At 51.8% G+C, this 57671-nt stretch carries 49 protein-coding genes and 1 pseudogene (1 of these 50 running past the window's edge); 36 read left to right on the forward strand and 14 right to left on the reverse strand.

Features of this window, described 5'->3' with window-relative positions:
* The first annotated feature begins 600 nt into the window (after nucleotides 1–600).
* The 6 genes from Q4526_RS02825 (at nucleotide 601) to Q4526_RS02850 (ending at nucleotide 6264) form a co-directional block, all read left to right on the forward strand.
* Nucleotides 601–1410, forward strand: coding sequence for a hypothetical protein (locus Q4526_RS02825; RefSeq protein ID WP_215975383.1), 810 nt, complete (start codon nucleotides 601–603; stop codon nucleotides 1408–1410).
* 223 nt (nucleotides 1411–1633) lie between these two features.
* Nucleotides 1634–2035 (forward strand): GFA family protein, encoded by a 402-nt coding sequence (locus tag Q4526_RS02830; protein ID WP_215975384.1) that lies wholly within the window; start codon nucleotides 1634–1636, stop codon nucleotides 2033–2035.
* Between the two features lie 696 nt (nucleotides 2036–2731).
* Nucleotides 2732–2938: a cold-shock protein gene (locus Q4526_RS02835; RefSeq protein WP_215975385.1), complete on the forward strand. Its 207-nt coding sequence runs from the start codon at nucleotides 2732–2734 to the stop codon at nucleotides 2936–2938.
* A 214-nt stretch (nucleotides 2939–3152) separates the two neighbouring features.
* Complete coding sequence (locus Q4526_RS02840; RefSeq protein ID WP_215975386.1) at nucleotides 3153–4361, forward strand: multidrug effflux MFS transporter; 1209 nt, start codon at nucleotides 3153–3155, stop codon at nucleotides 4359–4361.
* A gap of 230 nt (nucleotides 4362–4591) precedes the next feature.
* Entirely contained in the window at nucleotides 4592–5572 is a 981-nt protein-coding gene (locus Q4526_RS02845) for a malate dehydrogenase (protein WP_215975387.1), read from the forward strand.
* Nucleotides 5573–5709: 137 nt separating this feature from the next.
* Nucleotides 5710–6264 carry a DUF2845 domain-containing protein gene (locus Q4526_RS02850; protein ID WP_215975388.1) on the forward strand — a complete coding sequence of 185 codons (555 nt, stop codon included), beginning with the start codon at nucleotides 5710–5712 and terminating at the stop codon, nucleotides 6262–6264.
* A gap of 81 nt (nucleotides 6265–6345) precedes the next feature.
* Here the strand turns inward: Q4526_RS02850 and Q4526_RS02855 are convergent, their stop codons facing one another.
* Nucleotides 6346–7446: a CvpA family protein gene (locus Q4526_RS02855; protein ID WP_215975389.1), complete on the reverse strand. Its 1101-nt coding sequence runs from the start codon at nucleotides 7444–7446 to the stop codon at nucleotides 6346–6348.
* A gap of 141 nt (nucleotides 7447–7587) precedes the next feature.
* Here Q4526_RS02855 and Q4526_RS16465 point away from each other — a divergent pair.
* The 3 genes and pseudogenes from Q4526_RS16465 to Q4526_RS02865 form a co-directional block, all read left to right on the forward strand.
* Nucleotides 7588–7713, forward strand: a pseudogene (locus Q4526_RS16465) (putative RNA methyltransferase); the annotation flags it as partial.
* A gap of 45 nt (nucleotides 7714–7758) precedes the next feature.
* Nucleotides 7759–8436 (forward strand): methyltransferase domain-containing protein, encoded by a 678-nt coding sequence (locus tag Q4526_RS02860; protein ID WP_215975390.1) that lies wholly within the window; start codon nucleotides 7759–7761, stop codon nucleotides 8434–8436.
* Nucleotides 8437–8561: 125 nt separating this feature from the next.
* Nucleotides 8562–9446: a chemotaxis protein gene (locus tag Q4526_RS02865; protein ID WP_215975391.1), complete on the forward strand. Its 885-nt coding sequence runs from the start codon at nucleotides 8562–8564 to the stop codon at nucleotides 9444–9446.
* Between the two features lie 131 nt (nucleotides 9447–9577).
* On the opposite strand, the gene Q4526_RS02870 is transcribed toward Q4526_RS02865, so the two are convergent.
* Nucleotides 9578–10075: a hypothetical protein gene (locus tag Q4526_RS02870; protein ID WP_215975392.1), complete on the reverse strand. Its 498-nt coding sequence runs from the start codon at nucleotides 10073–10075 to the stop codon at nucleotides 9578–9580.
* A gap of 492 nt (nucleotides 10076–10567) precedes the next feature.
* On the opposite strand from Q4526_RS02870, the gene Q4526_RS02875 reads away from it, so the two are divergent.
* Entirely contained in the window at nucleotides 10568–11608 is a 1041-nt protein-coding gene (locus Q4526_RS02875; RefSeq protein ID WP_215975393.1) for a glycosyl hydrolase family 18 protein, read from the forward strand.
* Here the strand turns inward: Q4526_RS02875 and map are convergent.
* Together map and Q4526_RS02885 are read right to left on the reverse strand one after the other, a co-directional pair.
* A complete protein-coding gene (gene map / locus Q4526_RS02880) occupies nucleotides 11605–12393 on the reverse strand; it encodes a type I methionyl aminopeptidase (protein ID WP_215975394.1) in 789 nt (262 codons plus the stop codon). The two genes, Q4526_RS02875 and map, sit on opposite strands and share 4 nt — an antisense overlap.
* Nucleotides 12386–12580, reverse strand: coding sequence for a ParD-like family protein (locus Q4526_RS02885; RefSeq protein ID WP_215975395.1), 195 nt, complete (start codon nucleotides 12578–12580; stop codon nucleotides 12386–12388). The genes map and Q4526_RS02885 overlap by 8 nt, the downstream gene beginning before the upstream one ends.
* Nucleotides 12581–12774: 194 nt before the next feature.
* Between Q4526_RS02885 and Q4526_RS02890 the strand changes: the two genes are divergently transcribed.
* The 9 genes from Q4526_RS02890 to azu all read left to right on the forward strand — a co-directional run bounded on the left by Q4526_RS02890 (nucleotide 12775) and on the right by azu (nucleotide 24718).
* Nucleotides 12775–14226: a Wadjet anti-phage system protein JetA family protein gene (locus tag Q4526_RS02890; protein ID WP_215975396.1), complete on the forward strand. Its 1452-nt coding sequence runs from the start codon at nucleotides 12775–12777 to the stop codon at nucleotides 14224–14226.
* A 2-nt stretch (nucleotides 14227–14228) separates the two neighbouring features.
* A complete protein-coding gene (locus Q4526_RS02895) occupies nucleotides 14229–14924 on the forward strand; it encodes a DUF4194 domain-containing protein (RefSeq protein ID WP_215975397.1) in 696 nt (231 codons plus the stop codon).
* The gene (locus Q4526_RS02900; RefSeq protein ID WP_215975398.1) at nucleotides 14924–18571 is read left to right on the forward strand and encodes an ATP-binding protein; all 3648 of its coding nucleotides are present in this window, start codon (nucleotides 14924–14926) and stop codon (nucleotides 18569–18571) included. Before Q4526_RS02895 ends, Q4526_RS02900 begins: the two co-directional genes overlap by 1 nt.
* Nucleotides 18572–19702 (forward strand): Wadjet anti-phage system protein JetD domain-containing protein, encoded by a 1131-nt coding sequence (locus Q4526_RS02905; protein WP_215975399.1) that lies wholly within the window; start codon nucleotides 18572–18574, stop codon nucleotides 19700–19702.
* 121 nt (nucleotides 19703–19823) lie between these two features.
* Complete coding sequence (locus Q4526_RS02910) at nucleotides 19824–20633, forward strand: hypothetical protein (RefSeq protein ID WP_215975400.1); 810 nt, start codon at nucleotides 19824–19826, stop codon at nucleotides 20631–20633.
* Nucleotides 20634–21668 (forward strand): ABC transporter substrate-binding protein, encoded by a 1035-nt coding sequence (locus tag Q4526_RS02915; protein ID WP_215975401.1) that lies wholly within the window; start codon nucleotides 20634–20636, stop codon nucleotides 21666–21668. It begins immediately after the preceding gene.
* Complete coding sequence (locus tag Q4526_RS02920; RefSeq protein ID WP_215975402.1) at nucleotides 21665–23191, forward strand: iron ABC transporter permease; 1527 nt, start codon at nucleotides 21665–21667, stop codon at nucleotides 23189–23191. The genes Q4526_RS02915 and Q4526_RS02920 overlap by 4 nt, the downstream gene beginning before the upstream one ends.
* The gene (locus tag Q4526_RS02925; protein ID WP_215975403.1) at nucleotides 23185–24204 is read left to right on the forward strand and encodes an ABC transporter ATP-binding protein; all 1020 of its coding nucleotides are present in this window, start codon (nucleotides 23185–23187) and stop codon (nucleotides 24202–24204) included. The genes Q4526_RS02920 and Q4526_RS02925 overlap by 7 nt, the downstream gene beginning before the upstream one ends.
* Nucleotides 24205–24250: 46 nt before the next feature.
* Nucleotides 24251–24718, forward strand: a complete 468-nt coding sequence (gene azu / locus Q4526_RS02930) for an azurin (protein WP_368411084.1) — start codon at nucleotides 24251–24253, stop codon at nucleotides 24716–24718.
* 71 nt (nucleotides 24719–24789) lie between these two features.
* Here the strand turns inward: azu and Q4526_RS02935 are convergent, their stop codons facing one another.
* A complete protein-coding gene (locus Q4526_RS02935; RefSeq protein WP_215975404.1) occupies nucleotides 24790–26046 on the reverse strand; it encodes a DUF2254 domain-containing protein in 1257 nt (418 codons plus the stop codon).
* A gap of 450 nt (nucleotides 26047–26496) precedes the next feature.
* Here Q4526_RS02935 and Q4526_RS02940 point away from each other — a divergent pair, with 450 nt between their 5' ends.
* From Q4526_RS02940 to Q4526_RS02960, 5 genes are all read left to right on the forward strand, one after another.
* Nucleotides 26497–28755 (forward strand): fibronectin type III domain-containing protein, encoded by a 2259-nt coding sequence (locus Q4526_RS02940; protein WP_215975405.1) that lies wholly within the window; start codon nucleotides 26497–26499, stop codon nucleotides 28753–28755.
* Nucleotides 28756–29038: 283 nt separating this feature from the next.
* Nucleotides 29039–29425 (forward strand): hypothetical protein, encoded by a 387-nt coding sequence (locus Q4526_RS02945; protein ID WP_215975406.1) that lies wholly within the window; start codon nucleotides 29039–29041, stop codon nucleotides 29423–29425.
* A 555-nt stretch (nucleotides 29426–29980) separates the two neighbouring features.
* Complete coding sequence (locus Q4526_RS02950) at nucleotides 29981–30592, forward strand: hypothetical protein (RefSeq protein WP_215975407.1); 612 nt, start codon at nucleotides 29981–29983, stop codon at nucleotides 30590–30592.
* 266 nt (nucleotides 30593–30858) lie between these two features.
* Nucleotides 30859–31212, forward strand: a complete 354-nt coding sequence (locus Q4526_RS02955) for a winged helix-turn-helix domain-containing protein (RefSeq protein ID WP_215975408.1) — start codon at nucleotides 30859–30861, stop codon at nucleotides 31210–31212.
* 233 nt (nucleotides 31213–31445) lie between these two features.
* Complete coding sequence (locus Q4526_RS02960) at nucleotides 31446–32090, forward strand: hypothetical protein (RefSeq protein WP_215975409.1); 645 nt, start codon at nucleotides 31446–31448, stop codon at nucleotides 32088–32090.
* 392 nt (nucleotides 32091–32482) lie between these two features.
* Here Q4526_RS02960 and gcvP read toward each other — a convergent pair whose 3' ends face one another.
* A complete protein-coding gene (gene gcvP / locus Q4526_RS02965) occupies nucleotides 32483–35389 on the reverse strand; it encodes an aminomethyl-transferring glycine dehydrogenase (RefSeq protein WP_215975410.1) in 2907 nt (968 codons plus the stop codon).
* Nucleotides 35390–35804: 415 nt separating this feature from the next.
* Here gcvP and Q4526_RS02970 point away from each other — a divergent pair, with 415 nt between their 5' ends.
* A complete protein-coding gene (locus Q4526_RS02970; RefSeq protein WP_215975411.1) occupies nucleotides 35805–38393 on the forward strand; it encodes a protein kinase in 2589 nt (862 codons plus the stop codon).
* 97 nt (nucleotides 38394–38490) lie between these two features.
* On the forward strand, nucleotides 38491–39258 hold the full coding sequence (locus tag Q4526_RS02975; protein WP_215975412.1) for a hypothetical protein: 768 nt from the start codon (nucleotides 38491–38493) through the stop codon (nucleotides 39256–39258).
* A gap of 57 nt (nucleotides 39259–39315) precedes the next feature.
* On the opposite strand, the gene Q4526_RS02980 is transcribed toward Q4526_RS02975, so the two are convergent.
* Nucleotides 39316–39924 carry a TetR/AcrR family transcriptional regulator gene (locus Q4526_RS02980; protein WP_215975413.1) on the reverse strand — a complete coding sequence of 203 codons (609 nt, stop codon included), beginning with the start codon at nucleotides 39922–39924 and terminating at the stop codon, nucleotides 39316–39318.
* 109 nt (nucleotides 39925–40033) lie between these two features.
* On the opposite strand from Q4526_RS02980, the gene Q4526_RS02985 reads away from it, so the two are divergent.
* Nucleotides 40034–40582 (forward strand): carboxymuconolactone decarboxylase family protein, encoded by a 549-nt coding sequence (locus Q4526_RS02985; RefSeq protein WP_215975414.1) that lies wholly within the window; start codon nucleotides 40034–40036, stop codon nucleotides 40580–40582.
* A 58-nt stretch (nucleotides 40583–40640) separates the two neighbouring features.
* Here Q4526_RS02985 and bfr read toward each other — a convergent pair whose 3' ends face one another.
* Together bfr and Q4526_RS02995 are read right to left on the reverse strand one after the other, a co-directional pair.
* The gene (gene bfr, locus Q4526_RS02990) at nucleotides 40641–41120 is read right to left on the reverse strand and encodes a bacterioferritin (RefSeq protein ID WP_215975415.1); all 480 of its coding nucleotides are present in this window, start codon (nucleotides 41118–41120) and stop codon (nucleotides 40641–40643) included.
* 155 nt (nucleotides 41121–41275) lie between these two features.
* Complete coding sequence (locus tag Q4526_RS02995) at nucleotides 41276–41485, reverse strand: bacterioferritin-associated ferredoxin (protein ID WP_215975416.1); 210 nt, start codon at nucleotides 41483–41485, stop codon at nucleotides 41276–41278.
* Between the two features lie 342 nt (nucleotides 41486–41827).
* On the opposite strand from Q4526_RS02995, the gene Q4526_RS03000 reads away from it, so the two are divergent.
* Together Q4526_RS03000 and ung are read left to right on the forward strand one after the other, a co-directional pair.
* A complete protein-coding gene (locus Q4526_RS03000; RefSeq protein ID WP_215975417.1) occupies nucleotides 41828–42430 on the forward strand; it encodes a peroxiredoxin in 603 nt (200 codons plus the stop codon).
* A 126-nt stretch (nucleotides 42431–42556) separates the two neighbouring features.
* Entirely contained in the window at nucleotides 42557–43234 is a 678-nt protein-coding gene (gene ung / locus Q4526_RS03005; RefSeq protein WP_215975418.1) for a uracil-DNA glycosylase, read from the forward strand.
* 68 nt (nucleotides 43235–43302) lie between these two features.
* Here the strand turns inward: ung and Q4526_RS03010 are convergent, their stop codons facing one another.
* The 4 genes from Q4526_RS03010 to Q4526_RS03025 all read right to left on the reverse strand — a co-directional run bounded on the left by Q4526_RS03010 (nucleotide 43303) and on the right by Q4526_RS03025 (nucleotide 47376).
* Complete coding sequence (locus tag Q4526_RS03010; RefSeq protein ID WP_215975419.1) at nucleotides 43303–44139, reverse strand: HDOD domain-containing protein; 837 nt, start codon at nucleotides 44137–44139, stop codon at nucleotides 43303–43305.
* Between the two features lie 33 nt (nucleotides 44140–44172).
* The gene (locus Q4526_RS03015) at nucleotides 44173–45180 is read right to left on the reverse strand and encodes a folate-binding protein YgfZ (RefSeq protein WP_215975420.1); all 1008 of its coding nucleotides are present in this window, start codon (nucleotides 45178–45180) and stop codon (nucleotides 44173–44175) included.
* A gap of 75 nt (nucleotides 45181–45255) precedes the next feature.
* A complete protein-coding gene (argF, locus tag Q4526_RS03020; protein WP_215975421.1) occupies nucleotides 45256–46191 on the reverse strand; it encodes an ornithine carbamoyltransferase in 936 nt (311 codons plus the stop codon).
* Nucleotides 46192–46200: 9 nt separating this feature from the next.
* Nucleotides 46201–47376, reverse strand: coding sequence for an aspartate aminotransferase family protein (locus Q4526_RS03025; protein ID WP_215975422.1), 1176 nt, complete (start codon nucleotides 47374–47376; stop codon nucleotides 46201–46203).
* Between the two features lie 262 nt (nucleotides 47377–47638).
* On the opposite strand from Q4526_RS03025, the gene Q4526_RS03030 reads away from it, so the two are divergent.
* The 4 genes from Q4526_RS03030 (at nucleotide 47639) to grxD (ending at nucleotide 54459) form a co-directional block, all read left to right on the forward strand.
* Complete coding sequence (locus tag Q4526_RS03030; protein ID WP_215975423.1) at nucleotides 47639–49192, forward strand: hydantoinase B/oxoprolinase family protein; 1554 nt, start codon at nucleotides 47639–47641, stop codon at nucleotides 49190–49192.
* An 8-nt stretch (nucleotides 49193–49200) separates the two neighbouring features.
* A complete protein-coding gene (gene hrpB / locus Q4526_RS03035; protein WP_303609522.1) occupies nucleotides 49201–51651 on the forward strand; it encodes an ATP-dependent helicase HrpB in 2451 nt (816 codons plus the stop codon).
* Nucleotides 51652–51679: 28 nt separating this feature from the next.
* Nucleotides 51680–53758 (forward strand): TonB-dependent receptor, encoded by a 2079-nt coding sequence (locus Q4526_RS03040; RefSeq protein WP_215975425.1) that lies wholly within the window; start codon nucleotides 51680–51682, stop codon nucleotides 53756–53758.
* 371 nt (nucleotides 53759–54129) lie between these two features.
* Entirely contained in the window at nucleotides 54130–54459 is a 330-nt protein-coding gene (gene grxD, locus Q4526_RS03045) for a Grx4 family monothiol glutaredoxin (RefSeq protein ID WP_215975426.1), read from the forward strand.
* An 83-nt stretch (nucleotides 54460–54542) separates the two neighbouring features.
* On the opposite strand, the gene Q4526_RS03050 is transcribed toward grxD, so the two are convergent.
* Nucleotides 54543–54881 carry a hypothetical protein gene (locus tag Q4526_RS03050; protein WP_215975427.1) on the reverse strand — a complete coding sequence of 113 codons (339 nt, stop codon included), beginning with the start codon at nucleotides 54879–54881 and terminating at the stop codon, nucleotides 54543–54545.
* Between the two features lie 180 nt (nucleotides 54882–55061).
* Between Q4526_RS03050 and lpxL the strand changes: the two genes are divergently transcribed.
* From lpxL to Q4526_RS03065, 3 genes are all read left to right on the forward strand, one after another.
* Nucleotides 55062–56015, forward strand: a complete 954-nt coding sequence (gene lpxL / locus Q4526_RS03055; RefSeq protein ID WP_215975428.1) for an LpxL/LpxP family Kdo(2)-lipid IV(A) lauroyl/palmitoleoyl acyltransferase — start codon at nucleotides 55062–55064, stop codon at nucleotides 56013–56015.
* A 111-nt stretch (nucleotides 56016–56126) separates the two neighbouring features.
* Nucleotides 56127–57080 carry a magnesium/cobalt transporter CorA gene (gene corA / locus Q4526_RS03060; protein WP_215975429.1) on the forward strand — a complete coding sequence of 318 codons (954 nt, stop codon included), beginning with the start codon at nucleotides 56127–56129 and terminating at the stop codon, nucleotides 57078–57080.
* A 146-nt stretch (nucleotides 57081–57226) separates the two neighbouring features.
* Nucleotides 57227–57671 carry the 5' portion of a phosphoribosylaminoimidazolesuccinocarboxamide synthase gene (locus Q4526_RS03065; protein ID WP_215975430.1) on the forward strand. 659 nt of this gene lie beyond the right edge of the window, so 445 of the gene's 1104 nt are visible here — the first part of the coding sequence; it begins with the start codon at nucleotides 57227–57229; the stop codon falls past the right edge of the window.

Consider the following 57671-nt stretch of genomic DNA (forward strand, 5'->3'; position numbering starts at 1 on the left):
TCGGGTTCCCGAATTCAAGCCAATTTTGAGGGTCGGAAAAAATCGCTTCCCAGCGCTTTTCCTTAATTGCACCTCCATGTGCAATTAACCCACAAAATTAACTCGAATCCGGCTGGATGAGATGGGGAAGGGGACTTCGTAGCGAGCTTTTGTTGTTGCGTCAGGCGTCAGACGTCCGACCTCAGCCATGCCTGTTGCCAAACTGGCCATTCCATGGCACTATTTTCCTCAAGTGTTTTACAGGTTTTGTGGGGTTATGATTGATCTCCACAAATCAGTAGGCTAGCCAGTTGGAAGGTGAGGTAAATAAGTGCATCGGGAGTGGTGTGCGGGCACTTGTCCCTTCTGTTTATCTGCGTTTATCTGGCAACTATAAAGAACCGCCAAGCCTGTATCTCAATTCAATTATAGAACGATTTAAATTGACAGTGAGAACTGTAATGAAAGCCGGCTCACTTTTAAACTCGAAATAATGCGCCAATTTGATAAAAATTATAGTCTGAATAGAGAGTTGTAAATGATTTCTAAAATTATTCTAAAAAAGATAGATTACCAGGCGCATTGTTCAACTCGCACAATAATAAGCTGTTAGGCACTACTATGGGTGATATCAAAGAGATTTTCGATGTTTGGGTTGCTCGGATTCGTGCCCCTATTTTCGGGTACTTCTCGCTATCTTTTTTGGCTGCCAATTGGAAAGAAATTTACTATCTGCTTTTTTCTGAGGTAGATGCGCTTTCGCGTATAGAATATTTTGAGACTAATACTTGTCTTGTTTCTTTGTTTTGGATGCCTTTAGGCTTTGCAGTTGCAGCAGCACTTGGATATCCATGGGTGCAGTGGGGGTTAATGCGAGCCACATCGTATCCTAATGGCGGAAGAAACGCATGCAACGCCAAAGTAGAAAGCGATTTACTTGCAGTAAAAATAAATTTAGAAAATAAAAGAAATGAGCTCGCACGTCAAAAAGAATTAGAAGTTGTCGAGAAAGCTAAGATAGATGAAAGTATCGAAGGAATAGAAGACGGAAAAGCTAGAGAAAAGGCAAGGGATGAAGTTAAATCGATTCGCAGTAAGGAGACCATCTTGCGTGAACCTATCACAAGAGAATCACTAAAAAGATATCTTGGTATACGATTCCCAAACCTTCCTGGTGATGATCGAATCACAACCCTTTTTTTAAATGATCTCAATCCAAAAAAATATAAGCATATAGAAGATATAGATTTAGTTTTGGAAAAATCAAAAGGATTTATAGAGTACTATGAAAATATAAGTCCAACAGTATTTAAGTCTGGAATAGACTTCGTTACTAAATCATTTGGCTTCTATGATTCAGAATTTAGAAAAAAACATGCCTTTTCTGAAAATACTAAGCAAGCTATTGATGATTACATTAATCGTGTCTAACAAGTGACTGTGATTAAAATCAAGCCTTCAGCAACGTTATCTTTGGCTAATATATGCCTCCATCCACGGCTGATTATCACGAACCATGGCGTTTAATATTGTCATCATTTCCCTCGTGTGGGAAAAAGGGTTAGGTCTTGAATTGTGAATTCTGACTTTTTCTCACGGGGTGATAGCACGCATGATTTGCATACTTCATTCGCTGGCCATGGAATAGATTCTGATGTCTGATTATTTCGGTTCTTGTTTGTGCGGCACTGTGAGCTTTGAGCTAAAAGGTGACTTTGATAGCTTTTACCTGTGTCATTGTCAGCATTGCCAAAAAGATACGGGTTCGGCTTATGCGGCAAACCTATTCTCGCAGTCAGCTAAATTGGTCTGGCGGTCGGGGGCGGATGCTGTGACTTCTTTTACGCTTCCAGGTACTCGTCATAGCAAAAGCTTTTGTAAGCTCTGTGGTTCAGCGCTGCCGAATACTCAGAGCGCAGGGTTACTCGTTGTACCAGCAGGGTGCCTGGATTCTAAACTTTCTATGGCGCCAACCGCGCACATTTTTTCATCAAGCAAAGCTGGTTGGGATGGGGAGTTAGGGGAGGTGCCGGAGTTCGAGGGGCTGCCAGGTTGAGCTGCCATCACATAACCCGCGGTTGTTGGCAGGCGCTGTAATTCCCGCCGCTTTAATGGACCCGCTAAATTCGGTATTGGGATGCCCTCGACGGATACAGTGGAGAGATAGTGATTGGCTTAACCCGAAAAGCACAGGCAGCAGTTGCTGAAGAGGTTGGTTAGGTTTGGCGCTCTGGGCGAGGAGCGACTTATCTCCGGTGCTGGCTTATGAAGAAGGTTATATAACAGACTCTGTATATGCTTTTAAGCTCGCTGCGCTTTGCAGTTTGTAGGGGGTAAGTCGTTGATAGCGCTTGGCTCCGGACGGTTCCGGGTTGCTTTTTTGGCGCAATTATCGACAAGGTTTGTGATTTGGGCGGCATTTTTATCGGAGGTGCTATTTTTTGTCTATTTTTTTCCGGTAGTGGATAGCAAGCTCAATGGATTCTATGGTAGAAATAGGTTGTGAAGGGTTATTGGTAAAGGTTAATAACATCAGGGAAAGGGTCTTTGGGGTGTTTTACTAAATAAAGCTTGACTTGGGTGTGGATTCTCTATAACTTGGTCGTAGCTAGAAAGTAAGCCTCTTTGTACAGTCTTCATTACGTTGCATTCTTGTAGTACATCGTCCTGTTGGTATTAAAGTTCCGCCTGTTTTCACGCTACACATGCCCTGACAAGGCATCTTTAATATATTTTTTACAGGATATCTATTATGTCTACTACTACTGGTACCGTTAAGTGGTTCAACGAATCTAAAGGCTTTGGTTTCATCGAGCAAGAGTCTGGTCCAGACGTTTTCGCACACTTCAGTGCAATTTCTGGTTCTGGCTTTAAAACTTTGGCCGAAGGCCAAAAAGTTGAGTTCACCGTAACTCAAGGCCAAAAAGGCCCACAGGCTGAGAACATCGTTGCTATCTAAATAGCACTTTGTTTCACCTTAAAAAGGCAAGCCAATGGCTTGCCTTTTTTGTGTCTGGTCGTTAATTTTCTCCGTTCTCCGTTCTCCGTTCTCCGTTCTCCGTTCTCCGTTTCAACTGGCAAAATTGCAAGGTAGTGCAAAGACCTGCGGCACCCGTTATTTCGGAGGTTATAATAGCCGCTGAGTTACTTCTTCCATTCTTGCTTGGCCCGTTATGCCCTATCGCAGTTCCTCTATCCCGCTGACGCTCGTGGTCGCCTTGGCTGCGGCGATGATGCTGGGTCCGTTCTCACTGGACACTTACTTACCCGCTTTCCCTGCGATTGCGCAGGATTTGGGTGTGTCGTCCCAGGCGGTGGCGGTCAGTGTGTCGGTGTATATTTTTTTTCTGGCTATAGGGCAACTGATCGGTGGCCCGCTATCGGACCAATTGGGCCGCAAACCGGTACTGTTCGCCGGTTTGGGCTTGTTTGCTCTGGCCAGTGCGCTATTGGTGTACTTGCACACGCTGCCGCATTTTTTGGCGGGGCGTGCTTTGCAAGCGGTGGGGGCGGGCTGGGTGCTGGTGTCGGTGCCCGCTATGGTGCGCGACCGGGTTAGTGGCCAGGAAGCCGCCAAGCTGTTTTCACTGCTAGGGCTGATTCTGGTGGCGGCACCTGCCATTGCACCGAGCGTGGGCAGTTTGCTGCTTAAAGTAGGTCCCTGGATGGGTATCTTTGTTTTTATGGCGGCTTATGCGCTTTTGTTGATACCGGTTTTGCTGATGGTGCTGGCGGGTGATACGGTTGGTGCGCCGGCAGCTAAAGCTGCCACTACACAGCCTCGTCCGGGGTTGCTTCGTGCATATGGGGCGGTGTTCGCTACCCGGCCTGCATTGGTGTACTTGCTTTGGCAGGTGGGAGCTTTTTCGGTAATGATGGTGTTTATTACCCACAGTTCTTTTATTTATCAAAACCACTTTGGCCGTTCGGCCGACACTTTTGCCCTGATGTTTGGCGCCAATATTGTGGCCATGTTCAGCTGTAATTTGTTTAATCGTTTTTTGCTGACTCGCGGCTTTAGTTCAATTGCGATTTTGCGCGGTGCAACGGCGCTACAGGGGGTAGGGCTGTTGTGCTTGGTGATTTGCGCGCTTATGCATGGGTCGATATGGGTGTTTTTGCCCGCCATGATGCTGACCATTGGTGCTCACGGGGCGCTGTCGCCCAATCTACAGGCTTGTTATATGGAGCATTTCCCTCACAACGGCGGGGCGGCAGCGGCTTTGCTGGGGGCTTTTCAGTTCGGTGGGGCCGGGGTGATGAGCGCTCTGTCCGGGTTGTTGCCCCATACCTTGCCTGTGGTAATGCTGGCTATGTTGGCTTGCGGTGCAATGGCTCAAGGGTGTCTGTGGTTTTCTCTGCATCGCCGCCGGGGTGCTTAATAGGGGGAGTTTTACGGCAATGGATGAAATTTTCTCTCAATAGCCTATAATACCCGCCCGTCACCGTGCTGTGGATTTATCCCACAAGCTCAGCCGATGCCGATACCCGCGCCGACCGTGTGTGGGAAAGTGGGGCAAAGGCGGGTTTGTCAGTTCGCATAACGGTTCTACTTAATTGACAGGCGGATAGCGGCCATCCCGCGGCCACCTGCAAACTACGGAGATCTATCGTGAAAGCACCTGTACGTGTTGCCGTTACCGGCGCAGCTGGTCAAATCAGCTACTCCCTGTTGTTCCGCATCGCCGCTGGCGAAATGCTGGGCAAAGATCAGCCAGTGATTCTGCAAATGCTGGAAATCACCCCGGCTCTGGAAGCCCTCAAGGGTGTTGCCATGGAGCTGGACGATTGTGCCTTCCCTCTGTTGGCCGGCATGGTTTGCAGCGACGATCCAAACGTAGCCTTTAAAGACGCTGACTACGCCCTGTTAGTGGGTGCTCGCCCACGTGGCCCGGGCATGGAGCGCAAAGATTTGCTCGAAGCCAACGCTGCTATTTTCTCTGTTCAGGGTAAGGCCTTGAACGATCACGCCTCGCGCGATGTTAAAGTGCTGGTTGTCGGCAACCCCGCCAATACCAACGCCCTGATTGCCCAGCGCAATGCGCCGGATCTGGACCCACGTAACTTCACCGCCATGATGCGTCTGGATCACAACCGCGCCATCAGCCAGCTGGCTGAAAAAACCGGTAAGAGCCTCAACGACGTGAAGAACGTGATCATTTGGGGTAACCACTCAGCGACTCAGTACCCAGACGTTCACAGCACATCTGTGGCTGGCACCAATGCTATGGAGCTGATTGAGCAAAGCTGGTACGAAAACGACTTTATCCCCACCGTACAACAACGTGGCGCGGCCATCATCAAGGCTCGCGGTGCTTCTTCGGCAGCATCGGCAGCTAACGCTGCGATCTTCCACATGCGCGATTGGGCGCTGGGTTCACCAGAAGGTGACTATGTCACTATGGGTGTTTACTCAGACGGCTCTTACGGCATTGACGAGGGGCTGATCTACGGCTTCCCGTGCGTGTGTAAAGATGGCGACTGGTCAATCGTTCAAGGCATTGAGCTGAATGATTTCTCGAAAGAGAAAATGTCAGCCACCGAGAACGAACTGAAAGAAGAGCGCGACGGAGTTAAGCACTTGCTGCCCTAATCGGTTGCGACTTGCTTGCCCATAAAAAAGCCCTCCCTAACCGGAGGGCTTTTTTGCTTTTAGCGTTTGAGTCACTACAATATATTTTCCGGAAGGTTAAGCATTTTTTAGGTTCCTACATAGCAAAGGAGATGATTATGAAGCGGTTTATTAAGCTTACGATCCTTGCCAGCCTAGCGGCATTACTGGCGGGTTGTTTTTCCAGTGTGCCAGGTGAGTTGAAGTCTAGTGTGGGTGAGACTTATTACACTCAGCGCAATTTATGGATTTATCGGAGTGAACACGAAACTGTAAATTACGCAGTGGAGCGGTTGTTACCCATTAACTCCGAAATTAAGGTGCGGGACATAGGAGGCAAGGTCGTTGAATTTACGCTGCTGGATGATGGTGCCGATCTTGTTCTAATCAACGTCGAGAAATACACACAAACTGGTATGTCGGAGATATTTGATCGCTACTTTGCCAAAAGCAAAGTGAGCTTGTCTAGCTTTAGTGCTGCTGAGCGCGAGGCCATTGAGGCCGGAGATGTGCGAGAGGGGATGAGCAAGGCGGCGGTTTTATTAGCTCGTGGTTATCCGCCAGCTCACGAAACCCATTCGGTCGAAAATGATGAGTGGAAGTACTGGAGAAATCGCTTTAATACCCGTGTGGTACATTTTGATAATGGCCGAGTCGATCGTATTGTCGATTAAACTTGGTTGGGCAGCCCACGTTGGGCTGCCTTGTTTATTGCTTGTCTATTTACACTCCTGAAGTAGCGTGTCACTAGGCCATTAATCGACAGGTTTGTCGGTATATTGCACTTTGCCGTTTTCATCCACATGGCGGTAGATGGTGCCTTCAGAGTCCGAGTTGTAGTCAGCACTTTCACCCGCTTTAACGTCTTGAATCTTGTAATTATCCGACCCCGCCAACACCCCGGCAGAGCCTGCTGTCTCTACGAAAATAATTTCTGCTAGCTGGTTTAATTGGGGGCTGGTCAGCAAGCCCAGTTTATTATCCGCTTGTAGCTTGCGCTGAAATTCTGGATCGTTAATGATTTTTTGTACACGTGTATCGTTTTTCACAGCGTCAATACGCTGCCAGCCTTGGGCAATTTTCTGTGCCGTTTGGCGGGCCGAGTCTTCATCGTTAACATCCAGTCCTGAAGCTGCCATAAGTTCGCGCATATCTTGATCATTCATCAATCGGCGAAATTCAGGTACTTTCATCAGCTCATCAATATCACCCTGTTTAAGTAAGCGTTGAGAGCGGCGATCTTTTAACAGTGATTGTAAATCCGGACTTTGGGTGACTCGGGTAACACGGTCGACGCTGTCGACGGGGTTGGCAACAAAGCTTTCGGTCAGCTTTATGTTTCTTTCATTGGCGCCGCTGGCGGACATAATGGCCCCGACAGACTTACTAACAGCACTTTTGGCAATTCGGTCCACAGGGTCAGCTTGCTTGGCGGTGGTGGCATAATCTGGTGCGTTAGCTTCTTTGGCGGAGGTGTAAATGCCCAGCAAATACACAAGCAATAATCCGATAAAACCACCGATAATCCCGCCAATGACCAGTCCGCCCATGCGCGATACTTGGCTGGGTTTGCGATCACCGCCCGGTGTCATTTTGGCCAGCACCCAAAATACAATTCGAATGGCGACCATGGCCACAATGAAAACCGCCATGCCGCCGACAATGTAGGCTAATATGCCATCCAGGGGTGTGTTTTGCTTGACTTGGTGGGCGGCCTGCTTGGAAAAGTAAAAGGCCGCGCCATAAGCGCCTAGAAAAGAAATCGTCCGCACAAGGGAGCCATAAGTTCCGGTAAAATAGCCTCGGATGGCGAAAAATGCGGTCATGGCTAGCAGAATGATTGCGGAAGTGCCCATATTGTCGTCCTGTAACGTTATTGTTGGTGCCTTTTTTGTGCCAACCCCTTAGAGTTAGATGTCAATCATATAACAGGCGATTCAGGGGTGCCATGCCCGGTTTGAATCGATATTTTTTAAATAAGAGTTATTGAGGTCTGAGTGACAGAATTTTGGTTTCAGTATCGATGTCCCGTATGCCAGTCCCCTTTGCAATTAGAGGGTAATAGTTACGTGTGCGCGGAGGGCCATAATTTTGATAAGGCGCGAAAAGGGTATGTGCATTTATTGCTTTCGCACCGCATGGCTTCAAAACAGCCCGGCGATAATAAAATGATGATCGAAGCTCGCCAGCAATTTTTGAATGCGGGTTTTTACGCTCCTTTAGTTGACGCTTTAGCAGAGGTCTGTGGTCAGTACGGTATTAGTAGCTTGCTCGATGCCGGTTGTGGTGAAGGCTATTACAGCACTGCATTGTCAGAGCGCGGCTTACAGGTGGCCGGTTTGGATATTTCTAAAGAGGGTATTATGGCGTGTAGTCGGCGCCGCAAATCCATGCCCTGGTGCATTGCCAGTGTCGCTGATATGCCGTATATGAACGCCAGTTTTGATGCTGTACTCTCGATTTTTTGCCGAGTAGAACCCACAGAGTTTGCCCGGGTCACTAAGCCCGGAGGCTATATGATCTATGTGGGCCCTACCGAGTCGCACCTAAGTGAATTGCGCAACCGTTTATACGATGAGGTGCGAAGCTATGAGAGCGATAAGCCTGAACAGTATTTTTCCGGTTTTGAGCAGCTGCAACAGCGAACAGTCACTATTCCCTTACAGCTGGAGTCGGCCGAGCAAATAGAAAATCTACTGAAAATGACACCGCACTACTGGAGTACTAATCGACAACAGCAAGAGCGTCTGTTCAGTGCCGGGCCATTAATAGACCAGGCTGATATTCAAATAAGGGTGTACCAAGTGCCATCCGATAAAACTGAGTCGGTCGGTGCCGTGGGCTAAAGACAATGCTATATTGACCGATAGATACTATTTGCCGGTAGATAGTATTTACCAATAGCGGCTATTAATCGATAGTGACAGCTGTCATCGAATGTAATAGGTAATCCTCTCTAATGGAGAATTCCATGAAAGCCAAAACGATTTCTCAAGGTATATTGCTGTTTTGGCTGACTCCCAAGCAGCGTTTTGCTCTGGGCACTCTGAAAATTAAAGAAATCGTACCTTTCGTTGAGCTCACGCAACTGCCCGAGCAGCACCCAGCGGTTTTGGGGACAGCCCATATACGCGGGGTCACCATGCCCGTTGTCGACATGGCCCTGGCCATAGGCAGTAGACCTCTAGCTGCAGACGAATATCGCGATAGCTACATCATTATTACCGATTGTCAGCGCAAAACCATTGGTTTTTTAGTGCGCTCGCTGGATCGTATTGTCGATTGCAACTGGAGTGACATTGAGCCACCTCCTAAAAGCTTAGGGCGCAGTGCTTGCGTCACCGGTGTTACCAAGGTGGATGATCAACTGGTGCAACTGGTGGATGTTGAGCATATCTTCGCCAAGTTGTTTGGGTTAGAAACCAGCGAGTCGACGCAAGTACTGCCCCAAGAGCAAGCAGACGTGCTACAAGCGTTAAATATATTGGTAGTGGATGACTCCTCCGTTGCCCGCAAACAGCTATCGGACGCACTTAAGAGTATCGGCGTCAGCTTCCAAATTACCGCTAATGGTCAAGAGGCCTTGGATATCATGCGGACCGAGGCGCAAGCTGGGCACCCGATTGATCTATTGGTGAGTGATATTGAAATGCCGGGTCTGGATGGTTATGAGTTGGCTTTTGCGATTCGGGATGACGCTGCACTGGCCCAAGCCTACATTATTTTGCATACCTCAATTTCTAGCGAAATCAGTGTCAGCCAAGCGCATCAGGTTGGCGCCAATGAAGCCCTAACAAAATTTGATGTGGATGAATTAATTCAGGCGATGTTACGCGGTGCGGGTAGGGCGGTGTGACAATCCACTGACAGCTTACGGTTAATAACTTGCAATAAAAAATGCCCGGCTCACAGAGCCGGGCATTTTTATGAGGGCATTTTTTTGGCTGTTCTTACTTATATCTAATTTATTGCTTTGCGATCGAATACTTATAGGCTTGTGTACTTCAGGGTCACCAGGTGACCTTCTTTCAAATCTTCAACGCCGGCGCCAGAGTGCAGACCTGAGATGGCTACATCGCTCGGTAATTCAACCACACGTGGTGCGGTACCGTTAAGTGGGCGAATAAGAGCCAAGCCTTGACTGCGATTAATTTCTAAAATTTCACCTTTCACGAGGTGGTGAGCGCTTTTCTCTTCGGCTTTCTCTTCGGTGCGAAGGCGCAATACAACATTTTGGCCTGCCTCAAGTGCTGACATAGAGCGCTGCTTGCGACCGTCAATGTCGATCTTAGGGCGGCCAGGAAAGTTATAGGTGTTGATTTCACCTGTTTGAGCTTCAATGATCGTGAAGCTCTTGGTCTCGTAATCGACAGACTCTACCGTGCCGTCTACGTAGCGTACGGCGGCTGACGCAGATACCGATGCGGCGAGTGAAATGCCCGCTATAAGAGTTGTAAGTGTGTTGCGTTTAGAAAAAGTAAACATGAACAAGTCCTCATAAATGCCAATAAAGTAAAACGTATTCGAAAAGTACCCCGTCTCTTGAGTACGAGAGCTATTCTACGGAATTATGTTACTCCTGTGTTACTCGAGCGCTACTTTAAGTTACGGTTTTTATATTAATTTATTATGAAATGCGCCTTATATTTATTTATATTCTATAAGGGAATTAGAAGGTGGTAATCTGGTGCTTTAAGGAAATATAAAACCTTTTTTGGTGCGGCTGGGTGTAACCATGAGTAACGTTTGTGGTGCGGAATAATTAAGGCTGCCCACAGATGGGGCGCCCGCAGGGCAGCTGCTGGTTGGCTCCTGCAGGGGCATGGGTGAAAAAGAATGGTAATATCTACCCGTTAATAATATTAATTGTGATATAAAGTATCTAAATGAGTTGGAAGCTTCTGGTCCGGTAATTAACATTGTTGGCGAGGGTGTGTCGAGGGTTACCTTGCGGCATACCCGGTGAGGAAATAATAAATGTACAAAAATCATGTGGCACTATGGTTCTTGAGTTTACTTTTTGTATCCGGGTGCGGAAGTCCGGGTGAAAACACCGCAGGCCAGAGCACCGTCAGTGTTAACCACCTGAGTTCGTCATCGCTGCACACAGATGTTACAGCCTGTCCCGCCGGAAAATATAGAGTGGGCTATGTTCCCTCCTGGCAGGGTGAGTTAACCCGAATTCAATTGCAGTATTTAACCCACATCAATTACTCGTTTGCTCAGCCCGAGGCCGATGGCCGATTAAAGCCCATGGGGGAGGCAAGTGAAAACCGCTTAAGTGCTTTAGTCACCATGGCCCACGGGGTGGGTGTAAAGGTTGGTATTGCTCTGGGCGGTTGGAATGGAGGGGATGACAGCGCCTTTGCGGCTTTGGCGGCCAAGCCGGAAACCCGCACACGTTTTGTCGAAGCCGTGGTGGCGATGGTTCAGGAGTTTCAGCTTGACGGTGTCGATATGGATTGGGAGCACCCGGACAACCCTGCCGAAAAAATCGGCTATCTTGCGCTTATGCAAGAGCTGCGGGTCGCTCTGGATGCGCTGCCGGACACGCACTACTTAACGGCTGCGGTGGTCGGTTCCGGTGATTGGGCGGGGCAGTATATTGACCCAGAGGTTTTTGAATGGGTGGATTTTCTCAATATCATGGCTTACGACAATTACGATCAGGAGCACCACTCCAGTTTGGCGTATGCCCATGAGGCGGTGGAATATTGGCAGGCTCGTGGGCTAAGCCGCGAAAAGACGGTGCTTGGTGTGCCTTTTTACGCGCGCCCCTCTTATGCACAATACAAAGACTTGGTGGCGGCTGACCCTAATAATGCTTGCCGCAGTCGGGTGGGTAATGATTACTACAACGGTTTGCCCACTATTCGCGCCAAAGCCGCATTAACCGAAACCCACACCTGTGGGATTATGGTGTGGGAGTTAACTCAAGATACGGACGACGAAACCTCGCTGCTTAAGGCTCTGTGGGAAACCGTGACCGGGCAGGCGGCGAGTTACCCCTGCCCCTAACCGAGTGCGCTATTTCTTTGTGCCTCTTCCGGGCGCAGTGTTAACACCTCTACGCCGGTGGGCGTCACCAGTACGGTGTGCTCCCACTGAGCCGATAACTGTTTATCTTGAGTGATCACTGTCCACTGATCTCTCAGCGTGCGGGTGGCGCTGCGGCCCTGGTTGATCATCGGCTCAATGGTAAAAGTCATTCCTGGCTTTAAGGTTAGGCCCGTGCCGGCACGGCCGCTGTGTAATACCTGGGGCGCTTCGTGCATTTGTTGGCCAATGCCGTGGCCGCAATAATCCAACACCACACTGTAGCCCTGTTGGCGAGCGTAGGTGTCGATGGCGTGGCCGATGTCGCCTAATGTGTTGCCGGGTTTAACCGCCTTAATGCCTTGCCACATGGCGGTATAGGTCGCGTCGACCAACTTTTGCGCGCCAGATGAAACCTGACCTATACAGTAGGTTTTACTGGAATCGGCAATATAGCCATCTTTTTCGAGGGTAATATCGATATTGACGATATCGCCTTCCTGCATGGGTGTCTCTGTGGGAAAGCCGTGGCATACCACATGGTTCGGAGAGGCGTTTAAGCTATAGGGGTAGTCGTACTGCCCGAGGCTTGCCGGTCTAGCGGCCAGCTCGTGACGAATATAGTGCTCCACCCACTGATTAATAGCCATGGTGGTAACGCCAGGCAACATTCTGTGGTCAAGTTCGGTGAACACTTGCGCCAGTAATTGACCGGCACGGCGCATTTTGGCGATGGCATCGGGCCCCTTTAAAATAACTCTATTCATGATTTTGTTGTTCCTGCGCTTGCAGTGCTCGCTGTATGATTTCGCTAAAGGTTTGCGTGGGGTTTCTTTCTGCCTGGCGACCAATTTTCATCCAAAACTCGGCCTGAGCATTGATAGAGCGCTCCATCACCTGACTGGCGGAGCGAAGATGGTCGTGCATTTGGTCGGAAATTTTAACAATACCCATAAAGATGATCGGCCCTAAATTTCAATATATGATATGTATATGTTTCGTATATTAAGCGCTCGCAACTTATAAAGCAATAATTTGATTGCAACAGGGCAAGTGCGCCGTCACAATAGCCCAAAGCCTGCCGCACCCAAATATCGAGCGGTTGATAAAGATCTACTGCCGATCAATAAATAAGCAAATATTCGCACATGTTTTTTACCCCCGAACGCCAGGACTTTTTTAAGCCGCTAACCGGTAAATACCGCGAGTCTATCGCCCAGTGTTTGTGCTTACTGTACGAGCGCCTGTACAGTTCCAACGCCGATTACGGTCACGCATTATCGCGCGATCAGCTGTTGGAAATTTTGACCGAAGCACTGGCGCGTGCCCCCCAAGAAGTAGTGCACGAATCGGACGAGATTGGCGACAGTCCGCAGCGTTTTAAATCCTTGCGGGAAAAAGCTCAGTGGGTGATGAAGCAACTGCTCGACAGTGGCTGGCTGGAAAAACAAGTCGATACCGCCACCTTGCAGTCAACCTACCCTTTTAGCCGGTTGGGGCGTTTATTCACTCAGCCATTAGTGGAGTCGGACACCACCCGTATTCGTACCCGCCACCGCAACACCCGCAATACTCTCAATGCGCTGGATGCTTTTCATAACCGCGGTGAAGTACACGATTTACTCGATGCTTTTGAATATTCCGAGCGCATTGTTACCGACTTTACCGATGTCATCTCCGAGCTAGAAGAACGCAAGCGCGAGCTGGTGCGCGAGGTGGAGTCGCAGCAATTGGTGCAGCAGGCCACCGATCAGTTTTTTGAGTTTATGGAAAAACGCTTTCAGCCCGATGTGGCGGTGCGCTTGTCGGCTGACAGCGTCGAAAAACACCGCGATCAAATCGGCAAAGCGATTGCTAAAATTCGCCGCAAACCTAAAGAGTACAAAGCGGAAGTTGAGCGTCAATTGCGTCGCCAAATTCCCGAGTTGGCGCTGCCGGGGCAATCGGTATTGTGGACCATTCTCGATACTATTGAAAAACGTATGGGCAATGCGGCAGAAATTATGCTGCCCGCTCTGCGCCGGGCGCTGCACAGCTTTACCAAGCGGGCGGATATAATTATTCGCCAGTTGAGCTACCTAAACAGTCAAAACAATAATGACTTAGTTGATATCTGTCAGCAGTTGGCCGAGTTAAGTGAGTCGGCTATGAATGAGCGGTTAGGGCGAGCGGCCAATGCCATGGCCGGTATGCGCGTGCAATTAATCGATCCGGCGGCTATGCGCTTACAAGAGCGCCGCAAAGCAGCTCTGGTTAACACCCAGGTCGCCGAACAACCACCGCTCGACAGCGAAGCCGAGCGCGAACTGTTAATTCAACAAATGCTGGATCAAGCCTTTGCTATGGACAATTCGGGACTGCGCCATTATGTGGAAAAGTCCCTGCGCGATGGCCGGCAAATATCCACCCGGCACCTGCCCATTGACAGTGCTCGCGACCTGTTAGCCATGGCGCACATTATCGAGGTGGCATCGCACAATAATCTATCCAGTGAACAAGCATTCCATGTGGAGCCAACCGGTAAAACGTTACATACAGATTTTTTTACCGAAGCCGACGAATTTTTAATTTCGCTTAGTGAACAAAGCGCACACGAGTAACTATGTTAGACGACTACTTAAACGAAGTACTGGCCCCTTTACAATTATCGCGGCAGGAATTTTCCGAGTTAATGATACGCTTACTCGATTACGGCGTGTTGTGCCGGGATGAAAGCCAAACCGAGGCCAGCCTCTACGACCGCTATCTACAGTGTTCGGCTCTGGTCGAAGAGTACCTCGCCGTTATTGGGGTCAGGCTACAGCACGATCGACAATTCGCTTTTGTGCGAGTATTCCCACCCGGCGCCGAGGTGCCCGGTGTGGCCGATGACGATAACAGCCCATTTAATAATGGCTTTCGGATGCGCCCCAGCCAGCAAGAGGTCGCTGTTATTTTGGTGCTGCGCGCTGAGTATCAGAAAAATCTGCGCGAAGGGCAGGTGGATGAAAAAGGCCGGGCCATGTTGTCGCTGGAGGGGTTGGCCATTGCGATGAATAACTTACTCAAGCGCTCCCTGCCCGAGGGATTGGTCGAGCGCAAACAATTGTTTCGCCGCTTAAAGCAACTGCGTTTAATCCAATACCAACTGGAAGACGACCTCGATAGCGACGAGAGTTGGATTTCTATTCAGCCGGGCATCACCAGTTTTGTCAGTGATGAGGTATTGCAGACCCTGGCCACTGATGACACCGTTGCGGTGGAGTCTGACAACGCTGAGACGTTGATAATCCCAACCACTGACGAGGCAACCGACTGATGTTTTTAAAGCGCGGTATTTTCGTCAATTGGGGCAATATTCCACAATTAGAGTTTGAGTTTGGCCCGATTAATTTATTCTCCGGTGGCAACGGCTCGGGTAAAACCACCGCCGCCGATGCCATTCAAACCTTGATGACGGCCGCCCACGAAAATTTGTTTAATTACAACCCGGGGCAAGATGAAACCACCCAGCGCGGGCGCGGCGGTAAGCAAGTGCGCACCCTGGCCTCTTATGTGTTGGGCTGCGACGATGGCAGCTACGCCAGGCCCTGGACGGTAGACGGTTACGTGGCCGGTATTTTTCACCCCACCCAGGGCGAGAGCGGGGAGCCTTTCACCGCGGTAATGTGTGTGCGGGCACATCTGGACAGTGCTGGCAGTCAAAAACAAGCGCGACTGGATGAGTTGTTGTTTTTAGTCGTGCCTGGCGAGCAGCTCAGCTTGTCGCATTTTGTGAAAAGCTATAAAGACGGTAAACATGTCGTACCACTGACCGATGTAGTCACGCTACTGAAAAAAGAGTACGGAGCCGGCGCTGTCGAGCAGTACGATAAAAAAGGCGCCTATCTGCGGCGCCTGTACGGGGCATTGCGCGGCCGTAAAGATGCGGTATCCGATCGCGAAGCAAAGCACGCCGCGCGTACCTTTGCCAACTTTATGGCTTACAAGCCGGTAAAGAGTATTACCGATTTTGTTGCCCGGGAGATTTTGGAACCGCGCGATTTGGGCGATGCCATTCGCAATGTGTCGGATTTGATGAAAACCATTCATCAAATGGAATCAGACACCCGCGCCATTCGCGACTCCATTACCACCTTAGAAGGTGCACGCGATTGCTCCAGGCACTATGTGGATACATGGGTCGAGCGGCAATTGGCCGAATACAGTGAGGCGACTCGCCAGGTAAAAGCTACGCAGCGCGGTTACCTCAGCGCCAAAGCCGAACAAAAAAATATTCACGAGCAGATAGCCGCCAATGAATTGGCCGAGCGCGACAGTGACAATCGCCGCCGCCAGTTTCACGACGCGCAAGTGGCGCTAGAGGCCAAGCGCCAGGGTATTGATGCCTTAAAAACCAAAGATGAGCTGGAACAGGCCATTGCTAATAGCACACGTGATTTGGCTGGCAAAGCGCGTCCCGTGCACGAGCAAAGCCAGCAATTACAACGCAATGTGCAGGCCAGCGAGCAATTGTTACAGCAGCTTAGCCAATGCTCGCTGGGGGTGGATATTCCTGCACTCGACAGTAAAGCCTTGCGTCAACTTGGGCAAAAAGTGGTGGCAACCGCATCTCAGGTGGATGTGGATTTAGGCCAGCTGGTTAACAAAGATTGGGTTGGCATTGAACAACTAGAGAGTGATGTCACCCAGATTAAAGCCGCCGAAACCGAACATTTACAGTGGGCCGAGGCGCTGCACAGCGATGCGCTCAGCACCACGGGGCAGAGCCTGCGCGAACAAATCGCGCAGCTGCTAGGGCAGGCCGAACGCAAACGTCAGGACACCAATAGCAAACTGAAACAAAAACAAAAAGACGTGGCTTTACTGCAAAGCCAAAAAGTGAACTACCCGCCCTATGTGGAAGCGGCTCTGCAGGCGATTGAACAAGCGCTGCCGGGTGCCCAGCCCTGTGTGTTATGTGACTATGTTGATGTGCTCGATGCCCACTGGCAAATGGCCATTGAGGGTTACTTAGGCGGCACGCGCTTTTCGATTGTGGTGGAGCCGGAGTACGAGGCGGAAGCTATGCGCTTGGTGCGCGCTATGCCAGGGGGGCGGCGCAACAAAGCGCGGGTTATTCAGGGCGAAAAAGCGCGCCGCGATGCCGAGCGCTGGCAGTCACCGGCCGGCTCCATTCTCGACGTTATGGCTTTTAGCCATAAAACCGCCGAGTATTATCTGCGCGCCTCCTACGGCAACGTATTGCGCGTAGACGATGCCGAAGCACTGCGCCAAACCGCCCGTGGTATTACTCCCGAAGGTTTGGGCAGCGGTAACTACAGCATGTGGCGCTGCGACTTGGATGACAGTGAGCTGGTGTTTGGCCAACACGCTCGCGAGCGCGCGCTCAAAGCCAAAATACGCGAGTGCGAACAACTGCTGGAAGACGCCCAGCAGTGCGAGCAAAACTATCAACAGTTGGCCCGTATTGTAGAACTGGTGGATAAAATTCAGCCGGTGCATTGCGGTGAAGCCATTGCCGCCATGATGGAGTGCCACCGCAGTATTCAAGGCGCCGAACGCGCACTGGCGCAGCTGGATTTAACCGACTTTAATGATTTAGAGCAAGAGCTGGCCGACCTAAAACAGAACTACCGGGCCGAAGAAGAAAACCATCGCAACATATTGGAAGAGGCGGGCAAGCTAAAAGAGCGCGAGCGCACCATCGCCCGCCAGGTAAATCAGCTGGCCGATGCGCAAGATGCTCTGGCCGAAACTCAAGACGATGCCGAGCAGGCCGTCTACTTAATGGCCGATCACTATCCAGAGCTGGATGTTGAAAACGCCATTGGCAACGCCTCTCAAGCTGCGGAACAGGCGGCCGATAATTTTACCTTCATCGATAATATCGAAACCTTAAAACAGCAATTAGTGGCTCACGAGCGCGCTCTGCACAGCGCTATTTTGCAGCACAACCAACATTGTCATAAACACGATGCGGTTGTATACGATACCGGCCTGGGTGAAGCGCACGGCATTGAATGTTTCCGCCGGGTATTGGCGATGGGCAATGAAGTTGGGTCACTGTTTAACCGCCTTAAAAATAATGTATTGGTGGATAAACACGAACAGTTGGCCGAATTGCGCGACAGTTTTAACACCGCTTTTGTCACTAACTTATGCCACTCGATTTATCAGGCGGTAAAAGACGGTGAGCGCACGCTTAAAGATCTCAACAAAGAGCTGGAGCACCACCGCTTTGGCGCCGATCGCGAGCGTTTTTATTTCGGCTACTCGTGGGTGCCCGAATTTAAAGATTACTGGCGCTTTTTTACCGAGGTCATCGCCGTGCCCAACCTGGGCGATGGCACCAGCTTGTTTGAGGCTGAGCTGTCGGATAAAGCCTGCCAGGTGCGCGATCGTATGCTCGATATGCTGCTCGATAAAGACGAGCAAGTGGCACTGCGCGAATTGTCGCGCATTAGCGATTACCGCAATTACCGCTACTACGAAATTTACAAAGAGCCCGAGGGCAAAGCGGCCATCGCCCTGAGTCAATACGGCACGGGCTCCGGCGGCCAGCTGGAAACTCCGGCCTATATTATTCGCTCTGCGGCTGTTACCAGCGCTTTTCGTTTTAACGAAGGCGATAACCATCTGCGTATGGTTTTGGTGGATGAAGCCTTCTCTAAAATGGATGAAAACCGCTCGCGCGAGGTTATTCATTACTTAACCGAAACATTAGGCCTGCAACTACTGTTTATTATGCCCAGCAGTAAGTCCGGCCCGTTTATGGATTTAATCAGCAATCAATTTGTATTCAGTAAATGCCCCACGGCGCAACCCATTGGCGAGTTAAACACCCGCGTGCTGGTGGATCGCAAAGCCTGTAACCAAGACAAAATTCGCACGCTGTGGCAAAACCATCGCAAGACGGTGCGCCATCAAGCCATGTTGGATTTTATGGAAGAGTTTGAAAGCTAAATGAAAAGCGCGGCGCAAAAACCGGTGTGGCTGGATGAGCCATTAATTCAAAGATTGCTGCACAGTCTGCTGGATAAACTCGAACGCGGAGTGAAACCCAGCCTGAAAGTCAGCGCTAAAACTGCTGCCGAGCTTTTTGATTTTAATGAAGACACAAACTTTTTATGGGCGCTGGTGGAGAGTCTGGATAAAGACTGCCAGCTGCTAACTATTAAAAAAGCCAAGGTCGAACCTTTTCAGGAAGCCTACGAGGGCGCCCAGCTGTGGCTGGTGCCCGATTGCGAAGAGCGCTTGCGCCAGTGGTTAAACCGCCCGGCGCTCGATCCCTATGCCCTGGTGTGGCACAAAGAGCTGGAGCGCCTGGCCGACGGCGCATTGAAAAACCATTTAACCGATCATTTAATTCGCATTCCCGAATTGGGCGCCGAACAAACCCTGCGCGGCCTGCTCGCGATCGGCCGAGAGTTATGCGCGCCTATGACACTGCGCCAGCTCTCAGCGCGCTGCTTTCGCGGCAACTCCAAGGTGTTGGATCGCCACGGCGCGTGGGTGGAACAGCTTTACCCTGAATTGGCGCACTGGGTTTTACCGCGCCCGCTGTTGGTCAGCGCGCATTTGCCCGAGCGCTTTGCTCAAGTGTTGTTTATTGAAAACCAAGACACCTTCTTGAGTTTGGCCGGGCAACCACAAACCCGCTACGCACTGGTGTATAGCTCGGGTTTTGCCCTCAGTGCCGAGCGCATTCGCACACAAGGCCAAGCGGTGTTTGCCTACACTCAGGCCAGCGAGGCCAGTCGGGTGTTGTTTGAAACCTTCTGGTTTAGCCAAAACACACAATACCCCGTGCACTTCTGGGGCGATTTAGATTTTGCCGGCATGGGCATTTTGCGGGCGCTGCGCACCAGCTTTAATGACGTTCAAGCCTGGCCGCCAGGTTATCAGCCCATGCTGGCACGATTGCAGCAGGGTGAAGGTCATAGCGCTGCAATGGCCGCCAAAGCAGCGCAACTTGATCCGGGTACCACCGGTTGCGCCTACGCCGATGACGAGTTGCTGGTGGCTATTCGACGCCAGCAGGGCTTTGTCGATCAAGAGGCCGTTCAAGTGAACTTGGCTAAAGGTGAACGTTGATGACAATCTGGCCGTAAGCTTGGGTAAAGAATGGGCTGGTAGCTTTACCTTATAGCTGATAATCGTTATCATTTGCTTGTTTGAGGCTCGGCCTCGTGTCATTTGCTAACGGAAGAATGTTATGACCTCAGTAATTCGCACATCGATTCAATATTTAGCAACCTTTACCCTGGTCACTGTGTTTGGCGCGAGCCATGCGCTGGCCAATGGCCCTATTGGCGAGCACGTTAACCACCTGCAAGACAATCTGGGTGAATACTCCGAAGAGGTGAGCTGGATTATCGGTAAAGTCGACGCCATGATTGCCACCTACGAGGACAAGGGCACTAAGGCGGCTAAATCGGAGCGGTTAATCGACTTCTGGGAAGAGGTAGACTTCCACTCTGCCATTGAGACCAATTACGTGCCCGTTTACGCCTCTATTTGGCAGGGTTTGTACGGCATTAAAGGCGCTATCGATGCCGGCAAGCCAATCGCCGAAGTGCGCACTGAGCAAGAGAAGCTGGAGCAGGCATTGTGGCAGGCCTTGGGTGCCGTTAAACTAGCGGCCAAGTACCAGCAAAATGGTTTGCTGGATAAAATCAAAACCACAGCTGGCCCTTCTACCCCGCAAGCGGCGCTGAGCGAAGTCAACCAACGTCTGGATCGTGTGGTTGCCAAGTACGCTGAAAAGCTGCCGCAAGAAGCGACCGATATTGTGCACGACACCTACCTGAATTTATTCGAAGGTGTTGAAGGCGCATTGATCGAGCAAGATGCCAGTTTGGTGGAAGATCTCGAAAAAGATTTCAACGTCACTTTGCCTAAAGCTATATCCGCTAAAGGCACTGTGGATCAAGTGCGCGCCGTCGTCACCGCCATGCAAGGCAAAATCGACCAAGCCAAATCACTGTTGGAGCAAGCCGAGAAAGAGCGTAAGGACGTTTTCTAAGTGCAACGCAGATTATTCTTGCAGGCCCTGGCCGGGGCCGGTTTACTGGGCAGCTTGCCTTTGTCTTTTAGCGCCTTTGCCCGCGAGGGTGGGGCGCTATCGGTTGAGCAGTTGCCAGCACTGGAAGGCGAGCTCACGCTCTATTTAGGGCGCGGTGAGGGCGGCCTGTACGAAAATGTCCTGCAGGCCATTGAAAAGCGCAACCCCAAATTTAAGCTCAATATACGCCGCGGTGTGACGGCGGCTCTGGCTAACACAATAGTGGCCGAGGCCAAAGCAGGTGTGCGCCGGGCCGATGTGTTTTGGGCAGTGGATTCCGGCGCTATTGGCTTAGTCGATGGTGCAGGCTTGGCCAAACCGCTGCCAGCGGATTTAACCGGTCAGCTTAATGAAGGCTTTCGCTACGCCAACTGGGCACCAGTCACTGGCCGTATTCGCACCTTGCCTTACAACCTCGATAGTATTGCACCCGAGCAAATTCCCGACGATGTCATGGCGTTGCCCGACAGCGACTTAAAGATTGGCTGGGCACCGGCTTATGCCTCGTTCCAGTCGTTTATTACTGCCATGCGTTTGCTGGAAGGTGAAAAGGCGACAGCGGCGTGGCTCAAGGCCATGAAAAAACGTGGCAAAGCCTACGCCGGTGAGCTGGGTGTGGTTATGGCCGTTGAGCGCGGCGAGGTGGACTTGGGGTTTGCCAATCACTATTACACCCTGCGCCTGAAAGCCGGCAAGCCCGATGCTCGGGTGGGCTTGGCCTTCTCGCGCAACGATGCGGGCTGCTTAGTCAATGCCTCAGGTATTTTGGCGCTCAACGACAGTGAGCTGGCCATTAACTTTATTCGCTACCTGCTCACCCGCGAAGTGCAGTCGTACCTGGCTAGTGAAGCTTACGAAATTCCACTGGTCGCCGGTGTGGCACCGCCGCAGGGCTTGCCCGCACTGGACACTATATCGCCCCCTAAAATGGACTTAACCCGTCTGGCGGACTTGCGCCCGACACTGGATTTGATGCGCAGCGTCGGCGTGCTATGACCCGCTGGCCAGCTTCTTACCCACTGGCGCTATTGATAGCGCTGTTTGCGCTTGTGCCTGTGGGGGTACTGGTGGCGCTCGCCAGTGATACGGCCTCGCTGTTTGATGCCCATAACCTGAAAGTGTTGGGCAACACGCTGGCCCTGATGGCGCTAACCGTGGTCGGCTCGGTTTTAATCGGTGTACCACTGGCCCTGCTCACCGCCTATGTGCACTTGCCCTGGCGCAAGTTTTGGTTGATTCTGCTGGCTGCGCCCCTGGCCATGCCCAGTTATATCGGCGCTTTTACCCTCTACGCGGCCTTTGGCCCAGGCGGCGAAATCAATGCCTTAACGGGCCTGCCCACACCCGCCATGTACGGTCTGCCCGGCGCCGCTTTGGTTATGACCCTCTACACCTATCCGTTTGTCCTGCTTACTACGCGTGCCTCGTTATTAAGTTTGGATGCCAGCTTGGTGAACGCTGCGCGCACGCTGGGCATGTCGCTGCCGGCCAGCCTCTGGACGGTGGTCTTGCCCCGTGTGGTTAACGGCGTCGCCGCCGGCGCTCTGTTGGCCGCGCTTTACACTCTGTCGGATTTTGGTACTCCCGCCATTATGCGTTTGGATACCTTTACTCGCGTTATTTATGTGGAGTACAACGCTTTTGGTTTAAGCCAGGCGGCCATGTTGTCGCTGCAGCTGTTGGTGATTGTGGCTTTGGTGCTGATTCTGGAGTCGCGGGTTAAGGTGACGCCCGAACGTCCGGGGCGCAAACTGACCCTTTGGCCCTCGCGCTGGCAAAGCGTTGTTATGTTACTGGCCTCGGCGCCGGTTGTACTGCTCTCCATTGTGTTGCCGCTGGCGATTTTTACGCTGTGGTTAGTGCGCGAAGGCAGTGCCGGTTTTGAGTTTAGTTACGCCTGGAACTCTACGTATGCCTCGCTCTTAGCGGCTCTGGTTGCTGTGGTCGTTGCGATTCCCGTTGCCCACGCCGCTCAAGCAGGGCGAGCGGGTCGCTTAATGGAGCGGGTAACCTACTTAGGTTTTGGCGTGCCCGGCATTGTGATGGGCACCGCGCTGGTCTATGTCGGTTTGCAGCTACCGTTTTTGTATCAAACCTTGGGGCTTTTGATTATCGCCTATGTGCTGCGGTTTTTATCGCTGGCGGTGGGTTCCATTCGTTCCAGCGCCGAAAGTCTGGACCCGAGCTTAGTCAAAGCGGCGCGTTTGCTTGGTGCTAGTCCCAAAGAGGCGTTTACTCGTATTACCTTACCGCTGACTATGCGCGGTATGATTGCCGGCGCGGCGCTGGTATTTTTAGAAGCCATGCGCGAGCTGCCGGCCACACTTTTGCTGGGGCCTACCGGCTTTGAAACACTGGCCACCTACTTGTGGCGTGTGTATGAGGCGGGTTACTTTGGCCGCGCCGCCATCCCCGGCTTGTTGCTGGTGTTAATGTCTGGCCTGGGGCTGGCACTAATGTTCAGCGGCGAGCGCCGCGGGGATATTGACGTAATTGATAAGCGGGACTCCGAATGCTGAGCGTACAAAACCTATCTGTAGACTATGGCACCACCCGGGTGGTGGACGATCTGAGTCTGGCGCTGGGGGCGGATGAAATTCTGATGCTGGTAGGGCCTACCGGCTGTGGTAAAACCACCATTTTGCAGGCGCTGGCCGGGCTGATTCCTATCAGCGGTGGCAGCATTGAGCTGGGCGCCTGGCACGCCAGTGCCACAGCAACGGTCGCGCCGGAAAAGCGCAATGTGGGCATGGTGTTTCAAGATTTCGCTCTGTTTCCGCATTTGACCGTGCAGCAAAATGTGAACTTTCGTTTAAAAGATTCACACTTGGCCGACCACTGGCTGGAGCTGCTCGGCCTGAATGCTTTGCGCAACGCCAAGCCCGCCAATTTATCCGGCGGCCAGAAACAGCGTGTGGCCTTGGCGCGTACCCTCGCTCATGAACCTGTGTTCGTCCTGCTGGATGAGCCCTTATCCAATTTGGATGCCGCATTAAAAGACAGTTTGCGTTGGGAAATTCGCAACGCGCTAAAAGAGGCTGGTGTGCCCGCTATTTGGGTAACCCACGATCAGGAAGAAGCGCTGTCGGTAGGCGATCGGGTCGGCATTTTAAACCGCGGCAAGTTGGAGCAAATAGCACCACCAGAAACCTGTTTTTGCGAGCCTGCCAGCCGCTTTGTGGCGCGCTTTTTGGGCGAGGCAAGCTTTATTCCCGGGCGACTTGAGCAGGGTTATGTGACCACCGATTTAGGCTCCGCACCGGGCACCCCGGTCGATGGCGCCACGGGGGAGGTCGACTTGTTACTGCGTCCCGACGATGTTTCAATGCACTCTAGTGGCAGCGATAGCAATGGCACCGTGCGCTGGTCGCGCTACGAAGGCGGCACCTGTTTATACTCGGTGGATACTGACGCCGGTTGCGATATTAAAGTGCGGGTCAGTCACGAAAACCGTGCCGCTGCGGGCGAGCGGGTGAAATTGGCGATTACAACCACCCACCCATTGGCTGTGTTTAATCGAGTTCCGACATAAGCCATTCACGAGACCCACTCGATTTATCGAGAAGGAGACGTTATAGATGTGCAAAAATCAAGTTATGAAAATCACCGTCCTAGTCGGCAGCTTGGTGTTTGCGTTTAGCGCGGCCACCGCTGGTGCAGCTGAGTGTGAAGTGACGGTAGACAGTACCGATCAAATGCGCTTTGACACTGAAGCCATCAGCATACCTTCCAGTTGCGAAAGCTTCACCGTCAACTTAACCCACTCGGGTAATTTGCCTAAAAACGCCATGGGCCATAACTGGGTACTGACTGAAAAGGATAATATTCAGGGCGTTGTGCAAGATGGCATGAGCGCCGGGCTTGAGAATCAGTACGTTAAGCCAGGTGACGAGCGTGTGTTGGCGCACACCGATGTTATTGGCGGCGGCGAAAGCACATCGGTGACCTTTAAAGTGGACGAGTTAGATGCGGCAAAAGAGTACAGCTTTATTTGCTCATTCCCCGGCCACTACGCATTAATGCAAGGCTCGGTAGCGGTTGAGTAATAAACGTGTGCTTTTGCGGACAAAGCCCGGCTCTTGAGCCGGGCTTTGTCGTTATAGGGCTCGTTTTTTGTTTAAGAAAATAGCCGTTGGTGCACTTCTTTAAGACTGGCAAGCTCGGGGGCAAAGGTGAGAGATTGCTCGGCCCGAACCAATGCGGTCTGCGCCATTTGCAACGCCGGTGCGTGAAAGTTTCCGTCCACGGCCCTGAGTGCTGCCAAAGATTTTTGCAGGCGTATTTGTACCTCAATAAAAGCCGCTCCGTCCCGTGTAATGGGCGAGAAAAAATCGACAAACAATTCTTCAATCTCAATTCGTGACACCCATACATTGGGGTAGGGGATATCGAAATCGCTGATATCGTCCGGTGTGACTTGCCACTGACTTATCAGACGCACCCCGCGCCCTAAGATCTCAATTGCAGTGCCTGGGTCGTTAATGCCGGGGCTCAGTGCGCGCGAAGCAATCTCGGCCATTACCAGCAATCCAAAGCGTGGGTCTTGATCAAACGAGCGGGTATCACCCAAAGTGATGGCATTTTGCAGTGTCTGACATGCCTGTTCGTCGCACTCTTGGCTGCAGTACAAAATGGCGCGGCTGGGGTGAACAAAGCTGCCAGGAAGGCAGGTGACATATAACTTGGCGTCGTTCTCGGTGGCCCAATGGTTTAATGCCTGAATATCAATATGCTGAATATAACCAATGCCACAGGCCGTAATGGAGTAGCTGCCAGAGGGGATGTCATCCAAGGTCTCTAGGCGATTGGCATCCAGCCAGGGGTGCTTGCCGCGCCGTACAATGGCAGCACTGGCGGCATCCTCTACGCGCTCGGCAATCTCACTTACCCGGCTTAGGCGGGCCAAATGATTAATCCAAAGTAAAATGGTGCCGACAATCAGCACCACTACCGCGATGGTGACAATAAACAACACCACGCGCCCCTGCTCGCCATACAAGCCTGTACTCAGTGCAATGATCCCAACCAGAGAAAACACAAACGAGCCCACAAAAGTCGCCAGCGCGTTGAGGGTGGTGGCGTCCTCCATCATCAGGCGGGTGGCTCGGGGCGTTAAATTATTCGCCGCCGCCCCGTGGGCAGATACCATCACACTAAGGGAAAAGGTCGTCACCGCCAGCATACTGGATGCAAGAATCGACAGAATTTTATCCACCGCCTCCGCGCCAATAAACCCGGCTATCGAGGCGGGAATAACGCCTTTTAACGCAATCGCCATCAGCGCAGTCACCACCGCCAAAATCGCAAACGCCAAGGTGCGCATCCACAGCGCCCGGCTCAACAAAAGCAGCTTCCAGCCCAGTTTGGTTAGCATGTGTGTCCTTTGGGGTTATTGGTATGTTTTACCAGTATAGGGAAATAGAGACGGTGATGGTTAAATTATCGTTTAGTTGTTGTATGTCCCCAAATAGTGCTGCGATGAACCGCCCTTTGCCGATTTTGAACTTAACGGCGGTACCCACTGTATAGATCCTACTGCCTCATATTAAGTGATATGACTGACTCTGCCGCTACACATCGTGCGGCGCTATTCTCATCAGTGATGCCCTGTAATTTATACCGTTTATGGTTGAACCAATAAAACTGGTTAAAATATAACCAGTTTTGCCGTAAGGGAGCCTGTCATCTTTGACAGTTACCATTGGCGTTAAAATTATCTAAATTACCGTGAACTGGTTCAAGCTTGGTTGGTCATTTGCTATGCTTTTATTGGTGTTAAATTGGAGTATTTATAAACTAAGCTTCTGCCTGATAAGGGATTTCTATGAATTTAAAACTGAATACGTTTGTTCTAATGATGCTCATGTTGTTGGGGGTATGCTCTTGTGGAGGCGGGAGTTCTTCTTCAAGTGGAGGCCAGTCGGGCTCTTCAGTTGCTCTAGCTCCAGAGAAACCTCAAAATATAAGTGTTACTACAAATTCAGGACAAGCCTTCTTAAAATGGCAAAAGGCTCAGAGGGCAGATTCGTACGCCATTTACAAGCTTGATTCGAAGATTGAAAATCTGTCTGATGCGATCCTTGTAAATGATTCGGTAACTGGCAATAGTTATACGGTGAATAATCTTGAAGACGGTGTTGTTTACTTTTTTGTAGTTGTTGCAAGTAATGACACTGGAAGTAGTCAGGCTTCGGATAATGCCGCAGCACTAGTGGCGAGTATTAATCAAGAGAATAAATTCTCTGCTTCCATTAATCCAAATGTGTTTGTTGTCACTCGAAATAGTGTCGAAGAATTCTATGAGAGTATTCTAGTTTCTACACCTAGTAAAATTAAGTTCGACGGGTTGGTGGCAGATTTTACGGTGGATGACATATTACTAGTGCCGTCAGATGATCCAGAGTTTCCCTCGATTTTTTCAAAGGTGATACACGTTGACGAGGTTAATGGTAATACCGAGCTACAGGTGGAAGCTGCGGGCTTGTCGGAGGTGTTTTCTTCATTGGAGGCGGAAGGGGCGTTTCCATTGGATTTGGGGGAAATATCAGCAACAAGCATGGGAAAGGGTGCTGGCATTTACAAAGCTTCGAATGCTCCTGAAAAACTAATCAATCAGTGCGGTACTCAGCGCTCTTATATCGTGGCGCTACGATTGGGAAATAAACTCTCCGGATGCTTGTCAATGGATGCAAAGCTTGAGTTTGATGTGTCTGTTGACCAAGTAGGAAACGTTGAATGGCGTAGCCTTGTAACTTTTGACACTGATACAAATATTGAAGTGACTACCGAAGGAGGTTCAGATTTTTCGTTATCGCAGGACTTGTTTCCAGAATTTGTAAGTTTACCTCCTGTTGTTGTCGGCTTGTTGGCATTTGAAAATCAGATTAATTTTAGATTGGGTGGGGACTTTTCGGGTGATTCGAATATAGAGCTAGGATTTGATTCTGCCGGTAGAGCAGCTGCTGGCTTGGTTTTTGACAATGGTCAGTGGTCACCGATTTCCGATGCATCCCCGAGTTATCAATTCCATCCGCCTGAGGTTTATGAAAATTATACTGGAGGATTGTTTGCGGGCCCCCGTTTTCAAAATTTTCTGTTTGGGTTGGCAGGCCCCGACGTCAGCGTGTTTAGTGGGGTAAATTATAGTGGTGGGGCTCATCCATGGGGAAGTCAATTTGATTCAAATTATTTTATGGATGCTAATATCGACTTGGCATTTAATTCTGAAATCATAGATGTAATCAAATTTTTATCAAACCTGTTACAGTTGCCTGAGGGTCAGGTTCGCGATTACTTTTATTATGGTGTTGAATTGGTGGATGCAGAAATTTATAGCGACATCAATTACTCCTCTGGCGGCGGCAGCTCGAGCTCCGTCGGCCCAGGTAACGGTGGTTCTGGTAATAATGGTAGCGCGGGTAGTGACTCAAATGGCGAAATGTCTTCGGTTTCGTCTAGTTTCAGTAGTTCAGTCCCCTCATTATCGAGTATAAGTTCCAGCAGTTCGTCTACCAGCTCCTCTGGCAGTGTGAGCAGTGGAGGAGAAAGTAGCTCATCTGAAGCATCGAGTGATTCGAGCGCGCCAATGAGTGCCAGCTCCAGCAGCTCTTCCGTGGCCAGTGTGGGAGGGGGCGCAGTCCCGCCAGCTCCAGAGACCTGTAGTTCAAATGCAATTACCTCTGGATTGCCTTCGGTGTTAGCTGATTTTGGTGAAAACACGAATCTTGTTGGGATCGATGTGCCTAACGATCAATCTATTCTGTCGCAGCAATTTGTTGCACCCGTTGAGTCTGACAGGGCTGGTGTGGTTCGGTTTCTCCCCAGACCAACTTCATTTGGTGCCTATATTAGAGCTTGGGTTTCAGAGTGTGCAGGAGGGCCAAGCTTGCCATCAAGTAGCTCCTTAGAATGTTTGCAGGGTGGAAATGATGTCCAATTGCGGTGGGTGACGGGTGCGTCCAGGTTCTACTGTGGATTTAGTCCAGGTGAGAGTTATTATTTGAATGTTCAAATATACTCCAATGGGGATAGTTGCCCACCGGGAGGTAGCTGTCAGTTTGAAGTCCAGCACATATCAAACTAATACACTTAGGTGAAATCATTGGAGTAGTACATGTAGTAACTTTGGCTGAGTGGTGATAAAAATATATACCTATGCATTGGTTCAATGCTGGCATCACTTGCCGTAGCCTCAATGTATTTATATAAAAAGGATTGACTTTAACTATTAATATTGTGACAAATTAACTCTGCCCCATGAGCTGGATCACAGCAAGGGCAGTACCCATGATCGTGCTAACGTGGGCAACTCGGGCGTGTTTGCCTATTCCTACGGTCACGGAGATTCAGGTCAATTCGGCACAGTAATGAGCTATATCAGCCCTGTGGTGGGGTTGTTTTCCAACCCCGATATTGACTGTTCCGGGGTGCCCTGTGGGATCGCGCACCCCGATGACAATTCGGCTGATAATGCGCTTTCAATTAACAATACGCGCTTTGATATAGCAGCTTTTAGGGAAACTGTGGTGCCTGAACCCTGTGCCCCTGAAGACATTCTCACTCTGGAAAATGATTCAGTTTTCGGAGTGGTTACCGAGGCCGCCTGCGCGATAGAAGCAGGCCCAAGCTACGTCGTAACATCGACTGCCGATGTGACATTTAGCTCCAATGAGTCTATTTCTCTCAACCCCGGATCCCGGGTGGAGACTGGTGGGCAGTTTGCAGCGACAGCGGAGCCGGGGTTGGTACCCTAGACGTTACTGGCTTGGTATGAGTAAGGTATTCATGTTGAAAAGCGATAAGTAACCGCAACACTCAACCACCATTGATACTTACACAAAATAGCATGCAGTTGCACAGGCCGGTCACTGAGAAACTCGACCACTCTTCTTACAAAACCCGACCTTGGCAAGGAGACGTCTGAACCAGCTATTCTTTTGGCGTGGGCGCGGGGTTTCCGGCCTGCGCACAGTTCCCGGGATCACGTTCGCTAAATAGCTCAGGTCTTCTTCTTTCTGCTTAGGCTTACCGTCTACCTCTGAGTTCATTCCAATTTTTTCCTCTAAACTTTATGGCTGAAGATATGCCAAATGGGGGGCTTCATCAATATAGAGGCTCTGCTGAAACGCCACAGCATATCGGTTGTTTGTCGCCCGTTAAATTTAAAGAGACGTATTTTTTGGATTCAACCCGTCTCGAGTAAAGTCTGTGCCCAAACAACTCTTTAATGTTTGCCGATGAATGGGGTATGATCAAACGTGAATATAAGCGCCATATAAAAGGTAAAAAAGTAAGGTTTGGGGGCATGGATGGGGATTAATAAAGATCAGGTTTTGATCACTTGGGTCGGCGGTAACGACCTAAAAGCCTTGGATAGCGCTGCAGCCAGCCCCGGCCCTATTGCGTCCGCACTGGCAACACTTTCGGTGGATGCCATTGAGCTGCTTTACAACTACCCAGACGCAGACGTAAAACCCTACCTTAAATGGCTGGCGGGCCGCACCCAGGCCACAATCCGCGCTCATAAAGTTAAGTTAACCTCGCCGGTCGATTACGACTCGGTATACCAGGTATCCAGCCAGTATTTACAGGCACTCAGTGCCACCAAAGCGGATTTATCCATTTTGCTCAGCCCCGGCACGCCCACCATGCAAGCGGTGTGGGTGTTGCTGGGTAAAACTCGCTACCCGTGTTGCTTTTACCAGTCCTCCCGCGAGGCAGGGGTAGAAGAGGTCAGTATTCCATTTCAGCTTTCAGCCGAATACATCCCCACCGCCAGCAGCTTGAACAGCGCCAAAATCAGCCAGCTGGCTCAGGGCGATGCCCCCGTGGATGCCGCCTTTGATCATATCGTCACTCAAAGCCCGCGCATGCAAACCCTAAAAGCTCAGGCCCAGATACTGGCCGAGCGCGAGGTGTAGCACCAATGTACCGAAGGGCATATTTATCAAGCGTTTACGGTAAGGAAAAGACTACCTTTTTCCTTACCGGCATCCTGTTGTTTTCGCCTTATTTATATAATAAAAACAAAGAGTTAAGTGCTTTGTTCGAGCGTGAGGGTAGGCCGTTTTGTAAAGTGGTAGGCTTACACATATTGGGGGCTGCAAAAGCTTTATGTACCATTATGAGGCTTATATTTACCAATAGTTGGTTTATATTAACCAACTATTGGTAAATAGGGTGCTTTATGTTCATTCTTAAAGGGCTGCTGCGGGCCGAATCGCAGGAAAATACGCTGGTGTACTTAATGCTGCGTGGCGAGGGTTATGCCCGCGCTATTGCCAGCTTTTACGACATACCCGTTAACCCCGTGCAAAAGCAGCTGGCACGGCTGGAAGCATACGGCGTAATCGTCAGCGAGCAAATAGGCCGGGTGCGCAACTATCGCCTGAACCCCCGCTACCCCTTTATGGAGCCGCTCACCGCCCTACTAAAAGCCGCCGTCGCCGCTTACCCAGCAGAGCTTAAAAGCCGTTTACTGGTGCAGCGCACACGCCCGCGTCAAGCGGGTAAGCCCTTGATTTCGGCACAGGGTGAGTAATGGATTTTAGTAACAGCAGCATGACCGAGTTGGCGGGTACCATCCCTGGGAGTTCGGGGGACAGTTAACTTAATTCTGTGAGAGTTTGGGTTTTTTTAATAATAGAGAATGATCTCCGTTAAGGGTCAGTTATCCGGGTTAGAATCGTTAAGTATATATTATACAGGTTTTGGCTATGCGAAACGCCGAATCTGTTTTTTAGCTTATATAAGAATTTATTAAAAGGAAAAGGCATGTTTAAAAGGATATCATTTTGGTTGGTTGTCGTATCGCTATGTAGTGGTTGTGCAGTAGGGGTAAAGCACGAGTATGAAGTTGACCCTAAAAGAGTATGGATTCGGTCTGACGCTACAGTCAATGTTGCAACATTGGATCATAGGCCCTATGTAATATCTGGCGATAAGCCGGAAAGTTTTGTTGGTCTTTCTCGGGGTGGGTTTGGAAATCCATTTGATGTGGTTACAAAGTCGAGAGATCCGTTGGCTGATGATATTTCGGACACTCTCGTTAAAGCCTTGTATCAAGAGGGTATGTCTGCCCGGAAAGTTCCGCTTCGCCCTTCCAGTTCCGTTGAAGAAGCTGTAGAGGCACTGCAGCAAGAAGATGCCGACCGATACTTATTGTTATTACTGTCAGAGTGGAAAGGCGACTCCATGATGAATGTCGCCTTCATTTACGACTTTGAAATTCAAGTTCTAGATGAAAAAGGAACGATTTTAGTGGTAGAGCAGTACAAGGACAAAGAAAACCTAGGCGCGACTGATGCATTTAATCCTGGTGGAGGAATAAAAATAAAGAACCGGTTCAGATCCTTGGTTCCAGAACTATTCTCCAGTAAAGAAATCAGAGCGGCGTTGATGGAAAAAGGCGTCGATTGATATGGCTAAAGGGGGCAAGGTTGTTAAAAATGTTGGGCCGAATTTTCCAGTTTCTATCCCAAAGGATATGGGGTTAGAAAGTAATAGAATTAAGTGGTGCCGGCAGTGTGATATGTTCTAGGCAGTAGAGCCAGAATCGTAAAAATATCATCATTGGGGTGATTTATGTTGAAGCCTTCTGATAAGTGAGTCGGAACAATAAGTTTCACCCTTTATATTCAGAGGCTTGAATACCTACACTCCAGTCCATTAAAAGTAGTGCCATGCATCGAAGTAATTTTCCCTCCGGCGACTGAGGGCAAACAAATTAAAGATTAAATTGCAGTAAGTCGTATCGCGCTCGAAATGACCGAGCGCGACACTCTAAAGTACCGAAACTTAGCTTCGTCCCTTTAGTTCCGGTACTCCTCAACAGTCGGACAAGAACAAACCAAATTCCGATCCCCGTACACATTATCAATCCGGTTAACCGCTGGCCACACTTTGTGTGCCTTGAGCCAGGGCGCGGGGCGCGCTGCTTGCTCGCGGGTGTAGGGGCGATCCCAGTTTGCTTGCATGACATCGTCTTGGGTGTGGGGCGCGTTGTGTAGGGCGCTGGTGTTGTAGTCGACTTCGCCGCTTTCGATTTGAGCGATTTCTTTGCGGATGATGATCATGGCCTCACAAAAACGGTCGAGCTCTTCCTGGCTTTCCGATTCGGTGGGCTCAATCATCAGTGTGCCCGGCACCGGGAATGACATGGTGGGGGCGTGAAAGCCGAAGTCCATTAAGCGTTTGGCGATGTCTTCTTCGGTAACGCCGCTGGCTTCTTTTAAGGGGCGCAAATCGAGCAGGCACTCGTGGGCAACGAAGCCTTCGTTGCCTTTGTACAAAATGGGGTAGTGATCGCCGAGTTTTTTAGCGATATAATTGGCGTTAAGTATGGCGATTTTGGTGGCGTGGGCCATGCCTTCGCGGCCCATCATTTTAATGTACATCCAGCTAATAGGGAGGATGCTGGCCGAACCCCAAGGCGCGGCGGAAATGGTGCCGTTGGCAAGGTCGGTGCCGGTCACCGGCTGCACAGGGTGCGCGGGTAAAAACGGTTTTAAGTGTTCTGCCACGCCGATGGGGCCCATGCCGGGGCCGCCGCCACCGTGGGGAATACAAAAAGTTTTGTGCAGGTTTAAGTGCGACACGTCGCCGCCAAATTTACCTGGCGCAGCTACGCCTACTAGCGCGTTCATATTGGCGCCATCGATATAGACCTGACCGCCGACGTTGTGCACGGCGGCGCATACCTCGGTAATGCCTTCTTCAAAGACGCCGTGAGTGGAGGGGTAGGTCACCATAATGCACGCGATGCGGCTGGTGTACTCGGTGATTTTGGCGTTGAGGTCGTCGAGGTCGACGTTACCTTTACTGTCACAATTGACCACCACTACTTTCATGCCGACCATCTGTGCCGAGGCGGGGTTGGTGCCGTGCGCCGAGGCGGGAATTAAACAAATATCGCGTTCAAATTCGCCTTTGCTTGCAAAGTATTTTTTTATCGCGACCAAGCCTGCGTATTCACCTTGGCTGCCAGCATTGGGCTGCAAGCTAACGGCGTCGTAGCCGGTGCAGGCTTCCAGCATTTGTTGCAGTTGAGCAAACATTTGCGCGTAACCTTGCGCTTGCTCCATCGGGGTAAATGGGTGCAGTTTGCCAAACTCGGGCCAGGTGACGGGAATCATCTCGGCGGTGGCGTTGAGTTTCATGGTGCAAGAGCCGAGCGGAATCATTGAGTGATTCAGGGCGATGTCTTTGCTCTCTAGCTGTTTTAAGTAGCGCAGCATTTCGGTTTCGCTGTGGTAGCGATTAAACACCGGGTGGGTGAGTATGGCATCGCTACGGAGCAGGGCTTCGGGCAGGCCGGTGGCCGCATCGCCTGCACACAATTGCTCATCAATGGCATTGAGGCTCAGGCCGTGATCACCGGCGCTAAACACGTTCAGTAGTTGGCTAATTTGAGGGAGTGTGGTGGTTTCGTCCACACTGATGCCGATGCAGTCTTCCCCGACTAGGCGCAGGTTAATTTGGTTGGCTAGGGCCGTTTGATAGAGCGCTTGTTGTGACTCGCCTACTTTAATGCAAAGGGTGTCGAAGTAGTCGCTGTGAACACTGTCAAAACCGCGCTGGCGTAAGCCTTCCGCCAAAATATCTGTCAGCCGCGCCACTCGCTCGGCAATGCGCTTTAAGCCTTCGGGGCCGTGGTAAATGGCGTAGAACACGCTCATTACTGCCAAGAGTACCTGAGAGGTACAAATATTAGAGTTGGCCTTCTCGCGGCGAATATGTTGTTCTCGGGTCTGCATGGCCATGCGCAGAGCGGTTTTGCCGCGCGAGTCTATCGACACCCCAATAATCCGGCCCGGTGCGCTGCGTTTAAAGGCATCGCGAAAAGCAAAGAAAGCGGCGTGTGGGCCGCCAAAACCCATGGGCACACCAAAGCGCTGATTGGTGCCGATAGCGACATCGGCTCCCATTGCGCCGGGCGATTTTAAGAGTGTTAGGGCTAACAGATCCGAGGCGACGGTCACCAGAGTTTTCTGCTCGTGGGCGGTGCTGATAAGGTCGGTTAAATCGCGCACTTCGCCGGTGGTGCCTGGGTATTGCAGTAGGGCGCCAAAACATTCGGTGTTTGCCAGTTGTTCCGCTGCCGCGACCACGACCTCAAAACCAAAGTGTTCGGCGCGGGTTTTAATGACGGCGATGGTTTGCGGGTGAGTATCTTCGGCGACAAAAAACACATCGGAGCGATTCTTTTTGTTTTGTCGTTTGCACATGGCCATGGCTTCAGCCGCGGCTGTGCCTTCATCCAGCATGGATGCGTTGGCTAAATCCATACCGGTGAGGTCAATAATCATCTGTTGGAAGTTGAGCAAGCCTTCTAGCCGGCCCTGGGCAATCTCTGGCTGATAGGGCGTGTAGGCGGTGTACCAGCCGGGGTTTTCCAGCACATTGCGCAAAATAACGTTGGGCACATGAGTATCGTAATAACCCATGCCGATAAAGCTTTTGAACAGTTTGTTTTTACTGGCGATGGTTTTTAATTCCTCCAGCGCCTCTACCTCTGATTTGGCCGACTCCAGTGCTAAGGGGTCGGTATTGAGGATTTTGGCCGGTACGGTTTTCTCAATCAGGGTGGCGGTGCTGTCGAGTCCCAAGCTGTTTAGCATGGTGGTGGCTTGGCTGTTATCCGGGCCAATATGGCGCTGAATAAATGCATCGTGTTGAGCCAGCTCAGTCAAAGGTGCACGGCGAAGGTCCTGAGTCATAGAGAATCTCTTGTGTTGGGGCCAAATCTAATGGATTAAACGGTTGAGTCCCCTCCAATAAAGCATAGGCTTGGCGGGTTTACTCACTCAGCGGACTAACCTTGAGGGATCGTTTAATTCGGGCGGTCAGAAAGGGCGCAATAGTAGCAATTGGCGGCCTTTTGAGCAATTGAGAAAACGCTATTACCGGCGCCATTAGGGCAGAAGAATCAACCGAACCGGCTCTTAGAGGAGGCAAGCGGTTGCTATTACTGGCCACCAGCTATATTGTTCAGGGATAATATGCAAAGTGGCTATAAGTGCCTGACCACTGAGATGGCCGCAACGCCGGCGCCCTGAAGCCCTAGTCCGCAGTGGGTCATGCTTTGGGTGCCGACAAACAATTGTATTGAGTCCTTTTTTATTGGCGCAGTGAATGGAAATACCCGGTTATAAAATAGTGGACACTCTTGGTGAGGGCGGCATGGCGACCGTTTACCTTGCCATTCAGGAAAGCTTTGAGCGCGAAGTCGCGCTAAAGGTGATGTCGCCACAACTATCCAAAGACCCCAGTTTTGGAGAGCGCTTTATTCGCGAGGCTCGTATTGTGTCGCGACTGATGCATCCCAATATTGTTACGGTTTACGATGTGGGCGTGCACAATGGCAACCATTATTTGTCTATGGAGTACGTGCCGGGCGAAGACCTTAAAGCGAGCCGTTACCATCTTGAGCTAGAGCGCTCCTTGGCCATTATTAAAGATGTGGCCAAAGCGCTGGATTACGCTGGTCGCAAAGGCTACATACACCGCGATGTAAAGCCAGAGAACATCATGATTCACGCCGAGGATGGGCGGGCGGTGCTGATGGATTTTGGCATTGCCCGCGCCTCGGATGTGGCCTCGGGGATGACCCAAACCGGCACGACCATGGGCACCCCGCATTACATGAGTCCCGAGCAGGCCAAAGGCGCCCAAGTGGATCCGCGCAGCGACCTATACGCGCTTGGCGTGGTTCTGTTTCAGTTGGTGTGCGGTTTTGTTCCTTTCGATGCCGACTCGGCTGTGGCTGTCGGCATAATGCATGTGTCGGACCCGGTTCCCACTCTGCCCGAACATTTGGCGGTTTTTCAGCCCATTATCAGTAAGTGCCTGGCGAAAAAGCCCGATCAACGCTATCAAAATGGCGCAGAGTTGATTGCCGATTTAAACGCGATTGCGCCCGAAGACATCGAACATATAAAAGCGCAAATGGCACTGACTCCCAAGGTGGATGACTCCGACGAGTCGGCCGCGACGGTTGTGTCTGCTGCTATTGCTAATACCCAGGTGAATACCGAAGAGGTGGCCAGTGCTACCCGTGACGACGAAGAGCTGCCTACCGGAGAGCTGTTTAGTGTGGGCAGCGATGATGGTATCGGCTATCGCGCGCACGAAGACAATCGTGAAAGCCCTGCCACAGGCAAATTTTGGCTCGGGGGCGCTGTACTGGCTGCCGTGCTGGGTGGCGGCTGGTTCGCGTGGCAGAGTGTCGGTGGCCCGTCTGGTTCGCCGAGTGATACCTCATTAGCTCAATCTTCGGTCGCGGCTATCTCCACCTCGGGTGAGAAGGTTGAGGCGCCGGCTGATGTCGAGGCCATGATCAGTGATGGACTTGAATCGACCCCTTACGAGCAATCTGCACAAGTTGCCAGTGCGCAGGCGGCGCATAACGATCAAACCCCTGTTCAGAGTGAAGACGATGGCGATGTTCAACCATTGGCAACTGATGATGCCTTGCAAACAGCAGCCCAGCTGCGTGAGACGCTGGAGGCTAACCCCAAGGCTGCGATTGAATTGGCAGCACTTTACCGGCAGTTGAGCCTCAGTGATGACACCGCTCAAGTCGAGGCGGGTAAGCAGGGGTTGGCAGAGTTATCCCGAACTCTGCAGCAGCGGTTTGAGCAGGCTGTTGAGAGTCAAGATATCGCCGCCGCAGAATCGCTGGCGGCTATCAGTGCCGAGGCTTTCGAGCAAGCCGAACAAGACGGTCGCAACCGTGAAGCCATTAGCCAGCTGCGTCAAACGACACGAGTATCAAGCCTTTTGGCCCAGGCTGAAAAGTATCTACTCGCCGATGCCTTAAGCTCGCCGGCCGGCGCCAATGCGCTGGAGACTTACCGGACAGTGTTATCGCAAGAGCCCGGCAACATGCAGGCTCAGCAAGGACTGCAGCAAGTCGCTGAGCGCTACCATGTGTTAGCTGAGGCCAAACAACGCGAGGGTGATTTAGATGGAGCGGCTCGCCTGATTGCCCGGGGTCTAAAAATTAACCCTAAGCACGATAACCTCTTGGCGCTACAAGCGGCTGTAGCCGAGCAACAAACGGCGCTGGATAATCGACAAGAAAGTATTGCCGCCTTAAATGCTGAGGCCCAACAGCTGTTAGCGCGCAATCAATTGATTACACCGCGCGGCAATAACGCTTATGAAACGTATCAGCGTTTGTTGCAGCAAGCTCCAGAGGCGGTCGATACCGTCAACGAAGGTATGCTGCGAGTGGAGCAAGCGCTGATTAGTCGTATTGATCGCTTATTGGCAAATGAGTCTCTCGATGAAGCATTGCTACAGCTCGACATTGCGCGCGACCGCTTCCCTCAAAGTGAGGGCTTGCTAACTCAGCGTTTACAGTTGGATCAGTTAGTTGAAGCTCAACTGCCTAGTATTTCTAATGTGTTAGTGGCGGCACAGCCAATGGCTGATTTAAGTCAGCCCCAGGGGGACCCTCTGGTGTTGGACCGAATTATTCATATCGGCTTTGAGTTTGCTAATTTCAATGGCGAGGCCAACGTAGTGCAGGTCGTATTGACCGATGGTTCGCGCAGTGTGCAAATAGCGCAAAAACCGGTTATCGTTAGCGGCACGCAAGGGGTTCAGTTTTTTGCCATAGAGCGCCCGGTGACAGGCTTTGGCAAAGGGGCCTATCATGTTGACCTTAAATTAGGGGATGCTCCGCTTGCCAGTGTTTCCTTCAAGGTGGCGGAATAGCGGTATACTTACATAAGTGTAGGCACACTGACATCAACTTCAAAACGACAGAGGGTGAGCTGCTGGTTGGGCTCGAATACAACTAAAGAGGCTTGAGATGACAAAGAAAATGATCGCGGGCATGCTTGTTGCGACTGCACTTGTGACAGGTTGCCAGACCCAACCGAACGTACAAAAAATGCAAGATGAGAATGAACAGCTGCAGTCCGAGTTGGATCAGGCGCGTTCTAAAATCGTCTCGCTGCAAAACCAAGAGTTAACCCTGCAGACCCAAATCAATGACCTTAAGCGAGTGATGTCGGTGCTCGATACCGAGAAAACCGTGCGGGTGCAGGAGTCCTCTGAGCTGCGCGGGCAGGTGCGCCGCTTTGTACAAAAAGAGATCGACGAGCTAAAAGACTTTATGGTGCAGAGCGATTTACTCGACTATATTGGCGGTGAATTAGTTCAGCGCAGTCAGGTAGATTCGCAGTCCTTGTTATTGGTGGATATAGAAAACCCCATGCCAGCCAATGGCACTATCACCGGGGTCAGTGCGCATTTTGTTAAGCCTGGCACTTTCACCGTGCAGGTAATGCGTCCGGTGCAAGATCAAATGCTAGTTATTTGGCAAAGTGAAGTCTTACGGGCCACCGATGCCGGGGTTGCCCGGGTTAACTTCCCCGTAAGCGTTGGTGTAGAGCAGGGTGATTATATTGGCTACTATTTTCAAGAAGCGGGTATCGTCAGCTTTGATGAAGGCACAGGTAATACCCGTTATATCGATGACACGGTATCCTTGGGGGAGTCTTTGAAAATGCGTGCGTTAAAAGGTGAGCGCGACAAGCGGGCCTATTCTGTCGGTGTCTACGGGCTGATGAATTAATGATTTACTCGATAAGTTAAGCAATCTTAAAAAGGCTGGGGTTTTTCCCGGCCTTTTTTAATGGGGCGAATGATTTGCCGTTTGATAGGGGGCAAAAATCATTTCAATATCATCAAGCAGCGAGCCAATTTGTTGCGGATCTTGATTGCTATGGGCAAAGGCTCGTGCCCCCATTATTTGCGTTTGCAGCAGGCGCGCTAAACGTTCGCAGTCCACAGTTTCTACCAGCTCCCCTTGTGCTTTTGCCAAGTGTAAAACCTCGGCAAAATACGCCTCAAGTTGCTGCAGAATCAGTACCGCTTTTTGATGTAAAACATCGCTATTGTCTGTGGACTCAAGCAGGGTTTTTACCACCATGCAGGCGGCAGGCCCCTCATGAGGCGTGTCGATGAGCAGCCAGCGTAAATACGCCATCAACCCCACAATTACCTGACCTTCGCGTTCGATAAAGTCTTTTATCTCGGTCTGGGTGGCGCCGGCGTAAGTGTCGATGGCTGCATTAAATAAACCTTGTTTATTGCCAAAAGCCGCATAGAGGCTACCGGGGCGCATATCCAGGGCCCTTTCAATGTCTTTTAGGCTGGTGGCGTAAAAGCCGCGCTGCCAAAACAAATTGACCGCTTTTTGCAGGGCGTCTTCACGATTATATAGGGCTGATCTAGGCATAGTGGATTCACATTGCTTGAATAACCATTCAATTATAAGTTGAATGATTGCTCAAGTATAGGTATGCTGACCCTTAACTTGAATGATCACTCAAAATTAAGGAGACACCATGAGTCAATTTACCTTGCATACTCAAGAGTCAGCCCCAGAGGCATCAAAGTCATTACTGGAGGCATCGCAACAAAGTTTTGGCATGATTCCCAATTTGCACGCCGTTATGGCCGAGGCGCCGGGGCTTCTGGAGGGGTATCAAACCTTGCACCGGTTAGTGTTGGAGTCCAGCTTCAACAATGATGAAAAAACAGTGGTTTGGCAGACGGTCAATGTGGAGCACAAGTGCCACTATTGTGTGCCGGCGCACAGTGGTATTGCCCGCTCCATGAAAGTCGATGAGTCGATCGATACCGCACTGCGCAATCAGCAAGCCCTGCCCGAGAAGCTCGAGGCTCTGCGTAGCTTTACCCTTGAGGTGGTGCGTTCGCGTGGGAATGTTAGCGACGAGCAAGTGGCGGAGTTTCTTAAGGCCGGATTTACCCAGCGTAACGTGTTGGAAGTGGTGCTAGTGGTATCGCAGAAGGTGATGAGTAACTACGTCAATCATTTAGCGAATACGCCCATTGATGAGCCGTTTAAGCAGTTTGAATGGTCTGATCAGTAAGGCTAAATGAGTCACTCACGGTGCCGTAAGCTTGGCACCGTGGTGAGGGCGAGGGGGTTTACTCTTCGCCGGAACTCATTTGCGATTGTAGGTAATTTTGCAAGCCCACATTCTCGATCAGGCTGAGCTGGGTTTCCAGCCAGTCGACGTGCTCTTCTTCGGATTCGAGAATATGATTTAACAGGTCGCGGCTAACGTAGTCGCGCACTTGTTCGCAGTAGGCGATACCATCGCGTAAATCGGGAATGGCTTTGAGCTCAACTTTAAGGTCAGACTCCAGCATTTCTTTGGTGTTTTCACCAATTAAAAGCTTGCCCAAGTCTTGTAGGTTAGGCAGGCCTTCCAAAAATAAAATACGCTCCACCAGCATATCGGCGTGTTTCATTTCATCAATGGACTCGTGGTACTCGTGATCGGCGAGCTCTTTCAGCCCCCAATCTTTATACATACGAGCGTGGAGAAAATATTGGTTAATGGCAACCAGCTCATTGCCCAGTACTTTATTTAAAAATTCAATAACTTTAGGATCGCCCTTCATGAGGAACTCCTTACCGCAGACGGCGTAGGGGGATTGTCAACGGCGTAAGTGTGGGCCGTAATTACCCGGCTGTCAAGCGTAAGTGTTTGATGTAAAAGGGCTTTTAAATGATTATGAGATTGGCTTGCATTGCTTTTCGCAGCTGACTTGTTTTATCAAGCAACGGCGTAGAATTGCGGCATACCGCCAATTTCGGGGATTTCTTGCAGGGTTTCATCGAGTATTTCGCGGGTAAGGCTGGCGCACTTGCCACATTGGCTGGCAACACCCAACGATTTGCGCAGTTTTCCTAGGCTGTGAGCACCATCGTGCACGGCCGATTGAATTTGGCGGTCGGTAATACCTTTGCAGAGACAAACGTACATGAAGCCTGAAACCCTAGAAAGTAGACGTTAAAGAGATAATATTGTTAATGAGAATCTGTGTCAATAGTCTCTGAGAATAATTGCTGTTCGCGCGACTTGTCGTTAGGTGAGTGGCGCGCTTTGCCCCATAGGCTTAGCATCGCTAAAAGCAATGGCCTCCATATAAAAAATTAATAGGACAGGTTTTCTTGAGGGTGTAAGATAGTGTGCATCTATCAAGGGCTAAGTGCCTGATTGTAAAAGCTTTGTCACACTTTCTGGGGGATTGCCTTGCAATTTACACTGCCGGCCCCACATCCCTTAGAAGATTCTTAGTCAGTCCGTCAATTTAGGAGATTAAACATGGGCGTATTAGTAGGAAAGCAAGTACCAGATTTTACCGCCGCTGCGGTATTGGGCAGCGGCGAAATCGTCGACGAATTCAAGCTGTCAGAAGTGATTAAAGGTAAAAAAGCGGTTATTTTCTTTTACCCGCTGGATTTCACCTTTGTGTGCCCATCGGAGCTGATTGCTTTTGACAACCGTTTTGAAGCTTTCCAAAAGCGCGGTGTTGAAGTGATTGCCGTTTCTATCGATTCTCAGTTCACTCACAGTGCATGGCGTAACACTGCCGTCAATGACGGTGGTATCGGCCAGGTTAAATACGCCATGGTTGCCGACGTTAAGCACGAAATCTGTCAGGCGTTTGATGTAGAAGCCGATGCCGGTGTCGCTTTCCGTGGCTCTTTCTTGATCGACGAAGAAGGTGTTGTTCGCCACCAAGTGGTTAACGACCTGCCTCTGGGCCGCAACGTTGACGAAATGCTGCGCATGGTTGACGCACTGGCGTTCCACCAGGAGCACGGTGAAGTTTGTCCTGCCGGTTGGCAGGAAGGTGATAAGGGTATGGATGCTTCTGCCGACGGCGTTGCCTCTTACCTGTCTGAGAACTCTGGCAAGCTATAAGCCATAGTTATTGCGGTATTACCGAAAAAGCCCGGCTTGCGCCGGGCTTTTTTTTGCACTCGTTTTCGGCCGTTGAGTGGCTGTGATAAATTGTTAATCCCATGACAGGAAAGGAAGATAAACTCTTTGGTGAACACAATTAATCTTGAAACAGGCTGGTTGAATGAGTTGCAAGGGGAGTTTGAACAACCCTATATGCAGGCATTAAAAGCTTTTTTACAGGCACAAAAGCAGGCGAACAAGGTGGTTTTTCCACCCTCGGAACTGATGTTTAATGCATTTAATAGCACCCCTTTTAACAAAGTGAAGGTTGTGATTTTGGGGCAAGACCCTTACCACGGACCGGATCAAGCACACGGCTTGGCTTTTTCGGTACCAGTAGGTATTAAGCCGCCGCCGTCTTTGGTCAATATATTTAAAGAGATTGAGCGCGATCTCGACATACCAAGGCCTTCTCACGGCTGCTTGCAGCAGTGGGCCGAGCAGGGGGTGCTGCTGTTAAATGCAACGCTCAGTGTCGAGCAGGCCAAGGCGGGTTCTCATCAAAACCGGGGCTGGGAGGCGTTTACCGACGCCGCCATTGAAGCGTTGAATCGCGACCGTGAAGGGGTGGTGTTTTTACTGTGGGGCAGCTATGCGCAAAAGAAGGGCCGGCTGATCGACACACAAAAGCACTTGGTGCTTAAATCCCCGCACCCTTCACCACTGTCTGCTCACCGAGGCTTTATCGGCAATGGGCATTTTAGTCAGGTGAATAGCTATCTACAGCAAAGAGGTTTAGAACCGATAGAGTGGGGGTTGTGAAAGCCGTCAGGTGTCAGATGTCTGAAGTCGGACGCATCTGACATCCGACTTCAAGCGTCAGACTTTGTTTACTGCAACAACGTCATCGCCGCTTCCATCTCATCGGACAAATCTTCGCCTTCGGCCATTTGCATGTCCGGATCCATGCCCAGTCGGTTAAACGCGCTGACCTGATGGTAGTCTACTTTGCCCAGCGGTGAGTCTGACCCCAGGTAACTTTGCAGCATGGCAACGGTGACAATATCGGCGTAGTCGGCTTGCTCGGTTTGGCGGTCAAATTTCATGTGTTGAGACGGAACATGGGACAGTTCATCGGGGAAGTCCCAAGCTTTGAGAATCAAGTCGCCAATGGGCCCTTGCAGCTGATTAATGACAGTGTCGAGCGTCAGGCTGTCTTTCAGCAGTGAGGGGTGATCTTCGGCGTAGGTCAAAATAGGCAGTACGCCAATTTTGTGAATTAGGCCGGCCAAGGTCGCTTGGTCGGGGCGCAGCTTGGTGTAGTGTCGGCACAGTACATGACTGATGCCGGCTATTTCACTGGCGCGGGTCCAGGTGTCGCGCATGCGCTTGTCCACCAAATCGGAGGTGGCTTGAAACATCTGCTGCATGGCAAGGCCGGTGGCGATGTTGCAGGTATAGGCAATGCCCAGGCGCATGACCGCTGTTTTTAAATCTTCAATGGCTTTGTTGGCCCGCAGTAGGGGGCTGTTGGCCACGCGGACGATGCGGGCAGACAGGGCGGCGTCGTTACCGATCACGTTGGTCAGCTGGTCCATGTCGGCATCGGGGTCTTCGGCGACCTCCCGAACTTTAAGAGCGGCTTCCGGCAGGGTGGGCAGTACCAGTTTGTCAGATTTGATCGCTGCGATAATGTCCTGGCGGACGGTATTTACTACTTGACTCATTCGCAGTCCTGTCTCAGTTTTAAGGGGTTAATCTCAATTGTGGCTGTTTTTTATAGCATAGGGCAAGTCTAAACGTTTTGCTTGCTCTGGAGGGTCACCAATATACAGCTCGTCACCGTCTTCATCGGGTAAAACTGCCAGCCCACGGTAGAGTCTATCTTGCCTCGCTGCCCATTGCACCAGCTGGCCGCGCTTTTTGCCGTCGCTGTCGGTTAAGTCAGAGCCCGCCTCTGGTAGAGCCGCGGCACAAAACTCAATTGGGTAGAGGTGTTTTTTTAATTTGCCTTTATAGTGCAGGCGCGCAACCACCTCTTGGCCGGTGTAGCAGCCTTTTTTAAAGCTAACGGCGCCTATCTCCGGGTAGTTTAAGTCTTGCGGGGTAAAGAGCTCGCTGGTGGCGGTTGTTACATCCGCTCGTCCGGCGTTGATCAGGCCCAGTTGCCACTGTCCTGTTGCCGCGGGGGTGAAGGCTTCACGCAATGTTAACCACTGCGCTTGGCTGGCCTCTTGTTTAAGCCAGAGTTCGATTTGATCGGTGTCGTGTTTTAACGCGATCAGCTCCTGCGTGACAACCAGCCGCTCGGATTCGGCAAATGCCAGCCCCAGAGTATCGGCCAGTGCCTGTTCGGCGCCCGCGCCGCAGACTCCAAGCGCCTGCCAGTCCTCGGCGGGGCTGAGGGTGACCTTGGAAAAAACAGCGTATTTGGTCAGTCCCGTTATAAACGTGTCGGCCAAATCGTGTGAGGTGCGCAGCAGTAAAGCTTCGGGTTCGGTTTGTGCCACGGCAAAACTGGCTATCACGCGGCCTTTTAAATTGCACTGCGCCCCTGGTAGCCATTGAGTCGGGCTTAATTCGCGCAGATCACAGGTCACTTGACCCTGTAAAAATTTGGCTGCCTCGGCCCCTTTGATGTGCACCAGGGCTGTGTTGCCTAGATCGCATAGGTAGGGCGCTTGGGCATCAATGGCGGGAAAGCTGGCGCCGCCGTCGGCTGCAAAGCGGGCGCCTTGTTGTTGCAGAAAATCTTGCCAGTGGCTCATAGTGCGTTTAGTTCACCTGTTCGAAAGTGTACGCCATCAAAACATACCGCCAAGCATTTTGGGAAGGCGGCGGCCTTACTGAGTGAGCAAAAACTCAACCAGCGCTTTTTGGGCGTGTAATCGGTTTTCCGCTTCTTGCCATACGACCGAGTCGGGCGCATCGAGCAAATCAGCGCTCACTTCTTTGCCGCGATAAGCCGGTAAGCAGTGCATAAATAAAGCGTCGGCGGCGGCGTGGCTCATAAGCTCGGCATTGACTTGATAGTCCGCAAAAGCGCGTTCGCGCGCGCCTTTTTCTTCCTCTTGCCCCATGGAGGCCCAGGTGTCAGTCACTACCAGGTCGGCGCCGGTGGCCGCTTCGGTCGGGGTATCGCACAGCTTAATGCGGTTTTGTTGCGAGGCCACTAAGTCGGCATCGGGGGCGAACCCGTTCGGCGCGGCAATGCGCAATTCAAAGTCGCACAGACCGGCGGCATTAATGTATGAGTTACACATATTGTTGCCGTCGCCGATCCAGGCCACGCTTTTGCCCTGCATAGAGCCGCGCTGTTCGACAAAAGTCTGAATGTCGGCCAGTAGCTGGCAGGGGTGAAATTGGTCGGTTAGGGCGTTGATGACGGGCACTCTGGAATAGGCGGCAAAGCGCTCGATGATGTCGTGGCCAAAGGTGCGAATCATCACGATATCAACCATGCGCGAGAGTACGCGGGCCGAATCTTCGATCGGTTCGCCGCGGCCGAGTTGAGTGTCGCGCGGGGATAAAAACATGGCGTGCCCGCCCAGTTGGGCCATGCCCGTTTCAAATGAAACGCGCGTGCGGGTTGAGGATTTTTCAAAAATCATCCCCATCACTTTGCGCTCCAGCAAGGGCTTGTCGCGACCTTCGTAAACCTCGGATTTCAGTTCAATGGCGCGGGCAATAATATCCTGCAGCTCGGTTTTACTGACATCGTTCAAGGTCAGAAAGTGACGAACGTTTTGGTTGGCTTGCGGGGCGTTAGTAGTCACCATGATGACGCCTTATTCTGTCGGTTGAAAGTTTGCAATGAGCTCCACCACACCGTTGACTAAGGTGTCGGTTTCTTCATCGGTCATAATAAACGTCGGCAGTAAACGAACGGTGTTGCCGGCGGTCACGTTAATCAGTAAGCCCAGCTCGCGCGCTTTAGCGACCAGTTCTGAGCAGGGGTGTTCCAGCTCGATGCCGATCATCAGGCCCTGGCCGCGAATATCCACGACCATGTCGTTGTGCGCCAGTTTTTGCTCAAACGCCTGCAGCATTTGATGGCCGCGTTCGGCCACGGTAGCCATTAGGTTGCTCTCGGTTAGGGTGTCCACAACGGCACTGGCCGCGTGACAGGCGAGCGGATTGCCGCCAAAGGTCGAGCCGTGGTTGCCGGGCCCAAAAATATCCGCCGCCGGGCCGTGAGCGAGGCAGGCGCCGATAGGCACACCGTTGCCGAGGCCTTTGGCCGTAGTGACCACGTCCGGTAAAAAGTCATAGTGCTGATAGGCAAAGTAGGCGCCGGTGCGGCCATTGCCGGTTTGTATTTCATCCAGCATTAACAGCCATTCGTGACGGTCACACAGGGCGCGCAATTGCGGCAAGTACTGCTCGTCGGGTACGCGCACACCGCCTTCGCCCTGCACCGGCTCTACCAACACCGCCACAATGTTTTTGTGTTCGGCGGCCAAGACTTCAATAGCGGCAATATCGTTAAACGGCGCACGGACAAAACCCGGTAGTAAAGGCTCAAAACCTTTTTGCGCATTGGCGTTGCCGGTGGCGGTCAGTGTTGCCATGGTGCGGCCGTGAAACGCGCTGTTCATGACTACGATGGTAGGGGTGTCTGTGCCTTTGTCGTTGCCGTACTTGCGCGCCATTTTAATGGCCGCTTCATTGGCCTCGGCGCCGGAGTTGGAAAAGAACACCTTGTCCATTTTTGACACGGCACAAAGCTTATCGGCCAGCGCTTTTTGCGGCGGGATATTGTATAAGTTTGATACGTGCAAGAGCGTGTCGGCCTGCTCGGTGAGCGCGCGGGTAACCGCCGCGTGCGAGTGGCCCAACCCACAGACAGCGATACCACTGATGGCGTCGATGTAGCTGTTGCCGGCATCGTCCCATACGCGACTGCCAGCACCCTTGGTTAGGGTTAGGGTCCTTTCGCCATAGGTGTTCATCAATGTCGACATTTAACGTTGCTCCACGGTCAAAATTCAAAATAAAAAACGCTTCGCCGGAACCAAGGTGAGTTGGTTCAGATCGAGGACGTATTCAAGGAAATACTTTCGACAATGCAGTGGTTAACACTGCGGCCACATACAGCTCTTAGAGCTGGTGTTTAACCATTGGCGAGGGCGAGCTGGCGCCGCACAATCGCCGCGAAACAGTCGATACTATAGGGATTGGGCGCGCTTGGCAAATACCGTAGAATGCCCCTCCCGAGGAGGAGTTATGAACGCCATTGAATTGAGTGTATTTGCCAGCCGCTTATCGGCCATCTGTGAGGAAATGGGGGCCTTATTAAAATGCGCCGCCTTTTCCCCCAATATTAAAGATCGGCTGGACTTCTCCTGCGCCCTGTTTGACCCCGATGGGCAGCTGGCGGCGCAGGCGGCGCATATTCCTGTGCACCTAGGCAGCATGGCCTACGCCATGGCCGATATCGTGGAAAGCCACCCCTGGCAGCCGGGCGATATGCTGGTGGTGAACGACCCCTATCTGGGGGGCACCCACCTGCCCGATGTCACGGTTATTGCACCGGTTTATGGTTTTGAGCAGCTGGTGGGGTTTGCCGCCAATCGGGCGCACCATGCCAACATCGGCGCCAGTGAGCCGGGCTCAATGCCGGTATCGACCTGCCTGCAAGAAGAGGGCGAGATTATTCCCCCCACTTTATTGGTTAGGCGGGACGAGGTGGTCAGTGACGTGATGAATCGTCTGTGCGGTACCGACAGCCAAGCCACTCACAGTATTCAGGCGCGCGGTGATTTTGCCGCTCAGATCAGTGCCTGTCGTCTCGGTGCTGACCGCCTAACGGAACAAGTTGAAGCCTTAGGGGTGGCCTCGTATATGACCTCTTTGCGAGCCTTAAATGACTACGCCGAGCGTTTGGCTCGCCACGCTTTGAGTGTTATCCCCCAAGGCCGTTATCGGTTTCGGGATTATATGGATGACGACGGCCTGGGGCAGAGCGATATTGAAATTGCCGTTACGATTGATGTCTCTGAACGAGGGGTGGCGGTGGATTTTACCGGCACCTCGGGGCAAGTGAGCGGCAATATTAACTGTCCACTGTCTGTGGCCGCGGCCGCGGCGTTTTATGCGTTGCGTTGTTTAATGCCGCCGCAAACACCGGCCTGCGCGGGGACTTTTCGGCCCATCCAAATTACGGCACCTATAGGTTGCCTGGTCAATGCGCAAAGGCCCGCTGCCGTGGCGGCGGGCAACGTAGAAACCTCTACCCGGATGGTGGACGTTGTGCTTGGGGCTTTGGCGCAAACCCTGCCCGAACTTATTCCGGCGGCCAGCACCGGCTCGATGAATAATGTCGCCATGGGCGCGCATGCCACAGCGCAGCAGCCGCGCTGGGACTACTACGAAACCAATGGCGGCGGTATGGGTGCGGGTAAAAACGGCGGCGGGCTCAGCGGTGTGCAAACCCATATGACCAACACCCTAAATACACCCATTGAAAGCCTCGAGCAGCACTATCCGCTGCGGGTGACGCGTTACCAATTGCGCCGAGGTTCCGGGGGCAAAGGTAAAGTGTGCGGCGGAGACGGCCTGATTCGCGAGTACCAATTTTTGGCACCGACGCGGTTAACCTTGCTGACTGAGCGCCGCTCTTACACTCCCTGGGGGCTCATGGGCGGCGAGCCCGGCGCAGCCGGAGAAAACTTACTTAATGGCGAACTATTACCGGCCAAAATTGCGATCGATGTGGCAACCGGTGATGTACTGACTCTTGCCACCGCAGGCGGTGGTGGTTGGGGCAAGGCCAGCTAGGGGCAATCGTGGATTCTGTTATTGATTTACCACTCGCGAGTTTGCGCGACGAGTTTGTCCGGGCATTGGGGCAGGGCAGCTTATTGTTGGAGGCCGAACCCGGAGCGGGTAAGTCTACCCTGGCGCCTTTGTGGGTGCTGGAAGCGTTGGGTAGCCGTGGCCAAATTTGGCTGATCCAGCCGCGCATTTTGGCAGCGCGCGCGCTGGCCAACCGGCTGGCGGCCATACTGAAAGTAGAGCTCGGCACGCGTGTGGGTTATCAAGTGCCTTTTGAGTCGCGTTTTAATCAAGATACCCAGCTTCTGGTAATGACGCCGGGTGTTCTGCTGCAGCGATTATTGGCCGACCCAGAACTCACGGCCGTGGCCGCGGTAATGCTCGATGAAATTCACGAGCGCTCGGTGCAGCAGGATACCGCTTGGGCATTTCTGCAGGAGACGGAAATCCTGCGTGATGATTTGCAGTTAGTGTTGATGTCGGCCACGCCCGATCAACTGCTGCGTGATCAAGTGGCCCAATCGTTGTACAGTCCTGGCCGCTGTTTTCCGGTGGCGCTAGAATACTGTCCGGCAAAAACTCAGACGAAATTCCCCGAGCGCCTGGAAGAACACCTGCTGCGAACGCTTAAAGCCTCGGCCGGTTGGCAGCAAGAGACTTTATTGGTGTTTCTGCCTGGCTGGCGTGATATTGAGCGCTGTCAGCAGACACTGAAAACCAACTACCCGACCCAGTCTGTGTTTACCTTGCACAGTCGGGTCAGCAGTGCCGAGCAGATGGCGGCGCTCGACCCCGCATCCGGCCCGCGCATTATCTTAGCGACCAATATTGCCGAAACCTCGTTAACCATAGCGGATGTCACCTTGGTGATTGACAGTGGCTTAGTGCGCGAGCCGGATTATCAACAGCGCACCGGTGTCAGCCGATTGCACACCCGGCGAATATCGCAGGCCAGTGCCGAGCAACGCAGCGGTCGGGCAGGCAGGGTGCAGGCCGGTCACTGTATTCGCCTGTGGCCAGAGTCAGAGCCCCTGGCACCCCAAACGCTGCCAGAAATACGCCGCTGCGATTACCTACCTTTGGCGCTGCAATTAGCCCATTGGGGGACGCCCGCCCGAGAGCTACCATGGCTGGAACCACCCGGCGCCATGGCTTTGCAGCAGTCGTTGCAAACCTTGCAACAGTGGCAACTGATCGATAGCGCTGGCGCCATTACCGGGCTGGGTAGCCAGGTTTCGGCGCTGGGTACGCACCCACGTATCGCGGCACTGTTGCTGCACGCCAGTCCCTATTTACCGTCATTTTCCTGGCTGATGCTGTTGGCTTTGGCTATGCATTTTGACCTGTCAGGTGAGGGGAGTGTGCAAGAGTGGCTGGCCCAAGCGGACCACGAGTTTGGTCGCGACCGGCGCTGGCAGACATTGGCGCGCCGTTGGTGCCGGGTATTGTCTATTACCGTTAAACCCTCAGCCGAGTGGTCCATGTTATCGCCCGAAGCTAGCCAGTGTGTGGCTGGTGTACTGGCCGAGCGCATAGGCCACAGTGATGGCGATGGTCGCTACCGGCTCAACAGTGGCGTAACCGTTGCGCTGCGCTCTACCGCCGAGTGGGCGCTGCTGCTGCAAATTTCGGCTCGGGGCCGCGCTTTGACCGGAGTCGCTGTTGATCTGTCTCTCGAGCGCGAGCAAATTCGGCATTTGGCGCAGGCCAGGGTGACGCTCGAACAGCAGGGCACAGGGGCCAAAAAGCGCTGGTTTCGCGTTTGCCGTTATTACCTCGGCGGTAAAGAGATCGACAGCCAGCGCCAGCCTTTGTCCGCAGACGACATACCCGATGCCATTATAAAAAGCGTGAAGGATAGAGGCCTGTCGAATCTGCCTTGGGCTCAAGGGGCGTTGACGTTATTGCTGCGTGCTCGACTGGCCGAGCGCTACCAACTGTTGGCCTTGCCGCCACTGGATGCCGAATGCTTACAAGCCAGCCTACACGATTGGCTGAGTGGGTTTCTCAATTCGCAGTCGGACATCGCACACTTACCACTGGAGCAAGGGTTGGCTTTCTACTTAGGCTTTGAAACTGTTCAGGCCTTGGATAAGGCATTGCCGTTACGATTGTCATTGCCTAGCGGTCGCAAGGTTGAGGTGAATTATTGGGGCGGCGGGGATTGTGAGGCGCAGGTGCGTGACGGCCCATTGGGAGAACCAAGTATTGCCGCTAAACTGCAAGAATTTTTTGGCGCCAAGCAGTGTTCTCTGCCAGCAAGCCAGGTGCCACTGGCGATTGAATTGTTATCCCCCGCCGGGCGGCCACTGGCTATTACCCGAGATTTAGCCTTCTTTTGGCGAGAAGTGTATCCTGAGGTCCGCCGCGAAGTGCGTGGTCGCTACGCCAAGCATCCCTGGCCTGAAGACCCTCTGAATCATAGTGCGACTCACCTAACCAAGCGGCGGCTCGAATCTTAAATATATTATTTATGGAGTCAGTAGTTTAATGAGATGCTCCCCGATTCACTCATCGTGTTTATTCCTTCTCTCGGTGGTCTGCCTGCCCAGCTTGGCGCAGGCGGCACTATCGGGCTCTGATGTGACTGCGTCTGAGCAACAAGTATCCGAGCAGACAGAGCCCGCCATCGAGACGGTGGTGGTGACCTCGGGATATAGCGAAGGCCTCTGGCAGCAGGCGGTGGGGGCTGTGGCTGTGCTTGACACTCGGCGTCAAACACCAGGCATGGGGCAAGACAGCGCTGAACTTTTGGCAGGCTTTGCCGGTGTGCAAGCCGATAGCCGTTCTAATTTTGCTCAGGATACGCGACTGTCAATTCGAGGTTTTGGTGCGCGCTCGGCTTTTGGGGTGCGAGGTATTAATCTTCGAGTCGATGGTGTGCCGCTAACGATGCCCGATGGTCAGAGCCAAACGTCCAGCTTATTACTTGATAGCATTGACAGAGTGGAGGTTCAGCGAGGGCCTTTGGCGTCTTTGTATGGCAATGGGGCCGGGGGCAGCATCGCGTTCTACTCCGCATCACCTGAGGTGAGCGAAACCAGCCTCTCGGCGGCTGCGGGTTCGGCTGGCGAGCGCCGCTATCAGTTGCAAGCCTCTTGGGTGGGCGAGCAGCACGCCGCGCGTGTAATCGCCCGGACCTTTTCCGCTGACGGTTCTCGTCAGCATTCCAGTGCCGAGCGTGAGCAACTCGCTGCGCAGTGGTATTACCAAGGGGAGGAAGGGCTCAATGTGGTGGCAAGGTTAGACTTAAGTCGCGACCCGTTGAGCCAGGACCCACAAGGTATTACCTATGAGCAGTGGCAGGAAGACCCCAGCCAAGTCCACCTTGTGGCAACCTTGTTCGACCCGCGTAAATCCAGTCGCCACCGTCAAGTTTCGGTCAGTGCTAATAAACCCCACTCATGGGGGCGCTGGCAAAGCTCGGTTTGGTTTGGTGACCGCCAGGTCGAGCAATTTTTAAGTTTTGCTGGCGATGCAGTAGACAGCGGCGGTGCCGTTATTGATTTGCAGCGTCAGTTCGCCGGTGGCAATGCCATCGCCGAGCGAGATTTTGGTGCATGGCAAGGGTTGCTGGGGGCTGAGTTGGGGGTGATGAGTGATGCCCGACGCGGTTTTATCAACGATTATGGCTTGCGCGGCGAGCTTCAACGCGATGAAGACAATACTGTTAGCAATTCGGATTTGTTTGCCGGAGTTACTTGGTCGGCTACCGAGCGCTTACGCTTGCGCGGTGGCGGGCGTGTGAGTCGAGTGAGTTTCGACGTTAAAGATTATTATTTCACTGAGGGCAACCCGGATGACTCGGGTGAGCTGACCTTTACGGAGCCCTCGTATTTTGCCGGCGTCAGTTACGGCGAAAAGCACTGGCGCTTGTTTGGCAATCTGGGGGCCGGTTTTGGCGCGCCGACGCTTACCGAGCTGGCCTATCGCCCCGAGGGCAGTGGCTTTAATCAAGATTTGGTGCCCGCGCGCAACCGCCAGGCCGAGCTGGGGTGGCGAGTGCAAAAGCCGCGCTGGCAGAGCAGCTTGGTGGCATTTATGGTGCGAACCCGCAACGAATTAGTGGTGGATCAGTCAACCGGTGGGCGCACGACCTACCGTAACGGCGCCGATACTGAGCGCCAGGGGCTGGAGTGGATGCTAGATGCTGAACTCAGTAGCTCGGTAGATTGGCGCTTGGGGGCGACTTGGTTGAATGCTGAATACACCGCAGGCCCCTACGCTAATCACGCTATTCCCGGGGTGGCTCGCACCAATATCTACTCGCAGTGGGAATGGCAACCTCTTGGGGATCGTTTAAAGATAGCAGTGGTGGGGCGGTTTCGATCGGGGGTGATGACCTCGGATGACAACGATGAACGCGTGCCCAGCGCAATGACTTGGGATCTGGCCTTAACCTCGCCGTGGGAGGCGCCCCGTTGGCGGGGGGAGTGGTGGGTTAAATGCAGCAATTTGTTGGATGACGATATCGTTGGCTCTGTTATTGTCAATCAGAGTCGCGGTCGAACCATTGAGCCGGCCCCAGGGCGACAATTTAGTGTGGGTTTGACTCTGACCCGAAGATGATAGCGCTGTCATTGCGAGTGACTAAAATTTGCGTTCTGTTTTAAGGTAAAAAAGCGCAAATATCGACCAAAATTGGTAATTTATTCACCTTTTGCAGTCCCATTTGAGCTTCAGTTGGGGTATGATGTTCTGACTGTAATGATGAGTTGGTTAGGCTTTGGCCTGAATCAACTGTCCATACAGACCGTTCTTCGCAACGGTCGCAGGGAATGCTAGCGACGTAAATTTGGATCAGGTGCTGCAGTGCGGTAGAATAGAATACCTGAGTAAGCCGCTGGGTTATTCTGGATTCTTTTTGACCCACCCGTGTTAGGCTCAAATGCAGGCTCATTTTAGCCCTCCGATCCGAAGTATAGAGGTAGATTTTGTCTATGGACGTCGTAGATACCATCAAGCAACAGATTTCTGAAAATCCGGTGATTTTGTACATGAAAGGATCACCTAACGCACCTCAGTGTGGATTTTCACAGCGTACTTCACAGGCAGTGATGGCGTGCGGTCAGCGGTTTGCGTACGTGGATGTACTTTCAAACCCTGAACTCCGCGAAGGTTTAAAGCAGTACGCCAATTGGCCGACTTATCCGCAATTGTGGGTGAACGGTGAACTGGTAGGCGGTTGCGATATTGTGACCGAGATGTTTGACAGTGGTGAACTAAAGACGCTTGTTGAGTCTGTCGTTCCCGCCGATTCTTCTGATTGATTCATGCTCCTGTTGGGGCAGCTCCCGTTCCGGGCGCTGCCCATTTCTTTTCTGCTTATTCTCTAATCTCATCCATACTGTCGTTAACTGTTAATTTTCCAAGCGTATACTCCCAGAACCGCTAGTGCGATAGCGCAGAGAATCATTAAGGTCGCTCCCAGTTTGCGATAAGGGTGCTCGACGATTTCCACTTCCCCATCTGTTCGTAACCAGTGCGCCATCCAGGCTGCTTTTTTGGATTTTAGCAGTCGAATTTCTTGGTTGCGCAGAGCTCTTATTTGTTCTTCGATTTCTTCGCGCTGTGGGCCACTGCATTTCTCGCGTTCTTGATAAAGCGCGTCTAATTTTTTTTGCAGCTCGCCATGGTTGTCGTCAATGCGCTGGCTGAGTGCCTGCAGTTTTTTGTCGTTAGTTTGTTGCACTGTTTATCTCCACGCCAATTATGTGCCAACAGTAACAGAGTTGAGGGTGACAACTCCAATAAGACAGGCCTGATAGGGGACACAATGCCATGTCGCCCTGCTATAATCTCTGCCGATTTACCCTTGGTGCAACGACGTTTGCGCGATTAAGCCCCGATAGCAGTAGGAAGGCAAATCTCTATGGCTGATTCATCATCCCGTCGATCGTTAAGCGGTTATACACACCCTAAATACTGGGGGACGTGGCTTGGGCTAGGTGTTCTGGTGCTTATCGCGTATTTGCCGTTGCCGGTTACCCGCGCGCTAGGGGTGTTGATGGGTAAGCTGTTTTACCGTTTTGCTACCGAGCGCTGTGAAATTACCCGAATTAATGTGGCGTTGTGCTTTCCCGAGCTGAGTGCTCAAGAAAAAGAGCAGCGAGTACGTGAGATTTTACGCAACGTGGGGTTGAGCTTTATTGAGTCTGCGGTTGCACTTTGGGCGCCGGATCGCAAGTTTCGCAATCTATACACCTTTGAGGGCCTGGATATTCTTCGCCGACTTGAGGCGCAAGGTAAAGGTGTGATGCTGCTTGGTGGTCACTACACCAGTCTGGATATGGCCGGTCGCGTGATGGGGTTGAATATTGAGTGTGACATGGTGTACCGGGTGGATCGCAATCCGCTGTTGGCTGATGCGGTAGCGCGTGCGCGAGAGAGGTTGTCGGGAGCCGCCATTGAGCGTGACGATGTTCGGCAAATGGTCAGGCGATTGCGCCAGGGGCGCCGCCTTTGGTATGCCCCCGATCAAGATTACGGGAGGAGTAATACTGTATTTGCTCCCTTCTTTGGAGTGCCAGCGGCGACGGTAACGGCAACTGCTCGTTTGGCGCGTATGGGACGCGCCGTAGTGTGTCCTTTTGAGCACTGGCGTGATGAGCAAGGAATTTACCACGTGCGTGTTAAAGAGCCACTGGCAGACTTTCCTAGTGGTGACGATGTGCTCGATGCTACGCGGGCGAACGAAGTGGTCGAGTCGGTGGTGCGCCGCTATCCGAGTCAATACTTGTGGGTGCACAGGCGGTTTAAAACCCGGCCAGAGGGGGAGGTTACGCCCTATCCACCTAGGCAAAGAAAGCGCAAAAGAAATCACTGATGGGTAGGCAGAGCTGGAAAAAGCTGCGTAGACTTAATCACATAAAAGGCTAGGCCCGCTTAGAAAATCTGAGCGGGGTGGGCAATATTGCTAGGGCCGGGAGAGCTAAACATGCTGAGAATGTTTGATATTCAAAATGCCAAACTGCGCGACCAAAATGTTGACCCGAATAATGTGCATTCGGCGATGCAAGAGGCTGTCTGGATTGATGCGCACGAGCCCACTGATGAAGAGCGAGAGCAGCTCAATACATTTTTGCGTGCTGAGCTGCCCGAGTCGGACGATGTAGAAGAGATTGAGTTTTCGGCGCGTTATTTTTTGGACTCCGCCGGTATTCATGTTCACTCCCTATTTCTGACCCCCACTGAAGGGCGCCACAGCACGACTACGGTTGCTTTTATTTTGCAGGAAAAGCGCCTGCTGACGCTGCGTGATGGCGAGCTGGCAGACTTTCGTTTGCTTAGGATGCGCGCTCGCAGAGGGCAGGTGCAGGCCCATTCGCCGCAAGATCTCTTGATTACCATGTTTGAACAAAAGGTCGAAAACCTTGCCGACGTGCTGGAGGATATCCATCGTAAATTGGAGGATGTTAGTCATACCGTGCTGGAAGATGACGATGCCGATTTAGAAGATGCGATCGACAGGCTCGCTAAGCTGGAAGACAGTAACGGTAAAATCCGCTTGTGCTTGATGGATACGCAGCGCTCCATCTCATTTTTGCAGCGTCATTTGCGCGAGCATTTTGAATTGCAAGAAACCGCCCGAGAAATCAAGCGCGATGTGGATACCTTGATGTCCCACACAGCTTTTTTGTTCGATAAAATCAACTTCTTGATGGATTCTACTCAAGGTTTTATCAATATTGAACAGAACCAAATTATTAAAACCTTCTCCATTGCCGCGGTGATCTTCCTGCCTCCCACGGTGGTGGCCAGCTTTTATGGGATGAATTTTGAATTTATTCCGGGTTTGCACTGGGAGTGGGGCTACGTTACCGGCACCTTAGTGATGCTTGCCTCAGCCATTGCTCCGCTTTGGTACTTTAAGCGTAAAGACTGGTTGTAGCGCGGCCGTCGCAGCGTTTTACTTGCGCTGAGTTGGGCACTTATTAATTATTTTCACGGATATCCAAGAGGCGATGGGCACGTTTCAACGCGGTTGAAATATGCTATTATCGCCCGTTTTTCGATCTGCATCGACAGGAATTTCTTATGAATCTTGCTGACAGGGTTCTGGCGGTTAACAACGATCTTCCCATTCGCACCCAGCTTCCGGTTCATAGCGGTAAGGTGCGTTCGGTTTATTGGTTGACCGAAGCGGATAGCCGCCGCTTGATTGCCGATAAAGGCTATGACGTTGCCGCTGATGCGCCCTTGGCGATTATGGTAATCAGTGACCGAATCTCAGCTTTCGATTGTATTTGGCATGGTGAGGGCGGTATGAACGGTGTGCCGGGTAAAGGTGCGGCGCTCAATGCCATCTCCAACCACTGGTTTCGGTTGTTTCGCGAGCAGGGTTTGGCCGATAGCCATATTTTGGATATTCCTCACCCACTGGTTTGGATTGTGCAAAAAGCGCGTCCGGTAAAAATCGAGGCGATCTGCAGGCAGTATATTACCGGCTCTATGTGGCGCGCCTACTCTAAAGGTGAGCGCG

Origin of the sequence: Gilvimarinus sp. 2_MG-2023 (assembly GCF_030547685.1) — a bacterium.
Lineage (GTDB): Bacteria > Pseudomonadota > Gammaproteobacteria > Pseudomonadales > Cellvibrionaceae > Gilvimarinus.

What these genes read in the sequence shown, in the direction of transcription:
- Q4526_RS02935 (WP_215975404.1), bottom strand. Translation starts at nt 26,046, where the DNA reads ATGCTAACCAAACTGGGCTGGAAGCTGCTTTTGTTGAGCCGGGCGCTG.
- Q4526_RS02910 (WP_215975400.1), top strand. Translation starts at nt 19,824, where the DNA reads ATGACCTCAGTAATTCGCACATCGATTCAATATTTAGCAACCTTTACC.
- Q4526_RS02895 (WP_215975397.1), top strand. Translation starts at nt 14,229, where the DNA reads ATGTTAGACGACTACTTAAACGAAGTACTGGCCCCTTTACAATTATCG.
- Q4526_RS02980 (WP_215975413.1), bottom strand. Translation starts at nt 39,924, where the DNA reads ATGCCTAGATCAGCCCTATATAATCGTGAAGACGCCCTGCAAAAAGCG.
- Q4526_RS02840 (WP_215975386.1), top strand. Translation starts at nt 3,153, where the DNA reads ATGCCCTATCGCAGTTCCTCTATCCCGCTGACGCTCGTGGTCGCCTTG.
- Q4526_RS02960 (WP_215975409.1), top strand. Translation starts at nt 31,446, where the DNA reads ATGTTTAAAAGGATATCATTTTGGTTGGTTGTCGTATCGCTATGTAGT.
- Q4526_RS02870 (WP_215975392.1), bottom strand. Translation starts at nt 10,075, where the DNA reads ATGTTTACTTTTTCTAAACGCAACACACTTACAACTCTTATAGCGGGC.
- Q4526_RS03010 (WP_215975419.1), bottom strand. Translation starts at nt 44,139, where the DNA reads ATGAGTCAAGTAGTAAATACCGTCCGCCAGGACATTATCGCAGCGATC.
- Q4526_RS02835 (WP_215975385.1), top strand. Translation starts at nt 2,732, where the DNA reads ATGTCTACTACTACTGGTACCGTTAAGTGGTTCAACGAATCTAAAGGC.
- bfr (WP_215975415.1), bottom strand. Translation starts at nt 41,120, where the DNA reads ATGAAGGGCGATCCTAAAGTTATTGAATTTTTAAATAAAGTACTGGGC.
- Q4526_RS02905 (WP_215975399.1), top strand. Translation starts at nt 18,572, where the DNA reads ATGAAAAGCGCGGCGCAAAAACCGGTGTGGCTGGATGAGCCATTAATT.
- Q4526_RS02995 (WP_215975416.1), bottom strand. Translation starts at nt 41,485, where the DNA reads ATGTACGTTTGTCTCTGCAAAGGTATTACCGACCGCCAAATTCAATCG.
- Q4526_RS02885 (WP_215975395.1), bottom strand. Translation starts at nt 12,580, where the DNA reads ATGGGTATTGTTAAAATTTCCGACCAAATGCACGACCATCTTCGCTCC.
- Q4526_RS02920 (WP_215975402.1), top strand. Translation starts at nt 21,665, where the DNA reads ATGACCCGCTGGCCAGCTTCTTACCCACTGGCGCTATTGATAGCGCTG.
- Q4526_RS02955 (WP_215975408.1), top strand. Translation starts at nt 30,859, where the DNA reads ATGTTCATTCTTAAAGGGCTGCTGCGGGCCGAATCGCAGGAAAATACG.
- Q4526_RS02900 (WP_215975398.1), top strand. Translation starts at nt 14,924, where the DNA reads ATGTTTTTAAAGCGCGGTATTTTCGTCAATTGGGGCAATATTCCACAA.
- Q4526_RS02985 (WP_215975414.1), top strand. Translation starts at nt 40,034, where the DNA reads ATGAGTCAATTTACCTTGCATACTCAAGAGTCAGCCCCAGAGGCATCA.
- Q4526_RS02860 (WP_215975390.1), top strand. Translation starts at nt 7,759, where the DNA reads ATGATGATCGAAGCTCGCCAGCAATTTTTGAATGCGGGTTTTTACGCT.
- Q4526_RS02875 (WP_215975393.1), top strand. Translation starts at nt 10,568, where the DNA reads ATGTACAAAAATCATGTGGCACTATGGTTCTTGAGTTTACTTTTTGTA.
- Q4526_RS03030 (WP_215975423.1), top strand. Translation starts at nt 47,639, where the DNA reads ATGAACGCCATTGAATTGAGTGTATTTGCCAGCCGCTTATCGGCCATC.
- Q4526_RS02865 (WP_215975391.1), top strand. Translation starts at nt 8,562, where the DNA reads ATGAAAGCCAAAACGATTTCTCAAGGTATATTGCTGTTTTGGCTGACT.
- azu (WP_368411084.1), top strand. Translation starts at nt 24,251, where the DNA reads ATGTGCAAAAATCAAGTTATGAAAATCACCGTCCTAGTCGGCAGCTTG.
- Q4526_RS02855 (WP_215975389.1), bottom strand. Translation starts at nt 7,446, where the DNA reads ATGGGCACTTCCGCAATCATTCTGCTAGCCATGACCGCATTTTTCGCC.
- argF (WP_215975421.1), bottom strand. Translation starts at nt 46,191, where the DNA reads ATGGTGACTACTAACGCCCCGCAAGCCAACCAAAACGTTCGTCACTTT.
- Q4526_RS02975 (WP_215975412.1), top strand. Translation starts at nt 38,491, where the DNA reads ATGACAAAGAAAATGATCGCGGGCATGCTTGTTGCGACTGCACTTGTG.
- Q4526_RS02890 (WP_215975396.1), top strand. Translation starts at nt 12,775, where the DNA reads ATGTTTTTTACCCCCGAACGCCAGGACTTTTTTAAGCCGCTAACCGGT.
- Q4526_RS02945 (WP_215975406.1), top strand. Translation starts at nt 29,039, where the DNA reads ATGAGCTATATCAGCCCTGTGGTGGGGTTGTTTTCCAACCCCGATATT.
- lpxL (WP_215975428.1), top strand. Translation starts at nt 55,062, where the DNA reads ATGGCTGATTCATCATCCCGTCGATCGTTAAGCGGTTATACACACCCT.
- grxD (WP_215975426.1), top strand. Translation starts at nt 54,130, where the DNA reads ATGGACGTCGTAGATACCATCAAGCAACAGATTTCTGAAAATCCGGTG.
- map (WP_215975394.1), bottom strand. Translation starts at nt 12,393, where the DNA reads ATGAATAGAGTTATTTTAAAGGGGCCCGATGCCATCGCCAAAATGCGC.
- corA (WP_215975429.1), top strand. Translation starts at nt 56,127, where the DNA reads ATGCTGAGAATGTTTGATATTCAAAATGCCAAACTGCGCGACCAAAAT.
- Q4526_RS03015 (WP_215975420.1), bottom strand. Translation starts at nt 45,180, where the DNA reads ATGAGCCACTGGCAAGATTTTCTGCAACAACAAGGCGCCCGCTTTGCA.
- Q4526_RS02925 (WP_215975403.1), top strand. Translation starts at nt 23,185, where the DNA reads ATGCTGAGCGTACAAAACCTATCTGTAGACTATGGCACCACCCGGGTG.
- Q4526_RS03040 (WP_215975425.1), top strand. Translation starts at nt 51,680, where the DNA reads ATGAGATGCTCCCCGATTCACTCATCGTGTTTATTCCTTCTCTCGGTG.
- Q4526_RS03025 (WP_215975422.1), bottom strand. Translation starts at nt 47,376, where the DNA reads ATGTCGACATTGATGAACACCTATGGCGAAAGGACCCTAACCCTAACC.
- Q4526_RS02950 (WP_215975407.1), top strand. Translation starts at nt 29,981, where the DNA reads ATGGGGATTAATAAAGATCAGGTTTTGATCACTTGGGTCGGCGGTAAC.
- Q4526_RS02850 (WP_215975388.1), top strand. Translation starts at nt 5,710, where the DNA reads ATGAAGCGGTTTATTAAGCTTACGATCCTTGCCAGCCTAGCGGCATTA.
- Q4526_RS02940 (WP_215975405.1), top strand. Translation starts at nt 26,497, where the DNA reads ATGAATTTAAAACTGAATACGTTTGTTCTAATGATGCTCATGTTGTTG.
- Q4526_RS02830 (WP_215975384.1), top strand. Translation starts at nt 1,634, where the DNA reads ATGTCTGATTATTTCGGTTCTTGTTTGTGCGGCACTGTGAGCTTTGAG.
- Q4526_RS02825 (WP_215975383.1), top strand. Translation starts at nt 601, where the DNA reads ATGGGTGATATCAAAGAGATTTTCGATGTTTGGGTTGCTCGGATTCGT.
- Q4526_RS03000 (WP_215975417.1), top strand. Translation starts at nt 41,828, where the DNA reads ATGGGCGTATTAGTAGGAAAGCAAGTACCAGATTTTACCGCCGCTGCG.
- Q4526_RS02970 (WP_215975411.1), top strand. Translation starts at nt 35,805, where the DNA reads ATGGAAATACCCGGTTATAAAATAGTGGACACTCTTGGTGAGGGCGGC.
- gcvP (WP_215975410.1), bottom strand. Translation starts at nt 35,389, where the DNA reads ATGACTCAGGACCTTCGCCGTGCACCTTTGACTGAGCTGGCTCAACAC.